Annotated in this window: 58 protein-coding genes and 1 tRNA gene (2 of these 59 running past the window's edge); 22 read left to right on the top strand and 37 right to left on the bottom strand. The window is 70.8% G+C overall.

Annotation, left to right across the window (positions count from 1 at the left end):
* The 10 genes from AC1DXJ_RS07405 to AC1DXJ_RS07360 all read right to left on the bottom strand — a co-directional run.
* Positions 1–774: the 5' portion of a 2-hydroxy-3-oxopropionate reductase gene (locus AC1DXJ_RS07405; protein WP_477636736.1), read on the bottom strand. Its footprint begins 141 nt before the window's first position; only the first 774 of its 915 coding nucleotides appear in the window; its start codon is at positions 772–774; its stop codon lies beyond the left edge, outside the window.
* The gene (locus tag AC1DXJ_RS07400) at positions 774–1,583 is read right to left on the bottom strand and encodes a hydroxypyruvate isomerase family protein (protein WP_477636735.1); all 810 of its coding nucleotides are present in this window, start codon (positions 1,581–1,583) and stop codon (positions 774–776) included. Before AC1DXJ_RS07400 ends, AC1DXJ_RS07405 begins: the two co-directional genes overlap by 1 nt.
* A gap of 115 nt (positions 1,584–1,698) precedes the next feature.
* On the bottom strand, positions 1,699–3,096 hold the full coding sequence (locus tag AC1DXJ_RS07395; RefSeq protein WP_477636710.1) for an 8-oxoguanine deaminase: 1,398 nt from the start codon (positions 3,094–3,096) through the stop codon (positions 1,699–1,701).
* 2 nt (positions 3,097–3,098) lie between these two features.
* Complete coding sequence (gene uraH, locus AC1DXJ_RS07390) at positions 3,099–3,440, bottom strand: hydroxyisourate hydrolase (protein WP_477614581.1); 342 nt, start codon at positions 3,438–3,440, stop codon at positions 3,099–3,101.
* A complete protein-coding gene (uraD, locus tag AC1DXJ_RS07385) occupies positions 3,440–3,934 on the bottom strand; it encodes a 2-oxo-4-hydroxy-4-carboxy-5-ureidoimidazoline decarboxylase (protein ID WP_477636709.1) in 495 nt (164 codons plus the stop codon). Before uraD (AC1DXJ_RS07385) ends, uraH begins: the two co-directional genes overlap by 1 nt.
* Positions 3,931–5,862, bottom strand: a complete 1,932-nt coding sequence (gene uraD, locus AC1DXJ_RS07380) for a 2-oxo-4-hydroxy-4-carboxy-5-ureidoimidazoline decarboxylase (protein ID WP_477636708.1) — start codon at positions 5,860–5,862, stop codon at positions 3,931–3,933. Before uraD (AC1DXJ_RS07380) ends, uraD (AC1DXJ_RS07385) begins: the two co-directional genes overlap by 4 nt.
* A gap of 140 nt (positions 5,863–6,002) precedes the next feature.
* The gene (pucL, locus tag AC1DXJ_RS07375; protein WP_477636707.1) at positions 6,003–6,911 is read right to left on the bottom strand and encodes a factor-independent urate hydroxylase; all 909 of its coding nucleotides are present in this window, start codon (positions 6,909–6,911) and stop codon (positions 6,003–6,005) included.
* Positions 6,912–7,143: 232 nt separating this feature from the next.
* Positions 7,144–7,692 (bottom strand): helix-turn-helix domain-containing protein, encoded by a 549-nt coding sequence (locus AC1DXJ_RS07370; RefSeq protein WP_477636706.1) that lies wholly within the window; start codon positions 7,690–7,692, stop codon positions 7,144–7,146.
* A gap of 65 nt (positions 7,693–7,757) precedes the next feature.
* Positions 7,758–9,014 carry a DUF6986 family protein gene (locus tag AC1DXJ_RS07365; protein ID WP_477636705.1) on the bottom strand — a complete coding sequence of 419 codons (1,257 nt, stop codon included), beginning with the start codon at positions 9,012–9,014 and terminating at the stop codon, positions 7,758–7,760.
* Complete coding sequence (locus AC1DXJ_RS07360; RefSeq protein WP_477614575.1) at positions 9,011–10,498, bottom strand: NAD-dependent malic enzyme; 1,488 nt, start codon at positions 10,496–10,498, stop codon at positions 9,011–9,013. The genes AC1DXJ_RS07365 and AC1DXJ_RS07360 overlap by 4 nt, the downstream gene beginning before the upstream one ends.
* 120 nt (positions 10,499–10,618) lie before the next feature.
* Between AC1DXJ_RS07360 and AC1DXJ_RS07355 the strand changes: the two genes are divergently transcribed.
* The 4 genes from AC1DXJ_RS07355 to AC1DXJ_RS07340 all read left to right on the top strand — a co-directional run bounded on the left by AC1DXJ_RS07355 (position 10,619) and on the right by AC1DXJ_RS07340 (position 14,112).
* Positions 10,619–11,155, top strand: coding sequence for an NADPH-dependent FMN reductase (locus tag AC1DXJ_RS07355; RefSeq protein WP_477614574.1), 537 nt, complete (start codon positions 10,619–10,621; stop codon positions 11,153–11,155).
* Positions 11,156–11,245: 90 nt separating this feature from the next.
* Complete coding sequence (gene nhaA / locus AC1DXJ_RS07350) at positions 11,246–12,640, top strand: Na+/H+ antiporter NhaA (protein ID WP_477636704.1); 1,395 nt, start codon at positions 11,246–11,248, stop codon at positions 12,638–12,640.
* A gap of 48 nt (positions 12,641–12,688) precedes the next feature.
* On the top strand, positions 12,689–13,120 hold the full coding sequence (locus AC1DXJ_RS07345; protein WP_477633137.1) for a phage holin family protein: 432 nt from the start codon (positions 12,689–12,691) through the stop codon (positions 13,118–13,120).
* 80 nt (positions 13,121–13,200) lie between these two features.
* Entirely contained in the window at positions 13,201–14,112 is a 912-nt protein-coding gene (locus tag AC1DXJ_RS07340; RefSeq protein WP_477633136.1) for an alpha/beta fold hydrolase, read from the top strand.
* A gap of 55 nt (positions 14,113–14,167) precedes the next feature.
* On the opposite strand, the gene AC1DXJ_RS07335 is transcribed toward AC1DXJ_RS07340, so the two are convergent.
* From AC1DXJ_RS07335 to nth, 3 genes are read right to left on the bottom strand one after another with little or no spacing between them, the layout of a single operon-like run.
* Positions 14,168–15,379 carry a MarP family serine protease gene (locus AC1DXJ_RS07335; protein ID WP_477614570.1) on the bottom strand — a complete coding sequence of 404 codons (1,212 nt, stop codon included), beginning with the start codon at positions 15,377–15,379 and terminating at the stop codon, positions 14,168–14,170.
* The gene (locus tag AC1DXJ_RS07330) at positions 15,379–16,074 is read right to left on the bottom strand and encodes an NUDIX hydrolase (RefSeq protein ID WP_477636703.1); all 696 of its coding nucleotides are present in this window, start codon (positions 16,072–16,074) and stop codon (positions 15,379–15,381) included. Before AC1DXJ_RS07330 ends, AC1DXJ_RS07335 begins: the two co-directional genes overlap by 1 nt.
* The gene (gene nth / locus AC1DXJ_RS07325; protein ID WP_477636734.1) at positions 16,071–16,838 is read right to left on the bottom strand and encodes an endonuclease III; all 768 of its coding nucleotides are present in this window, start codon (positions 16,836–16,838) and stop codon (positions 16,071–16,073) included. Before nth ends, AC1DXJ_RS07330 begins: the two co-directional genes overlap by 4 nt.
* A gap of 120 nt (positions 16,839–16,958) precedes the next feature.
* Between nth and AC1DXJ_RS07320 the strand changes: the two genes are divergently transcribed.
* Complete coding sequence (locus tag AC1DXJ_RS07320; protein WP_477614568.1) at positions 16,959–17,636, top strand: Crp/Fnr family transcriptional regulator; 678 nt, start codon at positions 16,959–16,961, stop codon at positions 17,634–17,636.
* Between the two features lie 18 nt (positions 17,637–17,654).
* Here AC1DXJ_RS07320 and AC1DXJ_RS07315 read toward each other — a convergent pair whose 3' ends face one another.
* Genes AC1DXJ_RS07315 through AC1DXJ_RS07300 form a run of 4 tightly spaced genes read right to left on the bottom strand, consistent with a single transcriptional unit; the run spans position 17,655 to position 19,971 of the window.
* Entirely contained in the window at positions 17,655–18,473 is an 819-nt protein-coding gene (locus tag AC1DXJ_RS07315; protein WP_477636702.1) for an MBL fold metallo-hydrolase, read from the bottom strand.
* Positions 18,470–19,333, bottom strand: coding sequence for an NUDIX hydrolase (locus AC1DXJ_RS07310; RefSeq protein WP_477636701.1), 864 nt, complete (start codon positions 19,331–19,333; stop codon positions 18,470–18,472). The genes AC1DXJ_RS07315 and AC1DXJ_RS07310 overlap by 4 nt, the downstream gene beginning before the upstream one ends.
* A 6-nt stretch (positions 19,334–19,339) precedes the next feature.
* On the bottom strand, positions 19,340–19,816 hold the full coding sequence (locus AC1DXJ_RS07305; protein WP_056921635.1) for a RidA family protein: 477 nt from the start codon (positions 19,814–19,816) through the stop codon (positions 19,340–19,342).
* Positions 19,816–19,971 (bottom strand): DUF4177 domain-containing protein, encoded by a 156-nt coding sequence (locus tag AC1DXJ_RS07300; protein ID WP_477614564.1) that lies wholly within the window; start codon positions 19,969–19,971, stop codon positions 19,816–19,818. The genes AC1DXJ_RS07305 and AC1DXJ_RS07300 overlap by 1 nt, the downstream gene beginning before the upstream one ends.
* Before the next feature lie 63 nt (positions 19,972–20,034).
* Between AC1DXJ_RS07300 and AC1DXJ_RS07295 the strand changes: the two genes are divergently transcribed.
* From AC1DXJ_RS07295 to bagB, 3 genes are read left to right on the top strand one after another with little or no spacing between them, the layout of a single operon-like run.
* Positions 20,035–20,802 carry an alpha/beta hydrolase family protein gene (locus AC1DXJ_RS07295; protein WP_477636700.1) on the top strand — a complete coding sequence of 256 codons (768 nt, stop codon included), beginning with the start codon at positions 20,035–20,037 and terminating at the stop codon, positions 20,800–20,802.
* A gap of 9 nt (positions 20,803–20,811) precedes the next feature.
* On the top strand, positions 20,812–21,816 hold the full coding sequence (gene bagA, locus AC1DXJ_RS07290) for an ATPase BagA (protein ID WP_477636699.1): 1,005 nt from the start codon (positions 20,812–20,814) through the stop codon (positions 21,814–21,816).
* Positions 21,813–23,063 carry an ATPase BagB gene (bagB, locus tag AC1DXJ_RS07285; protein ID WP_477636733.1) on the top strand — a complete coding sequence of 417 codons (1,251 nt, stop codon included), beginning with the start codon at positions 21,813–21,815 and terminating at the stop codon, positions 23,061–23,063. Before bagA ends, bagB begins: the two co-directional genes overlap by 4 nt.
* A gap of 74 nt (positions 23,064–23,137) precedes the next feature.
* On the opposite strand, the gene AC1DXJ_RS07280 is transcribed toward bagB, so the two are convergent.
* Positions 23,138–23,473 (bottom strand): WhiB family transcriptional regulator, encoded by a 336-nt coding sequence (locus AC1DXJ_RS07280; protein WP_477614560.1) that lies wholly within the window; start codon positions 23,471–23,473, stop codon positions 23,138–23,140.
* 271 nt (positions 23,474–23,744) lie between these two features.
* Here AC1DXJ_RS07280 and AC1DXJ_RS07275 point away from each other — a divergent pair, with 271 nt between their 5' ends.
* The gene (locus AC1DXJ_RS07275) at positions 23,745–26,186 is read left to right on the top strand and encodes a transglycosylase domain-containing protein (protein WP_477636698.1); all 2,442 of its coding nucleotides are present in this window, start codon (positions 23,745–23,747) and stop codon (positions 26,184–26,186) included.
* Between the two features lie 76 nt (positions 26,187–26,262).
* Here AC1DXJ_RS07275 and AC1DXJ_RS07270 read toward each other — a convergent pair whose 3' ends face one another.
* The gene (locus tag AC1DXJ_RS07270; RefSeq protein ID WP_477636697.1) at positions 26,263–26,727 is read right to left on the bottom strand and encodes a GatB/YqeY domain-containing protein; all 465 of its coding nucleotides are present in this window, start codon (positions 26,725–26,727) and stop codon (positions 26,263–26,265) included.
* Positions 26,728–26,837: 110 nt separating this feature from the next.
* On the opposite strand from AC1DXJ_RS07270, the gene AC1DXJ_RS07265 reads away from it, so the two are divergent.
* From AC1DXJ_RS07265 to AC1DXJ_RS07255, 3 genes are all read left to right on the top strand, one after another.
* Positions 26,838–27,773, top strand: coding sequence for a metallophosphoesterase (locus AC1DXJ_RS07265; protein WP_477636696.1), 936 nt, complete (start codon positions 26,838–26,840; stop codon positions 27,771–27,773).
* A gap of 103 nt (positions 27,774–27,876) precedes the next feature.
* Positions 27,877–27,953 (top strand) — tRNA-Pro (locus tag AC1DXJ_RS07260).
* Between the two features lie 197 nt (positions 27,954–28,150).
* Positions 28,151–28,720 carry a dihydrofolate reductase family protein gene (locus AC1DXJ_RS07255; RefSeq protein ID WP_477636695.1) on the top strand — a complete coding sequence of 190 codons (570 nt, stop codon included), beginning with the start codon at positions 28,151–28,153 and terminating at the stop codon, positions 28,718–28,720.
* A gap of 81 nt (positions 28,721–28,801) precedes the next feature.
* On the opposite strand, the gene AC1DXJ_RS07250 is transcribed toward AC1DXJ_RS07255, so the two are convergent.
* Positions 28,802–30,550 (bottom strand): S8 family serine peptidase, encoded by a 1,749-nt coding sequence (locus AC1DXJ_RS07250; RefSeq protein ID WP_477636694.1) that lies wholly within the window; start codon positions 30,548–30,550, stop codon positions 28,802–28,804.
* Between the two features lie 139 nt (positions 30,551–30,689).
* Entirely contained in the window at positions 30,690–31,040 is a 351-nt protein-coding gene (locus tag AC1DXJ_RS07245; RefSeq protein ID WP_477636693.1) for a hypothetical protein, read from the bottom strand.
* A gap of 212 nt (positions 31,041–31,252) precedes the next feature.
* Between AC1DXJ_RS07245 and AC1DXJ_RS07240 the strand changes: the two genes are divergently transcribed.
* Positions 31,253–34,549 (top strand): S8 family serine peptidase, encoded by a 3,297-nt coding sequence (locus tag AC1DXJ_RS07240; RefSeq protein WP_477636692.1) that lies wholly within the window; start codon positions 31,253–31,255, stop codon positions 34,547–34,549.
* 95 nt (positions 34,550–34,644) lie between these two features.
* Here AC1DXJ_RS07240 and AC1DXJ_RS07235 read toward each other — a convergent pair whose 3' ends face one another.
* Positions 34,645–35,079, bottom strand: coding sequence for a hypothetical protein (locus AC1DXJ_RS07235; protein ID WP_477636691.1), 435 nt, complete (start codon positions 35,077–35,079; stop codon positions 34,645–34,647).
* A 35-nt stretch (positions 35,080–35,114) separates the two neighbouring features.
* On the bottom strand, positions 35,115–35,384 hold the full coding sequence (locus AC1DXJ_RS07230) for a DUF7218 family protein (protein ID WP_477636690.1): 270 nt from the start codon (positions 35,382–35,384) through the stop codon (positions 35,115–35,117).
* Positions 35,385–35,553: 169 nt separating this feature from the next.
* Between AC1DXJ_RS07230 and AC1DXJ_RS07225 the strand changes: the two genes are divergently transcribed.
* Both AC1DXJ_RS07225 and AC1DXJ_RS07220 read left to right on the top strand, forming a co-directional pair.
* On the top strand, positions 35,554–36,069 hold the full coding sequence (locus AC1DXJ_RS07225; RefSeq protein WP_477614550.1) for a DUF6328 family protein: 516 nt from the start codon (positions 35,554–35,556) through the stop codon (positions 36,067–36,069).
* A gap of 19 nt (positions 36,070–36,088) precedes the next feature.
* Positions 36,089–36,739, top strand: a complete 651-nt coding sequence (locus AC1DXJ_RS07220; RefSeq protein ID WP_477636689.1) for an MBL fold metallo-hydrolase — start codon at positions 36,089–36,091, stop codon at positions 36,737–36,739.
* A 2-nt stretch (positions 36,740–36,741) separates the two neighbouring features.
* Here AC1DXJ_RS07220 and AC1DXJ_RS07215 read toward each other — a convergent pair whose 3' ends face one another.
* Positions 36,742–36,891 (bottom strand): hypothetical protein, encoded by a 150-nt coding sequence (locus tag AC1DXJ_RS07215; RefSeq protein ID WP_477614548.1) that lies wholly within the window; start codon positions 36,889–36,891, stop codon positions 36,742–36,744.
* A gap of 100 nt (positions 36,892–36,991) precedes the next feature.
* Positions 36,992–37,240 (bottom strand): DUF2630 family protein, encoded by a 249-nt coding sequence (locus AC1DXJ_RS07210; RefSeq protein WP_477614547.1) that lies wholly within the window; start codon positions 37,238–37,240, stop codon positions 36,992–36,994.
* A 58-nt stretch (positions 37,241–37,298) separates the two neighbouring features.
* Between AC1DXJ_RS07210 and AC1DXJ_RS07205 the strand changes: the two genes are divergently transcribed.
* Both AC1DXJ_RS07205 and AC1DXJ_RS07200 read left to right on the top strand, forming a co-directional pair.
* A complete protein-coding gene (locus AC1DXJ_RS07205) occupies positions 37,299–39,278 on the top strand; it encodes a DUF362 domain-containing protein (RefSeq protein WP_477636688.1) in 1,980 nt (659 codons plus the stop codon).
* On the top strand, positions 39,275–40,408 hold the full coding sequence (locus AC1DXJ_RS07200) for an NAD-dependent epimerase/dehydratase family protein (RefSeq protein WP_477636687.1): 1,134 nt from the start codon (positions 39,275–39,277) through the stop codon (positions 40,406–40,408). Before AC1DXJ_RS07205 ends, AC1DXJ_RS07200 begins: the two co-directional genes overlap by 4 nt.
* Here the strand turns inward: AC1DXJ_RS07200 and AC1DXJ_RS07195 are convergent.
* The 5 genes from AC1DXJ_RS07195 to AC1DXJ_RS07175 are packed head-to-tail and all read right to left on the bottom strand — an operon-like array spanning position 40,356 to position 44,348.
* Positions 40,356–41,066, bottom strand: coding sequence for a hypothetical protein (locus tag AC1DXJ_RS07195; protein ID WP_477636686.1), 711 nt, complete (start codon positions 41,064–41,066; stop codon positions 40,356–40,358). The genes AC1DXJ_RS07200 and AC1DXJ_RS07195 overlap by 53 nt on opposite strands.
* 13 nt (positions 41,067–41,079) lie before the next feature.
* A complete protein-coding gene (locus AC1DXJ_RS07190; RefSeq protein ID WP_477636685.1) occupies positions 41,080–41,868 on the bottom strand; it encodes a hypothetical protein in 789 nt (262 codons plus the stop codon).
* 5 nt (positions 41,869–41,873) lie between these two features.
* A complete protein-coding gene (locus AC1DXJ_RS07185; protein ID WP_477636684.1) occupies positions 41,874–42,629 on the bottom strand; it encodes a hypothetical protein in 756 nt (251 codons plus the stop codon).
* 7 nt (positions 42,630–42,636) lie between these two features.
* The gene (locus AC1DXJ_RS07180) at positions 42,637–43,092 is read right to left on the bottom strand and encodes a hypothetical protein (protein ID WP_477636683.1); all 456 of its coding nucleotides are present in this window, start codon (positions 43,090–43,092) and stop codon (positions 42,637–42,639) included.
* Positions 43,092–44,348 (bottom strand): hypothetical protein, encoded by a 1,257-nt coding sequence (locus AC1DXJ_RS07175; protein WP_477636682.1) that lies wholly within the window; start codon positions 44,346–44,348, stop codon positions 43,092–43,094. Before AC1DXJ_RS07175 ends, AC1DXJ_RS07180 begins: the two co-directional genes overlap by 1 nt.
* A 282-nt stretch (positions 44,349–44,630) precedes the next feature.
* Between AC1DXJ_RS07175 and AC1DXJ_RS07170 the strand changes: the two genes are divergently transcribed.
* Genes AC1DXJ_RS07170 through AC1DXJ_RS07160 form a run of 3 tightly spaced genes read left to right on the top strand, consistent with a single transcriptional unit; the run spans position 44,631 to position 46,543 of the window.
* Entirely contained in the window at positions 44,631–45,134 is a 504-nt protein-coding gene (locus tag AC1DXJ_RS07170) for a hypothetical protein (RefSeq protein WP_477636681.1), read from the top strand.
* A 60-nt stretch (positions 45,135–45,194) separates the two neighbouring features.
* A complete protein-coding gene (locus AC1DXJ_RS07165) occupies positions 45,195–45,758 on the top strand; it encodes an RNA polymerase sigma factor (protein ID WP_477633121.1) in 564 nt (187 codons plus the stop codon).
* Positions 45,759–45,769: 11 nt separating this feature from the next.
* A complete protein-coding gene (locus AC1DXJ_RS07160; protein ID WP_477636680.1) occupies positions 45,770–46,543 on the top strand; it encodes a hypothetical protein in 774 nt (257 codons plus the stop codon).
* A 54-nt stretch (positions 46,544–46,597) separates the two neighbouring features.
* Here AC1DXJ_RS07160 and AC1DXJ_RS07155 read toward each other — a convergent pair whose 3' ends face one another.
* The 5 genes from AC1DXJ_RS07155 to AC1DXJ_RS07135 form a co-directional block, all read right to left on the bottom strand.
* Entirely contained in the window at positions 46,598–47,023 is a 426-nt protein-coding gene (locus AC1DXJ_RS07155; RefSeq protein WP_477636679.1) for an NUDIX hydrolase, read from the bottom strand.
* A gap of 187 nt (positions 47,024–47,210) precedes the next feature.
* Complete coding sequence (locus AC1DXJ_RS07150; protein ID WP_477636678.1) at positions 47,211–48,929, bottom strand: AMP-binding protein; 1,719 nt, start codon at positions 48,927–48,929, stop codon at positions 47,211–47,213.
* Positions 48,930–48,942: 13 nt separating this feature from the next.
* Positions 48,943–50,142, bottom strand: a complete 1,200-nt coding sequence (locus AC1DXJ_RS07145) for a pyrophosphate--fructose-6-phosphate 1-phosphotransferase (protein WP_477636677.1) — start codon at positions 50,140–50,142, stop codon at positions 48,943–48,945.
* A gap of 73 nt (positions 50,143–50,215) precedes the next feature.
* Positions 50,216–51,016: a L,D-transpeptidase family protein gene (locus AC1DXJ_RS07140; RefSeq protein ID WP_477636676.1), complete on the bottom strand. Its 801-nt coding sequence runs from the start codon at positions 51,014–51,016 to the stop codon at positions 50,216–50,218.
* A gap of 38 nt (positions 51,017–51,054) precedes the next feature.
* Positions 51,055–51,684, bottom strand: coding sequence for a M15 family metallopeptidase (locus tag AC1DXJ_RS07135; RefSeq protein WP_477614534.1), 630 nt, complete (start codon positions 51,682–51,684; stop codon positions 51,055–51,057).
* Position 51,685: 1 nt separating this feature from the next.
* On the opposite strand from AC1DXJ_RS07135, the gene AC1DXJ_RS07130 reads away from it, so the two are divergent.
* Complete coding sequence (locus AC1DXJ_RS07130) at positions 51,686–51,907, top strand: hypothetical protein (RefSeq protein ID WP_477636675.1); 222 nt, start codon at positions 51,686–51,688, stop codon at positions 51,905–51,907.
* A gap of 137 nt (positions 51,908–52,044) precedes the next feature.
* Here AC1DXJ_RS07130 and AC1DXJ_RS07125 read toward each other — a convergent pair whose 3' ends face one another.
* Entirely contained in the window at positions 52,045–52,899 is an 855-nt protein-coding gene (locus AC1DXJ_RS07125; protein ID WP_477636674.1) for a LytR C-terminal domain-containing protein, read from the bottom strand.
* Positions 52,900–53,045: 146 nt separating this feature from the next.
* Here AC1DXJ_RS07125 and AC1DXJ_RS07120 point away from each other — a divergent pair, with 146 nt between their 5' ends.
* Positions 53,046–53,549, top strand: a complete 504-nt coding sequence (locus AC1DXJ_RS07120; protein ID WP_477624753.1) for a hypothetical protein — start codon at positions 53,046–53,048, stop codon at positions 53,547–53,549.
* A gap of 21 nt (positions 53,550–53,570) precedes the next feature.
* Here the strand turns inward: AC1DXJ_RS07120 and AC1DXJ_RS07115 are convergent, their stop codons facing one another.
* On the bottom strand, positions 53,571–54,508 hold the 3' portion of the coding sequence (locus AC1DXJ_RS07115) for an aspartate-semialdehyde dehydrogenase (protein WP_477614530.1). It continues 154 nt past the right edge of the window; 938 of the gene's 1,092 nt are visible here — the last part of the coding sequence; its start codon lies beyond the right edge, outside the window; it ends in the stop codon at positions 53,571–53,573.

Here is a 54,508-nt window from a genome sequence, read left to right as displayed (position 1 = left end):
GGCGGCGGTGGTCACGATCCCGAGGTCCTTGTGGTGGAGGTCGATCCGGAACCCCGGCTCGAAGGACTTGTTGGTCATGTTCTCGCGCTTCTGGTCCAGCACCTTGGAGCCGGCCAGCCCACCGCCGAGCACGTCGAGCGCAGGACCGAGGTCGACGCCGTAGGCCTCGAGGAAGACCACGGCCTCGGCCAGGGCCTGGATGTTGGCGGCCACGATGAGCTGGTTGGCGGCCTTGACCGTCTGCCCAGCACCGTTGCCGCCCACGTGGACGATGGTCTTGCCGACCGCGTCGAAGAGCGGCTTGGCCTCCGCGAAGTCCGCTGCGGCACCGCCGACCATGATCGACAGGGCGGCGTTCCTGGCGCCCGCCTCGCCACCGGAGACCGGGGCGTCGAGCAGGCGGAACCCCTTGTCCTGCGCGGCCTTGGCGAGCTCGACCGTCACGTCGGGGCGGATGCTGGAGAAGTCGATGACCAGCGTGCCCTCCTTGGCGTTGGCGAAGACACCGTCCTCGCCCAGCAGCACGTCCTGCACGTCGGGGCTGTCGGGGACCATCACCGCGACCACCTGGGCGTCACGCACCGCCTCCGCGACCGAAGCCGCCGCGGTGCCGCCCGCGTCGACCAGGGGCTTGGTCTTGTCGGGGTGCAGGTTGTAGCCGACGACGTCGTGCCCGGCGTCCTGGAGGTGGACGGCCATGGGGCTGCCCATGATGCCGAGTCCGATGAAGGCGATGGTGGTCATGTCGTGCTCCTTGGGTCTGTTCGTGGTGATCAGGCGCCGCGGCGTTCGCGCGGCAGCCAGCCGAAGCTCTCGGGGGTGGTCGCGGTGGTGGGCTTGTACTCCAGCCCCACCCACCCGGCATACCCACGCTGGGCGAGGGCGCCGAGGTGGCGCTGGAGGTCGAGGGCACCGGAGCCGGGCTCACCGCGCCCGGGGGCGTCGGCGATCTGCACGTGGGCAGTGCGGTCGGTGTAGGCCTCGATGGCGGCCTCGAGGTCGTCGCCGTTGGCGGCCAGGTGGTAGAGGTCGAGGAGGAAGCCGACGTTGCTCGTCCCGGTGGCGCGCACGTCGTCGACGACCGCCACGGCGTCGGCCGCGGTGCGCAGCGGGTAGGGCTTGGGGCCGCTGACCGACTCGACGAGGACGGTCGCCCCGATCCGGTCGGCGGCCTTGGCGGCGAAGGCGACCGACTCACGCCCGAGCTCGTCCTGCTCCTGCGTCGAGACGCCTTCGACGCGGTTCCCGAAGAGGGCGTTGAACGCCGAGACGCCGAGCCGCTCTCCGATGCCGACCGTCACGTCGACGTTGTCGCGGAACTGCTGCACGCGGTCGGGGATCGAGAGCACCCCGCAGTCGGGCCCGGCCAGGTCACCGGCAAAGAAGTTGAGACCCACCAGCTGAACCCCGGCGTCCTGGACGGCGCCCACGAAGGCGTCGACCTCACGGTCGGCGGGCACCGGTTGGTCCGGCCAGGGCCACCAGAACTCCACGGCGTCGAACCCTGCCGCCTTCGCGGCGGCCGGCCGCTCGAGCAGCGGCAGCTCGGTGAACAGGATCGAGCAGTTCACCTCGTAGCGCAGTCCGTGGTCCGACATGGCATTCTCTCCTTGTTTCCGCATTGTGGAATCGTTTTTCCGATCAATGAAAGGGTAGGCGTCAACCTGCGACATCGTCAAGACCGCTGGGGCCGTCGTCTCAGCCGGTGGCCGAGATATATCCGGCGGCGTCGCGGTGCCGCGCGAGCAACCGCTCCCCTGCCGAGACCGCCTGTGCCGCAAGCGATTCCTCGTCAGCGGTCACCAGCCTGTCGCCCGACACCACCCGGCTGCCTCCAACCAGGAGCAGCTCCAGCGGCGGCCGTGAACCGAGCACGAGCCCGGCCACCGGGTCGACCACGCCGGCATGGCCCAGCCCGTCGAGTCGCCACAGCGCGATGTCGGCCAGCTTTCCGACCTCCAGCGACCCGATCTGGTCGTCCCAGCCGAGCACCCGGGCCCCGCCGATCGTGGCCAGCTCGAGCGCGTCCCGCACCCCGAGCGCCTCCGGACCGCCTCGGGCCCGGGCGAAGAGCAGCGCATGGCGTGCCTCCTCGACGAGGGAGGACGCCTCGTTCGACGCCGCACCGTCCACCCCGAGCCCCACCGGCACCCCTGCGTCGCGCAGGTCGCGCGTGCGGGCGATGCCGGCACCGAGGCGGGCGTTGGACGAGGGACAGTGGGCAACACCGGTGCCGGTGGCCGCCAGTGTGCGTATCGCGCCGTCGTCGAAGTGGATGCCGTGCGCGAGCCACACGTCGTCGCCGAGCCAGCCGAGGGACTCCAGGTAGGCCAGCGGGCTCAGCCCGAACCGCTCGGCGCAGTAGCGCTCCTCGTCGGTCGTCTCCGCCAGGTGGGTGTGCAGCCGCACCCCGCGGTCACGAGCCAGGGCCGCGGACTCGCGCAAGAGGTCGGCGGTCACCGAGAAGGGCGAGCACGGGGCCACGCCGATCCGCAACATCGAGTCTGGTGACGGGTCGTGGTGCGCGTCGACGGCGGCCCCCGTCGCGGCGAGGATGGTGTCGAGGTCCTCGACCACGTGGTCGGGGGGCAGTCCGCCCTGACTCTGGCCGAGATCCATCGAGCCGCGAGTCGCGAGGAATCGCAGGCCGATCCGTCGCGCCGCGTCCACCTCGGCACCCAGGACGTCGCCTCCGTGGCGGGGGAAGACGTAGTGGTGGTCCATCGACGTCGTGCACCCGGTGCGGGCCAACCAGCCGAGCCCGGCTGCTGCGGCAGCACCGACCACGTCCTCGTCGATGCCACCCCACACGGGATAGAGCTCGGTCAGCCAGCCGAACAGCGTGGCGTCGACCGCCAGGCCCCGGGTGGCCCACTGGTAGAGGTGGTGGTGGGTGTTGACCAGGCCCGGCGTCAGCAGACAGCCGGTGGCGTCGACCACCTCGGCCGCACTCCCGTCGTCCACGTAGCGACCCGGTGCGACGGCGACGATCCGCGAACCCTCGACAACCACGTGGCCGACGGCGTGCTCGGTCCTGGCCGGGTCCATCGTCACCACCGTGCAACCGTCCAGGACCAGCCGCGCGACGGTCGCCACGGTCACGACCCGCGGTAGGTGGAGTAGCCGAACGGGTTGAGCAGGACCGGCACGTGGTAGTGCTGGTCGGCGTCGGCGATGGTGAAGACCACCACCACCTCGGGGTAGAACGCCTCGACGCCACGCCCTGCGAAGTAGCCACCCGAGGCGAACCGCAGGCGGTAGTCGCCCGCCTCCAGCCGCTCCGGACCGATGCTGCCGACCCGCCCGTCGCCATCGGTGATGCCGTCACCGATCGCCTGTCCCCCGGAGCCAGTCGTATCAACGGTTTCCAGCACCACCGTGATGCCGGCCGCGGGCTTGCCGAGGCTGGTGTCGAGGACGTGCGTGCTGAGGGTTCCCATCAGGAGGCCACCTGTCGGAGTCGGAGCAGCGCGATCTCGCGCAGCTGGGTCACGGTCTCTTCGCGCTCGGCGGCGTCGTCGTTGCCGAGCCGGCGGTCGAGCTCTGCGAGGATCTCGGGCGCGGAGCGGCCTGCCGCCCGGATGAGGAACACCCGGTCGAAGCGCGCCTCGTATGCCGCGTTGCCCTCGGCGAGCGCGCGCGCCACCTCGGCGTCGGCCGGGTCCACCCCGGACTGCTCGCGTGCACTGGCGGCCGCGTTGTGGTGCGGCCCCTCGGCCCGTTCACCGATCCTCGGGTGGCCGGCCAGCGCCGCCTCCAGCTCCTCGTCGTCGAGGTGCTGGGCGGCTGCGCCGGCGGTCGCCTCGAGGTCCTGCCACGCGGCATACGGTCGGCCGTCGCGGACGGCGGCGACCCAGCGAGGCACCGGGAGGCACGCAGTCAGCTGCCCCTCCAGGGCCGACGCCGGCAGCGCGTTGAGGTCCTCGAGGGTCATCGACCCTCCACGAACCGGGTGCGGGCGGAGTGGATCGGGTTGGCGTCGGCCACAAGGTCATCAAACCGGTAGCCGGCGATCTTGGCGATCTCCACCAGCGCCGAGGCGTGTTCCTGCGCCTGGGAGTTGTTCAACCGCTCCCAGCCGGTGCGCACCACCTGGTCGAAGGAGTCGCGGTCGCGGACACACGTGACGAGGGGGAAGCCGAACCGGTCCCGGTACTGCGAGGTGAGCTCGGCCAGCTCGCCGTGACCCTTCTCGTCGAGCCGGGTGAGCCCGAGCGAGGACTGGTCGCGCAGCGAGTCCGGCCCCTCGTCGCCCTCGGCCACGCTGTCGGCGCCGAGGTCGGGGTAGGAGTCGATCAGCTGACGCTGCTCGTCCTCGTTGGCCGAGAACAGCGCCTCCTGGAACGCGCGACGCAGGTCACTGGTGTCGCCGAACGGCCGCGAGTCGAAGGCGCGCTCGACCACCCAGCGCGGACCCTGGAACAGGCTGCCGAAGGTGTCGGCGAAGTCCTCGCGGGACATCTGGTTGACCTCGTTCAGGCGCACCAATGACCCAGGCGCGCCGGCCACGGCCGGACCACGGCTCGACCCGACGTGATGGAACAGGAAGTTGAGCACGATGGCGGTGATCGAGCCGAGGGTGATGCCCGAGCCGAGGATGATCTGGGCCCAGTCCGGGACGGCCTTGGCCACGTCGGGCTGTGCGGTGACGTACATCGCGAGGCCGACCGCGGTGGCGACGATGACGACGTTGCGGTGGTCGTGGAAGTCGACCCGCGACAGGGTTTGGAAGCCCACGACGGCGACGGTGGCGAACATCGCCAGCGCGGCACCACCGAGCACCGGGTGCGGGATGCCCGCGACGATGGCGCCGGCCTTCGGGATGAGGCCGATGACGACCATGATCAGCCCTGCCGTGGCGACGACGTAGCGGCTCTTGACCCGGGTCAACCGCACCAGGCCGACGTTCTCGGCGAAGCAGGTGTAGGGGAAGGAGTTGAAGACACCACCGATCGTGGTGGCCAGACCGTCGGCGCGCAGGGCACGGGCGATGTCCTCCTTGCCGACGCGCTTCTCGACGATCTCGCCGGTGGCGAACACGTCACCGGTGGTCTCGACGGCGGTGATGAGCATGACGACGATCATCGAGATGATCGCGGCCACGGAGAACCTGGGCCAGCCGAAGTGGAACGGCGTGGTGACCCCGATCCAGCCCGAGTCCGAGACCGAGTCGAAGTGCGCATCACCGAGGATCCAGGCGATGAGCGTGCCGACGACCAGTCCGATGAGGACTGCCACGGTGGCCATGAATCCCTTGAAGATCCGCTGGATCGCGACGATCAGCCCGAGCGTGCCGAGCGCGTACGCGAGGTTGCGCCCGCTGGTGGGGTCGAGGGTGGGGCCCGCGCCACCAGCGGCGTCCGCAGCCGCGACCGGCAGCAGCGCGAGGCCGATGATCGTGATGACCGAACCGGTGACCACCGGGGGGAAGTAGCGGATCAGCTGGCTGAAGTAGGGCGCGACGAGGAAGGTGAACAGGCCCGCCACGATCACCGCCCCGTAGATCACGAGGAGGCCGTCGGTACCGCCGCCCGCGGCCATCCCGATGGCGATCATCGGCGAGACGGCGGTGAACGTGACCCCTTGCAGGAGAGGCAGTTTCACGCCGACCTTCCAGAACCCGACCGACTGGATGATCGAGGCGATGCCGCACGTGAAGAGGTCGGCGTTGATGAGGTGGATGAGCTCCTGGGTCGACAGCCCGATGGCGCTGGCCAGGAGGATCGGCACGATCACCGCACCGGCGTAGAACGCCAGCACGTGCTGGAAGCCGTAGATCGCGAGCTTCGGGATGGGCAGGACCTCGTCGACCGGGTGGCGGGAGGCGCGCTGGGACTGGGGTGTTGCGGTGGCTGCGCTCATGACAGGCCTTTCTGTCTGGAGCTATGTCGGGAGGCTCCGGGAGGAGGAGAGGGAAATCAGATGCGTGCGGGAGCGGGCGCGGGCGTCGTGGGGTGCACGGGCGCCGGCCCCGAGGAGTGGCGACGAGGAGCGGAGGGGCGTCAGCAGAAGCCGGGCACGGTGAGCCAGGCGTCGCCCGCGTCCGAGCCGCTCTCGCGCTGGACCGTGGCCTCGATCAGCCCGTACGGGCGGTCTGCGGCGATGAACACCTCACCCGGGTTGTCCAACCCGAACGGGGCGAGGTCGACCAGGAAGTGGTGCTTGTTGGGGGCTGAGAACTTGATCTCCGCGACCTCGGGGTGAGCGGCCAGGACGGCCGACCCCATCGCGTAGAGGCTCTCCTGCAGTGCGCGGCTGTAGGTCGTCGCGAACGTCTCGAGGAGGAGCGACCGCACGTCGTCGAACGACTTGTTCCAGTCCACGCCCTCGGTGGACTCGTAGCGCCAGCGCGCCACGAGCGAGGTCGCGAGGATCCGGTCGTCGGTCTCCTTGAGGGTCGTGTACTCGTCCTTGAGGTAGCCCTTGAACTCCGAGCCGGTCGACTTGAGGACCACGAGGTCCTTGACGCCGGAGACGACCCAGGCGCGCGGCTCGTCGCCACCGCGGTCGCGGGTGACGACGGTGGTGCGTACCTCGCCGCCCCGCTTCACGAACGCGTGGTCGTGGCCGGTGCCGCCGACCTCGATGCGGTCCCAGGCGTACTCCTCGACCTCGATGCGACTGGCGGTCGCGGCGGGCGTGACGTCGAGGAAGCGCTGGCCGAGGGTGAGGGCGTAGTCCTCCGGTGAGGTGACGCCGTGCTCCTTGGCGAACGCGAAGGCGGTGTTCTTCTGCGTGTCGGTGGGCAGGACGCTGGCCTGGTCACCGGTCGTGTGCGCCTCGGTGAAGTCGCCGCGGAGGGCGGTCGACACGTTGAGGTCGCGGATCTCGTGGCGGGCGGTGTCGCGATAGACGCGGACGACGCGGTTCTCCGCCTTGCCGTACTGGTTGGGTCCGAGGACGAAGCTCATGGTGCTCCTTGCGGTGCCCGTCGACCCTGGCGGGGTCGGCGTGGGTGGCGCGGGGATGGCTTCCCGAGCGATTCGGAGGTCTTCCGAATGGTGGAAACCTGTTTACGGATGATGGAAGGATAGGTGCGCCAATGTGACCCAGTCAACAATCTGTTGAAAGTTTCTCAGGTGCAGACCTGCGGGGGACGCGGCGAGGACTCGACGGGGTCCCAGGACGACGGGGTATGCCGCGTCAGCCGGCGGGCTCGGCCGCCGCGTCCCGGATCCGGTTGAGGTAGTTGTAGACGGTGAAGCGGGTCAGGCCCAGGGCCTCCGCGACCGTCTCCGCACTGCGGCGCATCTCGAACGCGCCGCGCTCCTCCAGCAGGCGCACGGCATGCTGCTTCTCGGCGCGCGGCAGGGTAGCGAGGGAGCCCCCGAGCTCGCGCTCGACGTCGGCGATGAGCCGCGACAAGCCGTCGGTGAAGTCGGTGGCCCCAGCACCGGCCCCGGCCCCGGCGCCGGCCCCGGCACCGGCCGCGGGGGCGGCGGCGGTCACCGCGTCGACGTCACCGAGGGTGAGGGTGACCCGGGTCGCGCCGTGGGACAACGCCTCCTTGAGCGCGGCGCCCACCGCGTCGACGACCACCTCGGCCTCGCCCTCGACCGACGTGCCGAGCGGTCCCAGGTCGGGTGACAACCCGGCATACCGGAGCGCGTCGGCGGACGCGGTCACGTGGGCGGGCAGCTGGCCGTCCTCACCGTGGAACGGCTCGGTCGTGAACTCCACCCGCACGCGCATGCGGCCAACCTACCGGCGGACGGCAGACAGGTCAGGTGGTCGGGCCCGTCAAGCGCCCTGACGCGTCAGGCGGTGGTGCGGCGGGCCAGGCGGTCGATGGCGGGGCGGTCCAGGCCGGTCAGGCGATGGACCTCCTGCTCGTCGGTCGCCCCGCAGTCGAGCGCACGGACCACGAAGTCGGACAGCGCTCGGGCTGTCGCGGGTTCATCCATGACGCCCGAATCCACCTGTCCCACATAGTTCTTCAGCCGTTGGCCGGCGGCCGAGAGCCCCTCGCGATAGAACGCGTAGGTGGCGAGGTAGCGACTCGGGAACTGTGCGGGGTGCAGGTCCCAGCCCTGGTAGTAGCCCCGCTCGAGCGAGCGTCGCACCAGCCGCCCGTGCAGCCGCCAGGCAGCCAGCACGTCGTCGTGACTGCCCACGGGGAGCACGTTGGTGGAGCCGTCGGACAGGTGCACGCCCGTGCCCGCCGCAGCGACCTGCATGACCGCCTTGGCGTGGTCGGCGGCCGGGTGCTCCATCGACTGGTAGGCGGCGGCGATGCCACACGAGGCGGAGTAGTCGTAGGTGCCGTAGTGCAGCGACGTGCACCGGCCGGCGGAGGCATGGACCATCCGGGCGACGAGCGCCGTGCCGTCAGGTCCGCAGATCGCCTGCGGCGTCTCGACCTGGATCTCGAAGCGGATCGACCCCGGCGAAAGCCCGACACCCTGCTCGACCCTCTCGCAGGCCACCACCATCGCCTCGACCTGGTCGACTGACGTCACCTTCGGGAACGTCACCACGAAGCCGTCTGGCAGGCGACCGTCCCGGGCCACCGCAGCGACGAAGCGGGCGAAGGTGCGCAGCCCGCGTGCGCGCGTCGGCGCCTCGAAGCTCTTGAACCGGATGCCGCTGAAGGCAGTCGCCCCACCGGCGTCCACGGCACGGAGGAGCGCCGCAGCCGCCGCGTCGACGGCGGCATCCTCCTCGTCGTCGGACCGCGTGCCGTAGCCGTCCTCGAAGTCGATGCGCAGGTCCTCGATGGCCTCGCGCGCGAGCTTGGTGCGCACACGCGCGTACAGCTCGGCTGCCAGCTCCGACGGAAGCCCGAAGGCCTCGGCCGCCCCCTCGGCGCCGCCGCCGTGCTCGTCCAGCGCGGCGACCGCCTCGGCCTGCCACCGCGACACCAGGTCGGCGTCGTAGCGGTCGGCCGGCACGTAGACCGTGTGCACCGGCTGGCGCACCGGCCGCTCGCCGGGGAACCGTGCGGCCAGCTCGGCATCCGCGTCACGCAGGTGCTCGTCGAGGGCGGCGCCGAGGGCGCCCAGGTCCACGGTCATCGGGCCGGGGCCTGGCTTGTCGGGATGGCGGGGGTGGCGGCGGGCGGCGCGGTCGCCTCCCGCGTGGCGCTGCCGGTATGCCGCGTGGCCGGGTCGGCGTGCCGTCCCCCGGCCGCCTGCCGCACGGCAGCTGCCACCGAGGGCGCGACGTCGGCGTCGAAGACGCTGGGCACGATGTAGCTCGCGTTGAGCTCGTCGGGGTGGACGCAGTCGGCGATGGCCGCGGCGGCGGCGATCATCATCTCGTCGGTGATGTCGCGCGCGCCGGCGTCGAGCAGACCGCGGAAGAAGCCGGGAAAGGCCAGCACGTTGTTGATCTGGTTGGCGTAGTCGGAGCGTCCGGTGGCGACGACGGCCGCGTGGTGGCTCGCCGCGACCGGGTCGACCTCGGGGTCGGGGTTGGCCATCGCGAAGACGATGGCACGGTCCGCCATGGTGGCGATGTCGTCGCCGTCCAGCAGGTTCGGTGCCGAGACGCCGATGAAGACGTCGGCCCCGCGCAGCACCTCCTTGAGCGTGCCGGTCGTGCGGGAAGGGTTGGTGTTGCGGGCGATCCAGCCACGGAACTCGTCCGCGTGGTCGGCCTCCGGGTCCAGCGCACCGCGGCGGTCGCACCCGATGATGTCGGTCGCGCCCTGGGCGTCGAGGAGCCGGACGATGGCGTGGCCGGCCGCACCCACCCCCGAGACCACGATCCGCACGTCCTCCAGCGTCTTGCCCACCACGCGCAGGGCGTTGCGCAGGGCGGCGAGGGTGACGATTGCGGTGCCGTGCTGGTCGTCGTGGAAGACGGGGATGTCGAGCTCGTCACGCAGGCGCGCCTCGATCTCGAAGCACCGCGGCGCGCTGATGTCCTCGAGGTTCACTCCGCCGTAGACCGGGGCGATCGCCTTGACGATCATGATGATCTCCTCGGTGTCCTGGGTGTCGAGGCAGACCGGCCACGCGTCGACTCCGGCGAACTGCTTGAAGAGCGCAGCCTTGCCCTCCATGACGGGCAGCGCCGCGGCCGGGCCGATGTTGCCGAGGCCGAGGACGGCGGACCCGTCCGTCACGACCGCGACGGTGTTGCGCTTGATGGTGAGGCGGCGCGCGTCCTCGGGGTTCTCCGCGATCGCGAGGCAGACGCGGGCCACCCCCGGGGTGTAGGCGCGGGACAGGTCGTCGCGGTGCTTCAGCGGCACCTTGGGCACGACCTCGAGCTTGCCGCCGAGGTGGAGCAGGAAGGTGCGGTCGCTGACCTTGCGGACCGTGACCCCCGGGACCGCCGCGATCGCCGCGGTGATCCGGTCGGCATGGTCGGCGTCGGAGGCGTTGCAGGTCACGTCCACGACCAGCTTGTCACCGTGGGACTCCACGACGTCGAGGGCCGTGAGCGCACCGCCCGCCGACGCCACGGCGGCAGCGACGGCACCCGTGGTGTCGATCGCGGCAGGCGCCTCGGCGCGAACGGTGATGGAATATCCCGGGCTCGGTGCAGACATCGCTCGACCTCAATCTTCCACGATACGGACTTCAATTTCTGTTCAACGGAACTCTAGAGCGATGAATCTCTCCAGACAAGGCCGCCCCGGGGCCGAGCGGACCGCACCTAGGCTTTCGCCATGGCCTCCACGCGCGTCTCCGTCGTCATCGCCAGCACCCGCCCGCACCGGATCGGTCACCTCGTCGCGCAGTGGGTGCTGGACGCAGTCCCGGCGGGCTCCGAGGTCACCGTCCACGACCTGCGCGAGCTGGCGCTGCCGTTCCTCGACGAGCCCGGCCAGCCCGCCGACGGCAACTACGCCCACGAGCACACGCGCAAGTGGTCGGCCGCGATGCAGGCCACGGACGCGCTCGTGCTGGTGATGCCGGAGTACAACCGCGGCTACAACGCGGCGCTCAAGAACGCGATCGACTTCCTCTACGCCGAGTGGGAGGGCCTGCCCGTGGGCTGCGTCGGCTACGGCTGGCACGGCGCGAGCTATGCGAAGTCGGCCCTGCGCCAGACGCTCGAGCGCGTCAAGATGACGGTCGTCGACGGCCCTGGTCTGGCGTTCGGGAAGACCCTCACCCAGGAGGGTGAGGTGCTCGCCGGCGAGGCCGACCAGCTGGAGCTCGCCACGATGTTCGCCGAGCTGCTCGCCACGGCTCGCACGTAGGATGGGCAGCAGGAACAACTGGTGTGCCGGGAAGCCTGGTCGGCGGCGTCTGCGGACGTCTGACCCGACGTCGACCCCGAAAGGCCCGGTGTGAGCCTCAACCCCCTGCGCCCACGGCTGTTCGCCCGCACCACGTGGCAGGAGGCGCAGCGCGTCAGCGGCGCCCTGCGCACCGAGACCGTCGGCGGCGCCCTCCTGCTGTCCGCGGCGATCGCCGCACTGGCCTGGGCCAACTCGCCCTGGTTCGAGACCTACGCCTCGCTGCGCGACTGGCAGGCAGGCCCCCAGGCGTGGCACCTGCACCTCACCCTGGGGCAGTGGGCCGCCGATGGACTCCTTGCGCTGTTCTTCTTCGTCGCCGGCCTCGAGCTGAAGCGCGAGTTCCTCGTGGGCGAGCTGCGCACCCCCGCAAGGGCCGCGCTGCCCGTGGCCGCCGCCCTGTGCGGGGTCGCGCTCCCCGCGATCGTGTATGCCGTGACGGTCACCCTCCTCGGTGCCGGCGCTGGTGCCGGTGGTGCGGCCGTTGGTGGGGCGGGTGGCGGGGCGTTGCGCGGTTGGGCGGTCCCGACGGCGACTGACATCGCCTTCGCGCTCGCGGTGCTGGCGGTGATCGGGACGCACCTGCCATCGGCCCTGCGGAGCTTCCTGCTGACCCTCGCCGTCGTCGACGACCTCGTGGCGATCACGATCATCGCGATCTTCTACACCCGGAGCCTCGACCTGGCCGAGCTCGCGCTCGCGCTGGTGCCGCTCGCGCTGTTCGCTGCACTGGTGCAACGACGGGTGGCGCACTGGTGGCTGCTGCTCCCGCTGGCGGCCCTGACGTGGGGGCTCGTGCACGCCTCCGGCATCCACGCCACCGTCGCCGGGGTGCTGCTGGGGCTCGTCGTGCCGGTGAAGCCCCGCGGTCGGGCCTCGCGGGTGTCCCGGGTGCCGCGGGTCCGCCCCCTGGACGCCGACGTCGACGTGGCCGAGCGGTTCGAGCACCGGTTGCGGCCCCCGTCGGCCGGGGTGGCCGTGCCGGTCTTCGCGTTCTTCGCGGCCGGCGTGCGGGTGGTGGGGGGTGGCTTCGGCGACAGCCTCGGGGACGAGGCGGCGATCGCGGTGGTGCTCGGGCTCGTCCTCGGCAAGCTGGTCGGTGTCTTCGGGGGCACGTGGGCGTTCGCCCGGTTCACCAGGGCCGAGCTCGACGACGACCTCGCGTGGTGGGACGTCTTGGGGCTGTCCCTCCTGGCCGGGATCGGCTTCACCGTCTCGCTGCTCGTGGGCGAGCTGGCGTTCGGGACGGGCAGCCCCCGTGACGAGCACGTCAAGCTCGCCGTCCTGGTCGGGTCGGCCATTGCGGCGGTCCTGGCGACCGTCGTGCTGCGTGCCCGGAACCGCGTCTACCGGCGCCTGGCCGAGCTCGAGTCCCGCGACGACGACGGGGACGGGGTGCCGGACTGCTTCGAGGTCTCGGATGTGGAGCCCGGACGACGCCGTTAGGGTTGGGACGCCGCACCACCGGACTTCAGGAAGCGCAGGTGAACGCGCATGGCCACCAACCGCGTGAACGACCAGACGGGCACCCAGGCGGGCACCGGCTCAGGCGCCGAACGGACCATCGGACAGCTCGTCGCCGATGCGACCCACGACGTCTCGACGATCGTCCGCAGCGAGATCGCGCTGGCCAAGGCCGAGATCGCGGCCGACGCGAAGAAGGCCGCCGCCGGTGCGGGGATGTTCGCGGCCGCGGGCTTCGTCGCCCTGCTCGGCCTGATCTTCCTGTTCCACACCGTCGTCGCCGTGATCGACATCTGGCTCCCCGAGTGGGCCGGCTACCTCATCACCACCGGGCTGCTCTTCCTCGTCGCCGCGGTCCTGGCGCTCGTCGGCCGCAACAGCGTGAAGAAGATCAAGGGCAAGCCCGAGCGCGCCATCAAGAACGCCCAGGACACCGTCACCGCCGTCAAGTCCGGGTCCTGACCCGGCCAACGCCCCGGTCTCGACCCGGCCAGCACGACACGCGACCCGCCCCCGTCACCAGCCGAACGGCATACCCAGTCATGAGTCTCGATGCCTCGATGGCCCTCATCGAGGGCCCGTGGGAGCACCGGTTCGTCGCCGCGAACGGTGCCCGCTTCCACGTCGCCGAGCAGGGTGAGGGGCCGGTCGTCCTGCTGCTGCACGGGTTCCCGCAGTTCTGGTGGGCGTGGCGGCACCAGATGCAGGCCCTTGCCGACGCCGGCTACCGGGCGTGCGCGATGGACCTGCGCGGCTACGGCGCGTCCGACAAGCCACCGCGCGGCTATGACACGCGCACGTCGGCCACCGACGTCGCCTCGGTGCTGCGCTCTCTCGGGGCCTCGCGCGCGGTCGTCGTCGGACACGGGTGGGGCGGCTGGATCGCCTGGAGCATGCCTACCCTGCAGCCGACCGTCACCCGCGCCATCGCGTCGCTGTCGATGCCGCACCCGCTGGTGTTCCGCAGGGCGTCCTTCGCGAACCCCCGCCAGCTCAAGGCCAACGCCTACCTCGGCGGCCTGCAGCGGCCGTTCGTGCCGGAGCGCCAGATGACGGTGCACGGCGGCTACGTCCAGCGGCTGCTGCGCGAGTGGGCCTCACCCGAAGGCATCTGGCCGTCGCCCGAGGAGGCGCGGACCTACGCCGACGCGATGGCCCTGCCGTTCGTGGCGCACTCTGCGGCGGAGTACTACCGCTGGGTCGTGCGCAGCCAGTTCCGCCCCGACGGCTGGCGGTTCGCCGCGAGGATGCGCACGACCATCACGCTCCCCGTGCTCCAGCTCCACGGCGAGCACGACCGGGCCGTGCTGCCCGACACGTCCAGCGACTCGGCGGACTACGTCACGGGTCCGTTCCAACGACACCTGGTGCCCGGGGCCGGCCACTTCCTGCCCGAAGAGGCTCCGGGGGTCGTCAACGACCACCTCTGCGCCTGGCTCGCCACCCTCCGCTGACCCGCTGACCCGCTTACCCCACGTCCCGTGGGAGCTGCGGGGTATGCCGCGTGGGTCAGCCGGCGACGCAGGCGCCGGTGTCGACCGGCGAGGCGGCGCCCGATGCTGCATCGAGGACCGGACGGGCCTCGTCCATGGTCAGGGCATAACCCGTCCTGGAGTCGTCCAGGGACTTGGCGAAGACCACCCCGACGACCCTGCCGTCGGAGGACAACAGCGGACCCCCGGAGTTGCCGGGCTGGATCTGGGCGAAGAGCGAGTAGACCTCACGACTGGTCCCCGGGCTGCCATAGATGTCCGAACCCCGCGCATCGACGACCTCGCGGACACGGGCCGCGTCGAGCCGGTAGGGCCCGTCCAGCGGGAAGCCGGCCACCACGCCGCTGTCGCCGCGGGAGAGGTCAGGGCCCTGGCGCAGCGGCTCAGCGGGAAGGCCTGGCACCGAGAGCACGGCGAGGTCGCGTTTGGCGTCGAAGACGACGACCTTGCCGGTGTAGGACCGGCCGGTGCCGTGGATGCGCAGGGTGGCGCTCTCCATGCCGGCAACGACGTGGGCGTTGGTCACCACCCGCTCTCGGGCGACGACCCAGCCGCTGCCCTCCTGGCCGCGGTTGCAGGCCGCCGCGACTCCGGTGATCTTGATGACTGAGGCCGCGGCGTCACGAACTCCGGCGGTCTGCGCCACGGACGGGTCGGGGGGCGCGACCGGCGCGATCCGCTCAGTCTCGAGCCCGTCGAACACCCGCGGGAATCCCTCGCGGTCGAGCACCTCGCGGAACGATGCGAAGAGCCTCGACGTGCCGGGGGGCACCACGTTGTCGATGGTGCGCAGCACCCGGGACTCACCGATCGCCTTGGCGATGGGTGCCGGGGCGCCACCGCGCAGGGCGCCGGCGATGAACCACACGAGGATCGCTGCGGACAGCACGACGGCCACCGCTCCGAACGTCGCGTCGAACCACTGGGCCGGCTTGATCTTGAGCCGCGACCGCAGCGATCCGCCGATCGCCACGGCCACCGCCTGCCCGCTCGAGGCGAGGATGAACACGCCGGCGATGAGGACGACCGAACGCAGCAACGGTGACGACTCGAGCTCGGTCCAGTGGCCGATCGCCAATGGCAGCAGCCACATGGCGAGTGCACCGCCGAGGAAGAAGCCGGCGAGGGACAGCACGCTGACCACCAGACCCTGTCGGAAACCGGTGAGGCCGTAGCTGATGAAGAGCAGGATCAGGAGGTAGTCCAGGACGGTCAGTCCGAGGAACATCAGGCTCGGCCTTCCGTCGCGGTCTTGGTCAAGGCGTCCTGTGTCCCACCCGGCCGGTAGCGGTCGGGGAGTGGACGCTCAACGCTACGGTCCCACGGAACGGTCAAACCTCCGAAATCGAGCACAGCGGACAACAGCCCCGCGGTGAATCCCCACACGAAGAGGCCGTCGAACTCGAAACCCGGCCCCCGGTAGCCACTCGGGTGGGACACGGTGAACCGGGCTGCCGGGTCGAGCAGGTCGGCCAGGGGCGCCCGCACGGCCCGGTGCACCTCGACCGGGTCGACGGCATCGAGCGGCCCGGCCTCGCGCCACCACCCCAACACGGGCGTGACGACGAACCGGCGCGGGCTGAGGTAGATGTCAGGAAGGGTCGCCACGACGTCGATCGTCGCCGGGTCGATGCCCACCTCCTCCTGCGTCTCGCGCAGGGCGGCCGCGGCGGCCGAAACGTCCGAGGGCTCGCGCTTGCCACCGGGGAAGGAGATGTCGCCGGGCTGGGTGCGCAGGGTGTGGGCGCGCTCGGTCAGCACGACGTCCTCGCCCTCGCCGTCGTCGGAGGGGCCGAACAGGATCATGACGCTGGAGCGCTGCCCGCCCTCGGGCGGCGGCGCGAACGTCTCGAAGTACCCCTCGTCGGCGGCCGCGATCGCGTCGCGGGCACGGTCCAGCCAAGCGGGTCGTGCCGTGGTCACGAGGCGGAGACCTCCGCCGTGGGCGCCGTCGAGACCGTGCGTATGCCGCGTGGCTGCGGCGGCGCGTCGCCGGCGGCAGGTGCCGGCGCGGCATACGGGTTGGTTGCGCCCGGGGCGAGCTCGAACTTGAGCAGCTTGTCGGCCTTGACGGGGTCGGTCTCACCGATGCCGTACGACGGGCACAGCCGCGCGACGGGACAGGCTCCACAGGCGGGCTTCTTGGCGTGGCAGGTGCGCCGGCCGTGGAAGATGAGGACGTGCGACAGCATCGTCCACTCCTTGCGCGGGATCAGCGCCCCGATGGCGTGCTCGACCTTGACCGGGTCGTCCTCGGCGGTCCAGCCGAACCGGCGGACCAGCCGCCCGAAGTGGGTGTCCACGGTGATGCCCGGGATGCCGAAGGCGTTGCCCAGCACGACGTTGGCCGTCTTGCGCCCCACGCCGGGCAGCGTGACGAGGTCCTTCATGCGCGGGGGGACCTCGCCGTCGAAGCGCTCGACGAGCTCGGCGCCGAGCTTCATCACCGAGTTGGTCTTGGCGCGGAAGAAGCCGGTCGGCTTGAGCAGCGTCTCCATCTCCTCGCGGTCGGCACCGGCGAGCGCGGCCGCGTCGGGGTAGCGCGCGAACAGCTGGGGCGTGACCTTGTTGACCATGACGTCGGTCGTCTGGGCGGACAGCACGGTCGCCACCAGGAGCTGGAGGGGGTTCTCGAAGTCGAGCTCGCAGTGGGCGTACGGGTAGTGCTCGTGGAGCGCCCGGTACATCCGCCGGGCACGCCTGGTGAGGGCGACGGGGGACTCTTCACGGGCGGCCGGCACAGGGGATCCAGACACCTCCACAGACTACGGGGCGGCGCGGACATCCGACGTGGCACACTGTCGCCCGTGGATCACGACGTGGTGAAGAAGGCCCCTCTGTTCGCTGCGCTGGACGACGAGGCGTCCTCGACGCTGATGGCCTCGATGACGCAGACCCGTCTCGAGCGCGGCGACGTGCTGTTCCACGAAGGCGACCAGGGCGACCGGCTTTACGTCATCCGTGAGGGCAAGGTCAAGCTCGGTCGCCGCAGCGCCGACGGCCGCGAGAACCTCGTGGCCATCCTCGGCCCCGGCGAGATGTTCGGCGAGCTGAGCCTGTTCGACCCGGGCCCGCGCACCATGACGGCGACCGCGGTGGCCGAGACCCAGCTGCTCGGCATCGGCAACGACGACCTCAACGGCCTGCTCGAGGGCCGCCCCAGCGTGGCGAAGGTCCTGCTCGCGGCCCTGGCGAAGCGACTGCGGCGCACCAACGAGAACCTCGCGGACCTGGTCTTCACCGACGTGCCCGGCCGGGTCGCCAAGGCGCTGCTCGACCTGTCGGCCCGCTTCGGCCGTCCCGTCGAGGAAGGGGTGCTGGTCGCCCACGACCTCACCCAGGAGGAGCTGGCCCAGCTGGTCGGCGCCTCCCGCGAGACCGTCAACAAGGCCCTCGCCGACTTCGCGACCCGCGGGTGGCTGCGCCTCGAGGCCCGCGCAGTGCTGCTGCTCGACGTCGAGCGCCTCCAGCGTCGCGCCCGCTGACTCCGAGCGCCCGGTGACTCAGCGCAGGTAGTCCAGCTGCGCCGCCACGGACATCGCCGCGGCCGGCCACACCTCGCGGGGCACGTCGGCATACACCCGCTCGACCACGGCCTGGACCACGTCCGGCGCCTCCGCCGCTCCGTCAGCCAGCGCCTGCCGCACCTGCTCCAGCCGTTCGGCGCGGTGGGTGCGGTAGAACGCGACCATCGCCGCGGCGTCCGGCACGACCGGCCCGTGCCCGGGCAGGATCGCGGTGACCTCCCCGTCGCCGGTCAGGCGGGCGATGCGCTCCAACGACGCGAGGTATGCCGCCAGCTCACCATCGGGGTGCGCCACCACCGTGGTGCCGCGGCCCAGGACGGTGTCGCCGGTGAGCAGCGCATGGTCGGCTGCCAGGGCGAAGGACAGCGAGTCGGAGGTGTGACCGGGGGTCGCGACGACCCGCAGCTCGAGCCCGCCGGCCGTGACGAGGTCACCGTCGGCGAGGTCGTCGTGCCCCCGCCCGACCGCCCGGGTGGGAGCGCCGGTGAGCTCTGCGAAGCGCCCGGCGCCCTCGGCGTGGTCGGCGTGACCGTGCGTGAGGATCGTCTGCGCGACCCGGGCCCCGCGGGCCGACACGGCCTCGACGACCGCCTGCAGGTGGCCCTCGTCGAGCGGGCCGGGGTCGATGACGACCGCATCGGTGGCACCGGGCTCGAGCAGCACCCAGGTGTTGGTCCCGTCGAGGGTCATCGGGCTGGGGTTCGGGCACAGGACGCACAGGGCACGTTCGGTGACCTGACCACCGTGCCAGTCGCCGGACGCCGCCGAGGGAGCAGGCGGCTGCGCGGGACTCATCGGGGGAGGTCCGCCCGCATCACCAGGCCGTCGCCGGTGTCGACCAGCTCGGGCTGCACGGGGGCGATCACGGGACGTTCGGCGATGAACTCAGCGGCCGACGTCGCGGCGGCGACCTCTTCGACGGCCACGACGGTGGGCGGCAGCATCAGGGCGGCGCCGTCCTGCCAGGCTCGCAAGAGGTCCGCGGGGCGGACCCAGTCTGCGACGTCCGCCTCCGTGGTGTCGTCGTCGGCACGCTGGCCCTGCGGGACGGCCGCGCTGAAGAACCGGGTGTCGTAGCGCCGCACCTCGAACTCGGGGGTGATCCAGTGGGCGCGGTAGCCGAGCAGGTCGGACCGCAGCAGCAGGTCGTGCTCGCGCAGCACCTCGGACAGCGAGGCCTCGCGCTGGAGCAGGCGTCGGCGCTGCTCGTGCCAGTGCGCCCCGCTGACGTCGGCGATCACCCGGTCGGGCGTCGGACCGGCCAGCAGGACCCCGCACTCCTCGAACACCTCGCGGACCGCAGCCGCCACGAGCACCCGAGCCGTCGCCTCGTCCACGTCGAGCCGCGCCGCCCACTCGGCCGGCGTCGGTCCGGCCCACGGCAGACCGGGGTCGGCGTCGCGGGGGTCGACCCCACCGCCGGGAAACACCATCATCCGCGGGGCGAACTCCATCGTCGCGACCCGGCGCAGCATGAAGACCTCGACCCCCGAGTCACCGTCGGAAACCGAGTCTCGAACGAACATGACCGTGGCGGCGCGCTTGGGCACGACCGGGCCGTCGGGCGAGGGCGCACTCAGCCAGGAGTCCGCCCTGGCCCGGAGCGATGGTGAGTCGGCGATCGGGAACTCGCGCCTGACCAAGCGCCGGACCACCCGGGACTACTCGTCGGCGAGGGCGACGACGATCTCGACCTCGACGGGGGCGTCCAGCGGCAGCACGGCGACCCCGACGGCCGACCGGGCGTGGATGCCCGCGTCGCCGAAGGCCTTGCCCATCAGCTCGCTGGCGCCGTTGATGACGCCGGGCTGACCGGTGAAGGCGGGGTCGGACGCGACGAAACCGACCAGCTTGACCACCTGGGTCACCTTGTCGAGGTCGCCCACGATGCTCTTGACCGCGGCGATGGCGTTGAGCGCACAGATCTCCGCGAGCTTCTTCGCGTCCTCAGGCGGCACGAGGCCGTGGCCCTCGCCGACCTTGCCGGTCTGCACGATGGCACCGGAGACCATGGGCAGCTGCCCGGAGGTGTAGATCCGGCGCCCGTCCTGGATCGCGGGGACGTAGGCGGCCACCGGCTTGGCGACCTCGGGAACGGTCAGGCCGAGCTCGGCCAGACGATCTTCAACTGCACTCATCAGGCTCTCTCCCGCTTCAGGTAGGCGACCAGGCCGTTGCCGTCGGGACCGGTGAGGACCTGGACGAGCTCCCAGCCGTCCTCACCCCACTGGTCGAGGATCTGCTTGGTGGCGTGGACGATGAGCGGCACCGTCGCGTACTCCCATTTCTGCATGTCCCGCAGCCTATCCCCGTGATGACTGGGCGCCGACGGGCAGGAGTGCACGAGGATGGCCCCATGGCCAGCCACCGCGACCCCAGCCAGGTGCTCGACGAGGTGGCCGCGCCCCCCACGCGCACGACGGCCTACGGCGACGATCCCGCGCAGGTCTACGACGTGCGCCTGCCCGACCGGGTCACCCGCGGCCTCACGGTGGTCGTCGTGCACGGCGGGTTCTGGCGTCCCGAGTACGACCGCACCCATGCCGGCCGGCAGGCCCAGGCGTTCGCGGATGCCGGCTACGCGACAGCCGTCGTCGAGTACCGCCGGCCGGGCATGCCCGGTGGCGGCTGGCCCGGCACCGCAGACGACGTCGCCGCCGCCATCACCGCCGTGCGCCGCGACCCCGACCTGGGCCACCCGCCGGCGCTGGTCGGCCACTCCGCGGGTGGCCAGCTCGTCGCCTGGGCCGCCGCCCAGCCGTGGGCCCACGGCCTGCGCGGCATCGTGAGCCTCGCGGGCGTCCTCGACCTCGGCCACGGCGCCGAGACCGGCGTGGGCGACACCGCCATCACCGACTTCCTCGGTGGATACCCCACGGACGCCCCGGATGCCTACGCCGCGGCCGACCCCGTCAGGCTCGCACCCGGCATACCTGCGCTGTTGGTGCACGCGCGCGACGACGTCGTGGTGCCCTTCGACCAGAGCGAGCGGTATGCCGCGGCGCACCACGCGCCGAACGTGCGCCTCACGCCGGTGAACAGTGGCGGGCACTACGGGCTGATCGACCCGGAGCACCCGGCGTTCGCGCAGGTCCTCGCAGCGGTCGACCTGCTCGCCTCCTAGGCTGGCGACATGCCCGAGACCACCCACGACCTGTCCAAGGTCCGGCTCCACGTGGTCACCGGCAAGGGCGGCACCGGGAAGACCACGGTGGCTGCCGCGCTCGCGCTGGCCCTCACCCGGCAGGGCAAGCGCGTCCTGCTGGCCGAGGTCGAGGAACGCCAGGGGATCTCGCAGACGTTCGACGTGGCGCCCCTGGGGCACACCGAGACGCGCATCCTGACCGACCGCAGCGGCGGACAGCTGTGGGCGATCTCGATCGACGCGAAGGCCTCGCTGCGGGAGTACCTCCAGAAGTTCTACAAGGTCGGCAAGGCGATGACCGTGCTCGACCGGTTCGGCGCGGTCGACTTCGCCACGACGATCGCACCCGGGGTCCGTGACGTCCTGCTCATCGGCAAGGTCTACGAGGCCGCGGGGCGCCGCACCGGGAAGGGTCCGACGGCTCCCGCCTACGACGCCGTGGTGCTCGACGCCCCGCCGACCGGGCGGGTGGTGCGGTTCCTCAACGTCAACGCCGAGGTCGCCGACGTCGCCAAGGTGGGTCCGATCCGCTCGCAGGCAGACTCGATCACCCGGATGCTCCGCAGCCACACCACCGCGGTCCACGTGGTCACGCTGCTCGAGGAGATGCCCGTGCAGGAGACCGTCGACGCCCTGGCCGAGCTGCGCCGCACCGACCTCCCGCTGGGTGCCATCGTCGTCAACCAGCTGCGCGACCCGCTGCTGACCGACAAGGCCTTCAAGGCGGTGCGCGGCCGGCGGACCGCCAAGCTGGTCGAAGGGGTGGCCGCAGACCTGGCGGGCGTCGGCGTCCGCGTCACGAACGGCATGGTCGCGGGCCTGCTCGCCGACGGCGCCAACCATGCGGACCGGATCGCCCTCGAGCGCGAGCAGGACGCGATCCTCGAGGAAGAAGGCCGGCTCACGATCCGGCTCCCCTTCCTGGCCGAGGGCACCGAGGCCGGTGGCATCACGGTGCTGGCGCAGTCGCTGGACGAGCAGGGGATGGTCTGATGGCCCCGCGCACGCCCACCCGGGGCACGCCCACCCGGGGCACGCCCACGCGGGGCACGCCCACCCCGGGCAGCGCGGCCACGCTCGACCTGGCGGCTCTCCTGACCGACCCTCGGACGAGGATCGTCGTCTGCTGTGGAGCGGGTGGCGTCGGCAAGACCACGACAGCTGCCGCTCTGGGGCTGTGGGCGGCGGAGCACGGCCGCAAGGTCGTCGTCCTCACCATCGACCCGGCTCGTCGGCTCGCCCAGTCGCTGGGCCTGACCGAGCTCGACAACACGCCTCGTCCGGTGGCAGGGGTGCGGATGAACGGTGGTCCCGGCGACCAGGAGCCCGGCGGATCGCTCGACGCGATGATGCTCGACATGAAGCGCACCTTCGACGAGGTGGTCGAGCAGCACGCCACCCCTGACAAGGCCGCCCAGATCCTCGCGAACCCCTTCTACCAAGCGGTCTCCAGCTCGTTCGCGGGCACGCAGGAGTACATGGCGATGGAGAAGCTGGGTCAGCTGCGAGCCGAGGCGGGCCGCGACGGCCGCTGGGACCTCATCATCGTGGACACGCCCCCGTCGCGGTCGGCGCTGGACTTCCTCGACGCACCCAAGCGGCTCGGCTCGTTCCTGGACGGCCGCTTCATCCGGCTCCTCTCCGCCCCTGCCAAGGCGGGTGGGCGCGCGGGTTTCAAGGTCTTCAGCGTCGGGGTCAACGTCGTGACCAACACCTTGTCCAAGGTGCTCGGGGGCCAGCTGCTCCAGGACGTGCAGACCTTCGTCGCGGCCCTCGACACGATGTTCGGCGGGTTCCGCGAGCGCGCCGACCAGACCTATGCGCTGCTCAAGAACTCGGAGACCGCGTTCGTCGTGGTCGCCGCCCCCGAGCGTGACGCGCTGCGCGAGGCGTCCTTCTTCGCCGGCCGCCTCGACGAGGAGGGTATGCCGCTCGCCGGGCTCGTCGTGAACCGGATCCAGCGCGTGGCCGCACCGACCCTGACGGCCTCGCGAGCCCTGGCCGCGGCGGAGCAGCTCGCCGATGCCGATGACCCCTCCCCCACGGCGGCGACGGCCGAGGGCCTGCTCCGCCTGCACGCGTCCCTGGCCGAGACGGCGGCACGACAGGAGCGGCTGGCCGCCCGGTTCACGGCTGGACACCCCGGCATACCGGTCGTCGAGGTCCCGGCGTCCGCGCAGGACATCCACGACCTCGACGGCCTGCGCGAGATCGCCGCTGCCCTGACCCGAACGCCCTGACCCGCACACCCCAGACACGACAAAGTCCCTGGAACCGGGGGGATGGCCAGGGACTTTGTCGGGCTGTGAGGGAGTCAGGCGCTCTCGGCCTCGGCCGGGGTCTGGCTGCGGGCCTGGGCGAACAGTGCAGCCCAGGAAGAGATGTTGGGTCGGCGCTTGAGCAGCGCCCGGCGCTCGCGCTCGGTCATCCCGCCCCAGACGCCGAACTCGGTGCGGTTGTCGAGGGCGTCCGCGAGGCACTCGGCGATGACCGGACACCGCTGGCAGACGACCTTGGCGGTCTGCTGCGCGGCCCCCTGGACGAACAAGGCATCAGGGTCGGACTTGGAGCAGGAGCCCATGGGCGCCCAGTCATCCATCCATGCCGTGCCGACAGCCTGTCCGCCCGGTCGCGCTGGTGCGATGGTCATCTCAGTGCCTCCAGATACTGCTGATTCAGACGCTTCACAGTGCGTCTTATGTCCGTATCGACGTTTGAAAACGATAGGAAGTAAAGGCACCTTCATGACATGGCCCATTCGTGTAGTTCTGCGATGGCCAAAGGGACTAGTCATTTGGAACCATGCCTTCCCTGCACGGAGGGGTGATGGCCAAACACGGCAAACGTCACGAGTGGGAGCAAATCGAAGCGCTCGTCGTCCGGAGCCGGGATACCCCATGTTCGGCAGTTACCCTGTGGCCATGCACGAACGCGCCACCGACCTCGGAAAAGTTGTCAGCCTGCTCGGAGCCTTCGTCGCCACGGCGATGGTTGCGGGCATCTTGGCGGCCGGTCTGCTGATCCCCGCAGCCTTCGCCACGGGCCGCACGGCCACCGGTGGAGTGAAGATGTTCGACGACCTCCCGGGGGAGTTCACCGCCACCCAACTGTCGCAGCAGTCCACGATCAAGGACGCGCGCGGCGGGATCCTGGCGACTCCCCAGCAGGAGAACCGGATCATCGTCAACCTCAAGGACGTCGCGCCGATCATGCAGAAGGCGCAGATCGCGATCGAGGACAGCCGCTTCTACGAGCACGGTGGCGTCGATCCCCGCGGCATCCTCCGCGCAGTGGCGTCCAACGCCCAGGGCGGTGACGTCCAGGGTGCCTCCACGCTGACCCAGCAGTACGTCAAGCTCACCCTGCAGGAGAACGCCCTGCGCAACAACGACGAGGAAGCCGCCCAGGCGGCGGTGCGCAAGAGCGCCTCTCGCAAGGTGCAGGAGATCAAGTACGCGGTCACCCTGGAGAAGGAGATGACCAAGGACCAGATCCTGCAGGGCTACCTCAACCTGGCCTACTACGGGGACCTGGCGTACGGCATCGAAGCCGCAGCCCAGCACTACTTCAGCGTCAGTGCCAAGAAGCTCAACCTTCCCCAGGCAGCCCTGCTGGCCGGCCTCGTCCAGAACCCCGGCAAGACCGACCCCCGCAACAACCCCGAGAAGGCCCAGGCCCGCCGCGACGTCGTCCTGGACCGGATGCGCGCCCTCAACATCATCACGGACAAGGAGCTCAAGGCCGCCAAGGCCATCCCGGTCCGCAAGATGCTCAAGCTGAAGAACCCGCTGAGCAACTGCGCCGCGTCGTCCGAGCCGTACTTCTGCAACTACGTCATGGCCTACCTCAAGGACACCAGCAACCACGCCCTGGACGCCCTCGGCAAGTCGGAGCCGGAGCGGATCAAGAACATCACCGGCGGTGGCCTCACCATCCAGACCACCCTCGACCCGGTCGTGCAGAAGATGGCGCTCAAGGAGCTGACCAAGCGCGTGCCGGTCGGCAACAAGGCGCTCCGGCGGGCCAAGGGCGACAAGTCCAAGAGTGGCAAGACGCAGTTCGTGGGCGCCGCGGCCAGCGTCGTGGCACCGGGGACCGGCCGGATCGTGGCCATGGTCCAGAACACCAGCTTCCCCAGGTCCAGCAAGGACACGAGCGTCTCCTACAACCAGGTGAACTTCAACGTGGACCGCAAGTACGGCGGCACGGTCGGTCAGCACTTCGGCTCCACCGCCAAGATGTACGCGATCGTCACGGCGTTGCAGAAGGGCCTGTCGGTCAACGGCACCGTCCCGTCCAAGTACGCCAACACCAAGCGGCCGGCCGTCTACACCCCTCAGGAGCAAGGGTCGTGTGGCTCGCAGGTCCCGTGGGAGGTCCGCAACGACGAGTCGATCGGCGGCAAGCCGATCCCGTTCAAGACCGCCACCGCGAAGTCCGTCAACACGGCGTTCGCCTCACTGGTGCTCAAGCTGGGTGTGCCGAACGTGCGCAAGACGATGACGACGATGGGGCTGCACCAGGGCAGTGGCGCACAGATCGAGTGCTACCCCTCCCCCGTGACGCTCGGCTCGTCCGACGCGACCCCGCTGACCCTGGCCGCGTCGTACGCGACGCTCGCCGCGGACGGCAAGTACTGCCCGCCGAACCCCATCCTGTCGATCACCACCGCGGACAAGAAGCCGCTCAAGATCGGTGCCAACCCGTGCAAGCAGGTCATCGACAAGGACATTGCCCGCGGCACGACCGAGCTCCTCAAGGGCGTCATCAAGGACGGCACCGGTAAGGGCGCGTCCCTCGGCAGCCGGCCCGCCGCAGGCAAGACCGGAACCACGGAGGACAACGCCGAGGGCTGGTTCATCGGCTACACCGCCCAGCTCGCGACGGCGGTCTGGATCGGCACCCCCGACAGCCAGTCCAGCCTGCGCAACCTGACGCTCGGCGACCGCACCTACGGCGACATCTTCGGTGGCACTCTGTCGGCCCCCACGTGGCGGGCGATCATGCTGGGAGCCTCCGAGGGGATGCCCGAGCGCCAGTTCGGCGAACCCAGCACCAAGGTGCTCAACGGCGATCGCATCGCGGTGCCGGTCGTGAGCGGCATGTCGGTCGCCGAGGCCAGCGCACGACTCAGGGAAGCCGGCTTCCTTGCCCAGATCGCCGGGCTGACCAACAGCGGTCTCCCGCAGGGCGTGGTGGTGTACACCGACCCGAGCGGCTCAGCCATCCGCGGGTCGACGGTCGGCCTCTTCGTCTCCTCCGGTTTCGCCCCGATACCGAAGCCGACGAAGACCCCGGACCCGAAGCCGACCAAGCCCAGGAAGCCCGGCCCCGGGCCGAGCCAGACGCCGCCACCTCCGTGAGCAACGGGGCCCCTCACCACAGCGGTGAGGGGCCCCGTTCGTCCGGTATGCCGCGGAGCCCGCCCCGCGGCATACCTCAGGCTTTGGTGAGTGCGGCCTTGACGGCGGCGGCCACGCGACCGCCGTCGGCGCGACCTGCCACGACGCCCTGGGCGACCTTCATGACCTGGCCGAGCTGCGGCATACCGGTCGCGCCGGTCTGCTCGATGGCAGCGGCGACGATGGTCGTGAGCTCCTCGTCGGAGAGCTGGGCGGGCAGGTAGGCCTCGAGCACGAGGAGCTCGGCCTCCTCCTTGGCTGCGAGCTCGGGACGGGCCGCGCCGGCGTAGGCAGTCGCGGCCTCCTTGCGCTTCTTGGCCTCCTTGGCGAGGACCTTGAGGACCTCGTCGTCGCTGAGCTCACGGGCTTCGGTGCCGGAGACCTCTTCGTTGGTGATCGCGGTCAGCGCCAGGCGCAGGGTGCCCGAACGCACCTGGTCGCGCTGACGGATCGCGTCGGTGAGGTCGCTCTGGACGGTGGCCTTGAGGCTCTGCTCGGTCATGCAGCCAGTCTCTCAGGCGGGTGGTGGTCCGACCTACGGGGTTTCGTCGTGAAGGCAGGGAGCCTGCACGCATTTCGTGTGCGAGCAGGGCGTTTGCAAGGATGGCGGCGATGAACACGATCCTGGGGGCAGCAGCCGGCGTCGCCGCGCTCGGCGTGGCCGGTGTCGGCTATGCGAGCGTGGTGGAGCGGAACTGGTTCGCGCTGCGCCGGTTCACCGTGCCGGTCCTGGCTCCGGGCGCTCGTCCCCTGCGGATCCTGCAGATCTCCGACCTGCACCTCGTGCCCCGGCAGCGCCGTCGCATCGAGTGGGTGCGTGCGCTCGCGACGCTGTCACCCGATCTGGTCGTCAACTCCGGTGACAACCTCGCCGCGCTCGACGCAGTGCCGGGGGCGCTGCACGCGATGGAGCCGCTGTTCGCGTTCCCCGGCGTCTTCGTCATGGGCTCGAACGACTACTACGCGCCGGTCCCCAAGAACCCCGCTCGCTACCTCACCCGACGCCACGCCGAAGCGCCGGCCGGCTTGGTGCACCTGCCCATCGAGGACCTGCGCGCGGGCCTGCGCGACGGTGGCTGGGTGGACCTCGACAACGTGCGGACGACGCTCACGGTGGGGGGCACCGAGGTCGAGTTCGTCGGCACCGACGACGCCCACATCCGCAAGGACAGGTATGCCGCGGTCGCCGGACCCGCGTCCACCTCGGCTGCGCTGACCATCGGGGTCACGCACGCGCCGTACCAGCGGGTCCTGGACCCGATGGCGGCCGACGGCGCGCGGCTGCTGATCGCGGGCCACACCCACGGTGGGCAGCTCGCGCTGCCGTTCCACGGTGCGCTCGTGACCAACTGCGACCTGCCGACCGACCGCGCCAAGGGGGTCTCGCGGTGGTGGCCGGGGGCCGGTTCGGCGCCCTCCTCGGCGGCCCCGGCGGACGCCGCATGGCTGCACGTGTCGGCCGGGCTGGGCACCTCGCCCTACGCGCCCGTGCGGTTCGCCTGCCGCCCGGAAGCCAGTCTGCTGACCCTGGTGCCCGTCGGCTCGTGAGCAGGCCCCGGGCCGCCGGCATACCGATTGGGAGCGGCCGGGTGTGGTGGGCTATCCTTCACTGTCGCTGCTCCCGTCGAACTGGCGTGGGTGGCGATTGCCACGGGGTGTGGCGCAGCTTGGTAGCGCGCTTCGTTCGGGACGAAGAGGCCGCAGGTTCAAATCCTGTCACCCCGACCAACAAAACCGCAGGTCAGAGGCCCTCCGTCAGCACCGGGACGAGGGCCTTTGTCGTGCCTGAGTGCGTGCCTGAGTGACCAACTGGCTTCCACCGATCTCGCAGTCCGCCACCTCGGAGGCCGAGGTGGCTGCGAAACTTCTCATCGGCTGTGACCGCCGGTGACAACGCGCTGCGCGCATCAAGGGAGGTCAACGAGATGAGACCACTTCGCTACTCGATCAACGTCACCCTCGACGGCTGCTGCCACCACGAGGCAGGGCTCCCCCCCGACGAGGAGTCGATGCGCTACTGGACCGCTGAGATGCAACGAGCCGATGCCCTGCTCTTCGGCCGGGTGACCTACGAGATGATGGAGTCGGCGTGGCGGCAGCCGGCCACGGGCGGGTGGCCGGAGTGGATGGACGAGGTGCAGATCCCGTTCGCCGAGGCCATCGACCGGACCAAGAAGTACGTGGTGTCGAGCACGCTGAGCAGGGTCGACTGGAATGCCGAGCTGGTGCGAGGCGACCTGGGGGCGGCTGTTCAGCGGCTCAAGCAGGAGCCGGGTGAGGGCCTGTTCGTGGGAGGCGTGACGCTTCCCCTGGCGTTGGCAGATCTGGGACTGATCGACGAGTACGTGTTCGTGGTGCAACCGGTCCTTGCCGGACACGGGCCGACGTTGCTCGCCGGTCTGCGCGAACGAATCCGGCTCGAGCTCGTCGATCGCCGTGAGTTCCGGTCGGGGGCCGTCGCCCTCCGATACCGGCCCACGCGAGCAACGTCTTGACGTGACTTGTCCTGACCAAGAGACCGCAGAAGGCCCCGGCGATGGTGCCGGGGCCTTCAGCGTCTGGGACGAACTCCGTTGCTACTGCACCACTCCCAGGGCGTTGACGATCCCCGCGCCGTAGAAGGCGTTGAAGTCGTCGGTGCCGTTGCAGGTGGCGGTGAACTGGGCCGAGCGGCCCTCCTGCAGGTAGGACTGCACGCCACCAGGCGGGCAGGCGTGGTTGGTGGCGGTGGCCATCATGAGCGAGGCCACTGCGTCGGGCGACATGGTCATGCCGCGGTTGCCGTCCACGGTGCCGTGGGCGCTGACCGCGAGGGCGGCGACGCCGGCGGCGTGCGGTGACGCCATCGAGGTGCCCTGCAGGAACTGGTAGTAGCCGCAGGCGGTGTTGGCGCCCTTGGTCACGCAGTCCCGCTGGACACCCGCGGCCAGGCCGTCCTCGTTGATGGTCCCGTCGGCGTCGACCAGCCCCTCGGCCTGGAGCACGTGCAGCGGAGCCGTGGAGAGGATCAGGTTGCCGTTGGTGCGGTAGGTCGGGGTGCCGAAGCCGTCACGGAACCATCCGCCCGGAGCAGACACCTCGAGCTCACCGGACGTGAGGTCGGTGGCCCAGTTGGAGTAGTCCGACTTCTTGCCCGACGGGCCGAGTGCGGAGACGCCGATGACGTGCGGCCCCTCGACCGGCAGGTCCTTGCAGGTGGCGTTGTCGATGGTCCGCTCGTAGGGCGTGTTGTCCCAGGAGAGGTCCGGGTTGTCGTAGTCCGGACTGGAGAAGTCGTGCCGCGGGCTCGAGATGTTGTCGTGGTCGTTGCCCAGGGCCGCGACCTGCGTCACTCCGTGGGCGTACGCGTAGTTGAGCGCACGCGTCATACCCTCGATGATGACCTGCTGATCGGCCACTGCCGGCGCCGAGTCCTGCGGTGCACCGTTGGCGCAGTTGTAGAGCCACGGGTCGACGTAGAAGGACATGTTGACGACGTCGATGCCGGTGTCGCCGGAGTAGGTGAGCGCACTGGTCACCGGGCCGAGGAAGAAGTAGCCGCTGTCCTGGCCGCCGCGGACGTTGACCAGGGTGACGCCGGGGGCCACACCACTCACGCCGAGGCCGTTGAGGGCCGCGCCGATGGTGCCGGCGACGTGCGTGCCGTGCCCGTTGTCGTCCACATCAGCAGGGTCGACACAGCCCGCGTACTCACAGGGACCGTCGATGCCGACGATGTCCGTGGTGAAGTTCCGCGACTTGGCGAAGTCGAAGTTGGCCTTGAGGTCCGGGTGGTTGCCGTCCACACCGGTGTCGATGATGCCGACGGTGACGCGCTTGTCGCCGCTCTCGATGGCGTGGGCCGCGGAGCGGTTCAGCATGTCCATGCCCCACAACTGGTTGTCGAGGGGGTCCTCGCCGGACTTGCGCGCCTCGTGCTTGGCCTGCCCGGAGCCCTTCGTGGTCGAGGCGGCGGCGAGGTGCTCGCGCTCCACGGCGTCCTTGGACACGGCGCCCTGCGGAGTGGAGCCGATGGACACGTCGGACGCGACCCCCTTGACCCCGGAGATGGCGCCGGCGGAGGCGCGGAATGCACTGTCGCGTGACGTCACGCTGATCAGGCCGATCGCGGTGTTGGCCCGGGTGACGGTGGCTCCGGCGGCGCTGAGCTGGGCGGCGACGGCTGACGTCGACGCACCCGCGTCGAGCAGGACCACGTAGTTTGCCGCAGCACCGGCGGCGGTGACCGCCGTCGTCGCTGCCGAGGCTGTGGTCACTGCACCGGTGATTCCGGCCGCAACCATCGCCCCGGCGGTAGCCGTGGCGAGTAGGCGTCCTCTACGCATGGGTAACTCCCTTCGTGTGTCACGACCTCGTTGTCGCGCACGATTTGCAACCTACGACCCTTCGACGCCAGGCGGAAGATGCAGCGGGGGGACAGTGCACCCGGAGTCGTGGGCCCCTGCGGCTGGGCCGACGCCGTCGTCATCCGCCTCCACTGATGCCATACGCGACGACACCCAGGAAGGCCACGAGCACGAGCAGGAGGACGGGGATACTCAGCGCGGTGGCCGCGACGGCGAGTCTGCGCTCGCGCGGGCTCGCCCCCTCGGCCACCTGTGGCGCTCGGCTGGCCCTCGACAGGGCCCAGACCGCCAGGCCAAGGGTGACAGGGAAGCTCCACAGGTAGAACCGGCCGGACGCGAAGCCGCGGACCGCCCCCACCCAGCCCTGAACGTCAGCGAGGGCCATCAGATGTGGCGTGACCGCCACCAGTGCCACCACCACGGTCCACCCCTGCTCGGGGCGTTGACCGCGCTGGCGCCGCGTCGACACAACTCGACGATAGGGGCTGCGCGCCACACCGTCACACCTGGCAACGCACGTCGGCGCGGGGCGCTGACCAGCAGTTACTGACCAAGAATTTACCCATGCCGCCCATAGCGCCGGTCATGACTCGGGTCACACTGACTCGGTTCGCCCCGGCCAACCCGGGTGCGGCGCCTGCAGCTCAGGAGGACCTGCAGGATGACTGAAGGGACACCACCGTGACCGGACGACGCATCACGCGCCGCGGCATCACGACGATCGCTGGGATCGCTGCGGCAGGACTTGTCGCAGCAGCAACCGCCCCCATGGCGGGCGCAGACCCAGGAGACCGCGTAGCCGGAAATGACAAGGCCCCCACGGCCCAAACGGCCCAGGGCAAGATCAAGAAGCCGAAGGCGAACGACAAGCTCGGTCAGCACGACCGCGAGCTGCTCACCCGGGCCCAGGACAAGGGCACCCCGCGGGTGACCATCATGGTCGCCACCGGCAAGGGGCAGGCCACCGCAACCGCCAAGAGCATCAAGGCCGCCGGCGGCTGGGTCGCCAAGGTCAGCGACAAGTACGGCTACGTGAGCGCCAGCGTGCCGACCGGCAAGGTCGACGGGCTTGCCAAGTCCTCGTCCGTCCTCGCGGTCGACCTCAACGAGTCGATCCCGCTCCCCAAGCCCGAGGCGGAGCAGCCCGCCGGGGCAGCCCTGGCCGCGCCGCAGCCGGCACCCGGTGCGGGCACGCCGAATGACAACCCCTACATGCCGACCCGCGACATCGGCTCGATCGCCTTCAAGAACGCCCACACCACGTGGGACGGGCGGGGCATCACGATCGGTGTCATCGACTCGGGCGTCGATCTCGACCACCCGGCCCTGCAGACCACCAGCACCGGCGAGCGCAAGATCGTCGACTGGGTGACGGGCACCGACCCGCTGATCGAGAGCGACGGGTCCTGGCGCGCCATGCTCACGAGCGTGACCGGTCCCAGCTTCACCGTGGCCGGCGTCGCCGGCACGTGGACCTCGCCCGAGGGCACCTACAAGTTCCAGCGCGTGGCGGAGAGCATCTCGGCCAACGACGAGGCGGCCGGTGACTTCAACCGCGACGGTGACAAGACCGACCGCTGGGGCATCCTGTACAACGAGACCACCCACGACATCTGGGTCGACGCCAACCAGGACCAGACGTTCTCCGCCGCCGAGAAGATGCGGCCCTACAAGGAGCACTTCGACGTCGGCCACTTCGGCACGGACAACCCGGCCACGGCGATCGCCGAGTCGATGCCCTTCACCGTCGAGTACCGCGAGGACGTCGACCTTGCCCCCGCGGGCCTGCCCGGCCAGAAGGCCGACTTCGTCAACATCGGCGTCGTGGAGGCCGCCCACGGCACCCACGTCGCCGGCATCGCAGCCGGGCACAGCCTTTTCGGCGGAGCGATGGACGGTCAGGCGCCCGGCGCCAAGATCGTCTCGACCCGCGCCTGCTCGTGGGGCGGTGGCTGCACCGCCGTCGCGCTGACCGACGGCATGGTCGACCTCGCCGAGAAGCGCGGCGTCGACGTGATCAACATGTCGATCGGTGGCCTGCCTGCCCTCAACGACGGCAACAACGCCCGGGCCCGGCTCTACGACGCCATCATCGACGGCGGCGTCCAGCTGGTCATCTCGGCCGGCAACAGCGGCCCCGGCATCAACTCGATCGGTGACCCGTCGGTCGCCACGAAGGTCATCAGCGTCGCCTCCTCGGTGACGAAGGAGACCTGGCTGTCCAACTACGGCGCGGAGGTCTCGTCGGCCTTGGCACTGCACAACTACTCCTCGCGCGGCCCTCGTGAGGATGGTGGCTTCAAGCCCAACGTCATGGCCCCCGGGTCGGCGGTCTCCTCGATCCCGACCTGGCAGCCTGGTGGCGCCGTCCCCGAGACCGGCTACTCTCTGCCTCCGGGCTACGCGCACTTCAACGGCACGTCGATGGCTTCGCCGCAGACTGCCGGCGGCGTGGCACTGCTCCTGTCGGCTGCCAAGGCCACTGGTGTGGACGTGACCACCCGACAGCTGCGCGACTCGCTCTACAGCTCGGCCGACTACGCCACGAACGTCGAGGCCATCGGGCAGGGCGCGGGTCAGGTGGACGTCCCCGGAGCCTGGGAGCTGCTCAAGACCAAGCCGTCCGCGCAGGACATCACCACGACGGCCCCGGTCTGCACGCCGCTCTCGGACCTCCTCGCGACGCCCAACGAGGGTCCGGGTGTCTTCAACCGCTGCGACGCAGCGCACGGCGGCCAGGTATCCGGCGAGACCAAGACCTACATCGTCAAGGCGACGCGCACGAGCGGAACCGGTGGCCGGGTGGCGCACAACCTGCGCCTCGTCGGCAACGACGGCACGTTCTCGCTGCCGACCACCAGCCGTCCGATGCCCAAGGGTGAGTCGGTCGACATCCCGGTGAAGGCCCGCACGAGCACCCCGGGTACGCACTCGGCGATCCTGGAGATCGACGACCCGGCGACCAAGGTCGTCGACCAGCGCGTGCTGCTCACCGTGGTCCTCTCGCAGGACCTGGCGGCACCGTCCTACGCGAAGTCCACGTCCGACTCCGTCGAGCGCAACCTCACCAAGAAGGTCTTCGTGACGGTCCCGCAGGGCGCCAAGGCCCTGCAGGTCAACCTGAGCGGTGTGCAGGCAGGTGGCCAGGTTCGCTGGATCGCCTTCAACCCGTATGGCGTTCCGGTCGAGTCGACGTCGTCGCTGGTGTGCTTCACCAACTTCAGCGACCCGTCGTGCAACAGCACCTCACGGAGCTATGCCAACCCGCTTCCCGGCATCTGGGAGCTGGAGGTCGAGGCCCGGCGCACCACGCCGACCCTCGCCAACCCGTTCACCATCGCCGCCGCGGTCCAGGGTGTGGTCGTCGACCCGGCGTCCCAGACCCTCGCCTCGGTGACGGCGGGCCAGCCGGCTCCCGTGTCGTGGACGGTGACGAACCAGTTCGGCCAGGTCAGTGCCACGCTTCAGGGCGGGGTCCTCGGCAGCGCGGTCTCCGGCCGCAACACGATCGCCAACCACGAGGTGAAGGAGTTCCAGGTCGTCGTGCCCGCGGGCGCCACTCGCCTCACGGCAACGATCGGGCGGCCGTCCGACCAGGGCGCCGACCTCGACCTGTTCGTCCTGCGCGGCGGCACGATCGTCGCCCAGCAGGCCGACGGCGACTCCGAGGAGTCGGTGACCATCACCAACCCGGTGGCGGCCACCTACACCGTGCGGGTCGACGGTTACGCCGTGCCGAGCGGCAGCACCCAGTACGACTACCTCGACGTGTTCTTCAGCCCGGCGCTGGGTTCGTTGACGGTCCCCGCGACCGCCCTCGACCTCGCGCCCGGTGCCTCGGCGCCGGTCTCGGGCCAGCTCACGGCGAACGCAGCACCCGCTGCCGGTCGTCAGCTCTTCGGTGAGATGCGCGTCCTCTCCGACCAGGGCGCGGTGCTCGGCACCGGCTCGGTCGTGGTCGGCTCCGTCACGCCGTAACCACCTCACCACTGGACCCCGCAGCCCTCGTGGCTGCGGGGTCCAGTGCTTTCTCGCTGGTATGCCGCGTGCCCGAGCACCCGGCCCACGGAAAGTCAGCGCTCCAGCACCTCGTCCACCCAGAGCGGCCGGCCCTGTTGGCAGGTGGTCGCCATCCCATTCACCGCGGTGCCCCGCAGCGTGACCGTGTCACCGGCCGCCAGCCCCGCCGTGTGACCCACCAGGAGCCACAAGCCTTCGCCCTCGCCCAACAGCAGGCAGCGGGCCCCCACCCCCTCGACCACCGTGCCTGCGACCGTGATCACTCGCCCCCGGCCCGCGGGAGAGGTGACAGTGAGGTCCTCGGTGAAAGAGGACGGCGAGGACGGCGAGGACGACGACGCCGAGGACGGCGAGGACGAGGACGACGACACTGGGGTGGTCGACATTGGGGTGGTCGAGGTCGGGCCCAGCGCAGGGGTGTCCCCGGCCACGCTGCAGCCCGTGACCGCCAGCAGCAGGCACCCCGAGATGACCATCCGCATCCTCACGCTCCCATCATCACCCCGTGCAGGACTCCCGTCACTCAGTGGCTGCGCAGGGCGTTGACCAGCTCGGCCTTCGACATGGAGGACCGACCGTCGATCCCGATCTCCCTCGCACGCTTCATCAGCTGGTCCTTGGTCCAGTCGTCGTAGTCACCACTCCTCCCGCCCTTCTTACCGACCGCGGAGCGGGACGAGTTGGCAGCGGCGTTGGAGATGCGGGCGGCCTTCTCCTTGCTGGCACCGTCGTCGCGCAGTGCTTCGTACATCTCCGGGTCCTTCACGGACGGCCCTGGCTTGCGTTGCGGCATGACAACCTCCTGATCCGTCGGGGCGCCGGTCGGGGACTCCGACCGGGCGACTTCCACGCTCAGCCTCGTGCCCACCGACCGCCACCCCAAACCCCTCCTGGGCGGGATCGGGTGACGAGCTTTGCTGTGGTGGTGGTTTGGACCGGCACCTGTGAGGTACATGTGGATCATGACCGAGGACACTCTCAACCGTGGGCGCCACGAGACCCCAGAGGAGAGGCTCGACCGCAACTGGGACGAGCTGCTCCAGGAGCTGCGCGTCGTGCAGACCGGTGTGCAGATCTTGGCGGGCTTCCTGCTGACCCTGCCGTTCCAGCAGCGGTTCACCGAGATCGAGGACGTCGACCGGACGGTCTACCTCGTCGCGTTCTGCCTCACGGTGGTGGCCACGGCGTTCCTCGTCGCTCCGGTTGCCTCCCACCGCCTGTTGTTCCGCAGGCGTGAGAAGGCCACTCTCGTCGCCATCGCCCACGTCTGCGCGCGCATCGGCCTGGTCGCCCTCGCCCTCGCGGTCAGCACCGTGGCCTTCGTCATCTTCGACGTCGTCACCGGCACGGGCGGGGCGGTCACCGCCGCGACTGCCATCCTCCTGCTCTTCCTCGTGAACTGGCTGGTGCTGCCCCTGGGGCTGCTGCGCCGCGACCAGGCCTCCGGGCGACGGGCCTCCGCGGGTGACCACACCTGAGGTGCGCGAGGATGAGGGCATGCCGGACATCGCACCTTCCCCGGGCGGCGTGCGCATCCAGCGCGTCGTCACCGCAGGCACCTTCGACCGACCCGAGGGCGCCCTCACCCTCGAGAACAACACGTGGGTCATCGGCGACGACTCGGAGTGCCTGGTCATCGACGCCGGCCACGACGGCCGCGCCATCGTGAGGTCGATCCCGCGCGAGCAGCGGGTCCAGGGCGTCCTCGTCACCCACGGTCACTTCGACCACCTCGATGCGGTCGGTGAGGTCTGCGACGGCACCCGCGCCCCGGCATACCTGCATCCACGGGACCGGTTCCTGTGGGACGAGCTCTATCCGGTGACGCCGGACCGCGAGCTGGCCGACGGCCAGGCGCTGACGGTCGGCGACGTGGAGCTGCACGTCCTCCACACGCCGGGCCACACGCCCGGGTCGTGCTGCTTCCACGCACCTTCGCTCGGGGTCGTCTTCACCGGCGACACCCTGTTCCCGGGCGGGCCCGGCGCGACGCGGCACGACTACAGCGACTTCGCCACGATCATCGAGTCGGTGCGCAGGCTGTTCAGCCTGCCCGAGGACACCGTGGTCCTTCCCGGGCACGGGGACTCGACCGTCATCGGCAGGGAGCTACCCCACCTGCAGGAGTGGGTCGAACGGGGCTGGTGAGGTCAGGTGAAGAGCAGCACGCCGGCGATGACGAGCAGGACCGCAGCCGCGTAGACGAGCAGGACTGCGACGGCGATGGCAGCGGCGCTGTGGCTGAGCCACCACTTGGTCTCGTGGTGGGGGACGTGCAGGTGGGCGAGTGCTGTGCGCATGGGCGCACCCCCTCGGGGTTGGGAACCGGCCTGCTTCGAGAGTAGGACGCCCACCCGATATGTCCAGTCAGCCACGCCGCCCACCGGGTGGCCGCGAGCCTCAGCCCCGGTAGTTCTCCACCGTGCCGGCGTCCCGGACCTCGGCGCTGGCCGGGTCGTCCCCGAACTCGCGCTTGGCCCGTCGCTGACGAAGCAGGTCCCAGCACTGGTCCAGCTCGACCTCGATGGTGCGAAGCCGCTGGTTCTCCTCCTCGACGCTGATCTCGCCGGCGCCCAGGCTGCTCCGGAGCCCGTGCTCCTCGTCGATGAGTCCCCTGATGTGCTGCTGGATGTCGATGTCGTCGGCCACCCGATCACTATGGCACCGCCCACTGTCGGTGGCGAGGACGCGCTGGTTTCATTGACGCGTGGCACCGCTGGGCGTGCCGAGCCGGGATCCGCTGGCCTGCATCGTGGTCAGGGGCGGGGACGTCGACGCCTTGGCCACCGCCGCCCGCCGGCTGGACGCCTCTTGGCAGGGACCCGCCCTCGTCCTCGCCCGCCTCTGCCAGCCGACCCCCGTGAGTGCCGTCGCGGTCCACGCGGTGGTCGACCTGCTGCACGATCGGGGATGCGCGCCGGTGACGGTCGGCACCAGCCTGCATGCCTACGACCGCGACCGCGGGCACCACTCGGTGGCCGACCTCGCGCGCCGGGCCGGCCTGCAGGGCCGCACGTCGCGGGGCCGGTCCTACGACGTGGTCGACCTCGGCGCAGCGCTCGTCGAGGCGCCGGTGCCCGACACGAGTGTGCTGTCCGGTCACCAGGTCTCGCGCCTGTGGGCCGAGGCCGGTGCGCGGGTGGTGCTCGCCCGAGCCGTCACCGACCTCGTGCACGGGTATGCCGCGTGCCTGGCCACGCTGCTGGGTGCGGCACCGGAGGTCGCCGGCGCAGATCCCGGCGACGTCGCGGGCGACCTGCTCGCGCACCTACCCCCCACCCTCGCGGTGGTGGATGCCCTGTCCGCCAGCGTGGGACCGGACGGCGCCCGACTCCCGCGGGTCATCGACAGCAACGTGATCGTGATCGCGACCGACGTGCTCGCCGCCGACAGCGCGTGTGCCGCCCTGCTCGGGCTGGACCGCTCCGCGTCAGGCCTGATGGAGAGGTCGATCCTGGCCCACGGCGCCCCGGCGGGCCTCCTCGAGGGGCGGCTGGCGCCCCTCGCCGGTGCGCACACGGCGCACCCCCTCGCCCGCGCCGCCGCGCGATCGGTCGCTGCCGAGCCCCGACTGGCGCGAGTGCTGAGCGCGGCCACCGGAGGTCCGGACGAGGGGGCGCGACCTCCCGATCCGGTGCTCTCCACCGTGCGAGCCGTGCTGACCCCGCTCGTGGGCGCGGCGGACGACACCGTGGGACACCTGCCCCTCACGACGATCCTCGGTGGTGTCGCCACCCTGCGACAGGGGACGCTCGCCTGGGCGACCGGCGCGGAGAAGGCGACCGTCGACCGCCGGGAGGTGCCGTTGGGCTTCGACCTCGCGGCATTCGAGGAGGCGGCCTTCGACGGACTCCCGGCCTTGGTCGCACCGTTCGAGGCCCTGCTCGACGGCGTGCCGGACAACGCCGACGGGATGCGCTGGCGGCTCGTGGACGGCGCCACGGTCTTCGAGGTGGGACGCGACATCCGGGCCGACTTCGACGAGTTCGTCGCCCGCGTGGACGTGGCGGCCGGGATCAGCCTGATGGCCGACTACCTGGGTGGCCGACGGGTCGTCCTGTCGAGTCCGGCCGGCGGACCGGGGAAGGCCGCCGTGGCTCGCACCAGACAGGCCGAGCGCAACCTCTACCTTCCCCAGCCCAACTACCTGGCCGCCTGGGGCGGCGAACCGATCGACGTCTGCAAGATCGAGCTCGTCGAACGAAGCGCCGACTGGCACCGGCTCACGTGGCGAACTGTCAAGAGCCCCAACGGTTCTGCCGAGTTCGACGACGGCAGCCTGACGTTCAGCCGCACCACGTCAGGCACGCACGCGGTCGTGCGTGGCCGACAGCTGTTCGCCCTCCCCACCGCCTGGGCCGGGGTGGACCTGGCGGCTCTCCCGGAGCTGCGCAACCCGCTCCTCGAGGAGGCCTACCGGAGGTTCTTCACCACGACGTTCGACAACCTCGAGGCATGCTTCGAGGGACGCGAGTTCCGCATCGGGCGCCCAGCGATGGACCCCACCGAGCCGCTGCTCACGCAGTCCCTCGACCTGCTGCTCGGCGCCGTCAGCCAGTGGCTGGGAGACACGACCGACCGCGGAGACCCCGCGACTGCGGCCGGGCGCCGCGGACCGGGCACGAGCGGGTCGGCCGTCGACGACGTGGACTCCCAGGGCTTCCGGCACGTCAGGGGGCACCGGTGAAGGTCGCGGTCACGGGCGCCACGGGCATGGTCGGCGGACAGGTGGCGAGCGCCGCGCTCGCGGCCGGTCACGAGGTCCTGGCCGTCACCAGGCCCGACCCCGAGCGGCGCGAGGCGACCCTCCGGATCGGCGGACACCTGGTGCCGAGGGCCGCGGCGGCCCTCACGGACAGCGCATCCCTCGCCCGAGCGCTGCGCGGCTGCGATGGCCTGGTCCACTGCGCCGCTGTCTACGCCTTCGGGGCGGCGCGCGCGGGCGAGGTCGAGCGGGTGAACACCGAGGGCACCAGCGCCGTCCTGCACGCAGCCGCCGCGGCGGGAGTCTCCCGCGTCGTCGTGACCACCTCGTCGGTCACGTGCGGTTCGAGCCTGCTCCCTCGGGCGAGGTCGGAACACGACCACCTCGGCACCGAGCCGGCACCCGCCTACTACGCCAGCAAGGTCGCCCAGGAGGAGGTGGCGCTGAAGACCGGGCAACGCCTCGGCCTACCGGTGGTGCTGGCCCTGCCGACCGTCGTGCTCGGCGGGCCGTTCACCCGCCTCGCACCCAGCAACGCCATCGTGCTGCGCTACCTCCTCGACCCCACCCGCAGCACCTTCGCGGGCGGCTGCAACGTGGTCGACGCGCGCGACGTCGGCGCCGGACACGTCGCGCTGCTCGAGCGCGGCGTCGCCGGCGAGCGCTACCTCCTCGGCGGCGAGGACCTCAGCTGGCGGATGCTGCACGCCCTCGTCTCCGACCTGGCGGGGCTGCCCGGACCGTTCGCGGAGATGCCCGCCGGGAGCGCGTGGGCCCTGTCCGCCGCAGCCGAGTGGTGGGCCGGGCTGCGCGACGAGACCCCGCTGACCACGCGCGAAGAGGCCTCCACGGTCGGCCGGTTCTACTGGTACACCTCGGCCAAGGCGCAGGACCTCGGGTATGCCGCGCGACCGGCTCGCGCCGCCGTCGCCGCCTCTTTGGCGTGGTTGGCCGTCAGCCCCGACCTGCCGAGGTGGGCGCGAGAGGGCCTGCGGCTGCACCCGGAGGTGCGCGCCGCCCGAGAGCTGGTGGCGGCCCCCCTGGCGGGTGCGAGCGACCTCAGTCCGCGACCTCGACGGTCACCTCCAGCGTGGCCTCGTCGCCGCCGCTGACCTCCACCCGCCCGACGTACTGCTCACCCGGCTGGACCACGTCCTCGTCGAGGTTTGCCTCGATCCGCACCTGGTACTCACCGCCGGCAGGGATCGTGACCCGGTCGGGGTCGACGCTCAGGGTCACCGCCACCACGGTGCCGGTGGCGTCACGCAGCTCGCTCGGCTCCAGCTCGACTCGACGCGCGCGCGGGTGGCGGTTCACGACCGTGACCGAGGACTGCGCGGTCTGCCCGACTGCGGCCCGCAGGAGCACCCGCGCCCGCCGCACCCCGTCGTCCTCGTCGTGCGGGGGTGCCGGCGGGGCGGCGCCGTTGCGGGTCTCCGTGGCCCCTCGGCGCGTCCGGGAGCCGGCACCGGCCGTCGTGGCGTCGCTGATGATCCGGGCAGCGCTCCGAGTGCCCAGCGCCATCAGGTCACTCGCGTAGTCGAAGCCGAGCGCGCCGGCCTCCCGCCAGTAGCGCGCACCCTCGCGACTCACGGCGTCGAGGTAGGCCCGGCTCGTCGACGACCGGTCCACGTCGCCGGACAGGGTGGCCCGCCCCAGCTCGAGGGACTGCTTGGCGAGGGCCGCCTGGGCCTGAAGGGCTTGTCGGGCGAGCTCGGTGATGCGCGCCAGGGTCTCGTCCGCGGCGGCGGTGTTCTTCGAGTCGGTCATCTCGGTCCTCCTGTCAGCAGCAGCATCCGCAGTCACACCCGACCTCGACGGCGTCGCAGTCCGCGGGGAGCACCACGACGGCCACGCGCTGCGACCGGGCGCACCCCTCGAAGCGGACGTCCGCGTAGGCGCTGGCGCACGAGTCCACGTCGGTCGCCCGCCTCGTCCTTGCGACCGTGACGTCACCGGCGACATCGAGCGTGGCCGTCGCGCCCCTGCCCTCCTTGGTGTCCTTGGTGTCCTTGGTGTTCGACGACCCGTCGTCGGCTGAGCCACGGGTCGAGAGGAGCAACCGGACGACCCGGTCCTCACACGGCCCCAGGACGAGCTTCTTCTCCTCCAGCTCGGCGCGGATCTGGAGGTCGTCGCCCGAGCAGCGGTGCCAGGGCCCGATCTCCAGGGACACCTCGCGCTCCCGGCGCCACGGGTTGTGCAGCCGGAAGGGCACCACCCGGACCTCACCAGCCCTGGCATGCACGACGACATCGGCCTCCGGTACGCAGCAGTCGCACGCATCGCCGCACCCACAGCTGTCGTGACACCCACAGTCCTTCGCGCCGCAGTCCCTCTCGCCATGGTGGTGACCCTCGTGCTGGTGACCCTTGTGGTGGTGAGCCCCGTGCTGGTGACCGCGCGCGCCGCCGGGAGCACCCGGCATACCCAGGCCGGCGGCGGCCACCACCGGCGACCAGGCCTGTGACCACTGGTCCCAGGCCGCGGTCGACTGGTCCATCCACTGCTGCACGGCGCCGGCGAACCCGTCGCGGAGGGTGGTGAGGTACTCGGGTGCGGTCGTGCTCATGCTGATCACTCCGATGGGTCGCGGGGCAGGATGATGACGTCGAGATCGGCTGTGCCGACAGGGATCCGTGCGGTATGCCGCCTGGTCGGGTCGAGCTCCTCAGGCACCGTGAGGTGGCCCTCGAGGACGGCCGTGCTGCCGGGTGCCAGGGTCGCCGCAGCAGTCAGCGTCAGGGTGACGTCTGGACCGGCGTCGGGGTCCGGGCTGCCGTCGTCGGTGTGAGCGCGCACGACCGAGGCAAGGGGGATGGTGAGGTTGCCGTCGTTGGTGACGGTCAGGGTGAGCGCGTTCGCTCCCACGTCGGCGAGGACGCGGCGCGGCGAGACGTGCATCGAGAGGTCGGCCTCGACCCGGAGCACCGCTTCCCGGCGGATGCCCCCGACCTCGACCTCCGCGGCGTACTCGCCCGGTGGGGTGTCCGGATCGAGCCGGAACGACACCGGCAGGTCGGCCGTGGCACCGGGCGCGATGACCGCGGCGCCAGACCCGGTCAGGGCCGCTCGACCAGTGCGGTGCAGGGTCAGTCCCCGGACGGCGACCCGTTGGTCGACGGCGTTCTCCACCGAGACCGTGGCGCGCACCAGGCTCGGCGGCCCGGTCAGGACGATGGTGTCCACGGCTGGCTTCTTCGCGGGGGCGCGCGTCGTGCCGGCGGCAGCCTTGGTCGCGGCGGTCCCCTTGGTCGCGGCGGCCGCCTTGGTCGCGGCGGCCGCCTTGGTCGCGGCGGTGGCCTTCGTCGGCTTGCGTCGGGCGGTCGTCATGGAGGGCTCACAGGTCGATCACGACGGGACCATGGTGCTCAGGCCGGATGTGCGTCGTGGTGCTGCCGCGCACCGTGATCGCGAAGAGCTCCAGTCCGAGCACCGTCCAGCCCCAAGTCTGTTCGTACGGCATGCAGACCTCGGTCGCCGGCGGGGGACCCAGCTCGAGCCGGACGCAGGTGTCCACCGCCACGGGCTTGAGGTCGACCGAGGACGTGGAGTCCACGTTCGAGGTGGTGTTGACGGTCGACGTCGTCGTGACGGGTTCGAGCGTGACGGGTTGGAGGGTGATCGTCGAGTCGGTGTGGACGGTGTTCTCGCCGTTGTTCGTGTTGGTGGTGCCCCCGGCGAGGGTGAGGTTCATCTTGTCCAGCCCGGTCAGGGTCGAGGTCACGTCAGCGGTGACGTCGGAGCTGAACGTGTTCCCGCCGAAGACGGTGGTGTCGATCGAGTAGTCGGCCATCAGAGTGCTCCTGCGAGACTGTGTGCATCGGACGAGGGTGCGTCGGGACTGACGAGGTAGGAGTGGTGGAAGCCGAGCCGAGGGTCGCCCCAGGCCCCCAACCGCGAGTCGAACTCCTGGAGCTCCGGCATGACGATCCGGTCGCGGACCCCCAGGGACGGGTAGTCGTAGACCGTGATGTGGTTCTGTCCGCGGTTGGCGGTGAACAGCAGGGTCTGGTCCGCCGACAGCTGGCAGGCGTAGATCCCGTCGACCAGGGCGCCACGGCTGACCCGCAACGACTCGGCATACAGCTGGGAGTTGCTGAAGAAGTTGCCCCGCATGACCGACTCGGCCAAGGTCGTGGCCGACTGGCGGGTGAGCGCGAGGCTCTCCAACGCCCCCGGGTGCTCGTCGATGAGCCGGTGCTGGCTCAGCGTGAGCAGGTCGACGAAGACCACGGTGTGGCTGCCGCCGGTGCAGAAGATGAGCTCGGAGTCGGAGATCGTCACGTCGGAGTTGATGTGGGCCGGCAGGTCGCGGTCGGCCGCCCAGTGGCGCACGATGCGGCCATCCTCGGCGTCGATCTCGAAGGCGTACTGCCGGAGCCACGCCATCCCCCAGTGCTCGTAGTCCGATCGGTCGGCAGCATTGACCCGGAAGGAGATTGCGTAGAAGACGTCGAGGACCGGGTGGCAGACCACGTGCCAGCAGGTCGTGGGCAGCACGATCCGGCGCACCTCGCCGGTGACCGTGTCGAGGATGCCGACCTCCTTGGCCTCGCCCCTTGTCGGGTGGTCCATTCCGCCGTAGACGATGTACCGACCCGAGGCGGTTCGTTTCATGGCGTGGGGGATCTTCAGTCCGTGCGGCGCGATCTGCTCGGCCTTGGTCAGCCGGTTCACGTCGAGTTTCCAGAGGTGCTCGCCGATCGAGGTGACGAACTGGGTGTCGTCCAGCCAGACGACGTGGGTGCTGCCCTTGATGGTGGTGTCGGGGACCTCGAAGCGCAGGGTCGAGACCCGGTCGGCCTCCTCCAGCGTCGCGAGGTCGTAGAAGAGCAGGTGCTGGCCGGTGTTGCCCAGGAAGCCGATCCGCCTGCTCGGGTCCACGCTGGGCGCGTGACCACCCGAGGCGCCTGCGAAGTAGGTGACTTTGTAGGCATGGTCCCCGGTCACCGGGTCGTAGTGGAACAGGCACACGCCAGCCCGGCCCTCGAGACCGTTCAGTCCGTTGCCGTCGAGGGCGACGTGAAACGCGTATGGGTAGGTCCGCACAGGCAGCCCCGGCCTACTCGAGTACCCGACGGACCCCGGCGGACCGCCGCTTTCACCGTACTCGGGGTCCAACGGCCTCGAAAGGGCCCAAGGGCCACCCAGTGAGACCAACCGGGTCCACCCACACCAGGATGCCCGTAATGTCGGAATGACCGGTGCGGTGCCCGGAACCGGGACACGGCCGAAGGTAAAGACTTCGTCAACTACGTCATGGGGCGTAACCCCTGTGGCCGCCAGGGCGATGACCACCGTGGAACCCCGTCCCTGCGAGTTAGGACAGTCATGCCCCGCTCTCTCCCCGTTCGTCGCAAGGTCCTCGGCGCCGGCGCCGCCGCAGCGGTCCTCGGAGCCATCGGATTCGGTGCCGCGCAGGCCGCAACCGCGCCGGTCTCCCACCCCCGACCCGCCGTCTCCGCGACCACGAGCGCGGACGAGAGCGAGAGCCCCGAGCCCACCGAGTCCGACACCACCGAGTCCGACAGCGAGTCCGAGCCCACCGAGTCCGAGACGTCGGAGACCTCGGAGGCATCGGAGACCTCCGAAGCCACACACGCCGAGCCCTCGACCCACTCGCACACCACCACGACCCACACCGAGTCCGGCGACGACCAGGGTGAGGATGCCGACGACCAGGGCGAGGACGGTGACGACCAGGGTGAGGACGACGACCAGGACGAGCACGAGTCGTCCAGCTCGACCAGCACCCACGGCGACGACCACGGGGACGACCAGGGCGATGGCGGTGACGACGACCACGACGGCGGCGACAACGGCTCCGACGACTGACCGGCGGTCCGCGGACGCATTCGCGACCCTCGGGTGCCCAGCGCTGTCACCCTGACATCCGTGAACGCGGTCACCGACGAGCTGGTCGCTGCGGCCGTTGCCGGTGAGCCCGGGGCGCTGCGGTCGATCTACGACGCGCTGGCGCCTCGGGTCGCCGGGTACCTCCGCGGCCACGGGTCCACCGACCCGGAGGCGCTCACGCAGGACGTGTTCCTCACGTTGTTCCACCGCCTTCCTGAGCTCACCGGTGGTGCCGCGGGCCTGAGGACCTTCGCCTTCTCGCTGGCGCATGCGCGGGTGGTCGACGAGCTGCGGGCCCGCCACCGTCAGCCGGTCAGCGTGCCGTACGTGCCCGAGGACGACCACCGCGCCACTGAGTCGGCCGAGGCCGTCGCCGTTCGCACCCTCGGGTCGCAGCGGGCCCTGGCGCTGGTCGAGTCGCTCAACGACGGGCAGCGCGAAGTGGTCCTCCTGCGGGTCGTGGCGGGCCTCAGCCTCGAGGAGACAGCCGCCACGACCGGCCGCAGCATCGGGGCGGTCAAACAGCTCCAGCGTCGCGGCCTCCTGGCCCTGCGCACCACTGCTCGAGCACAGGGCGTAACCCCAGGACCGGACCGACGATGACACCTAGCGACATGAACTCCACTCCCGAGCGCGCCCCGCAGACCGATCTCGACGCGGGCACCGTCGAGGCGGTCCTGACGGGTGCCCAGCCCACCGGCGACCCCGCGCTCGATACCGCTCTCGACGTGCTGCGCGCCCTGGTCACGGCGGCACCCGAGCCGAACGCCGAGCTCACCCGACTGCTGGGGCCAGTGGTCGCTCCGGCATCGGCTCCCGCGTCGGGGGACGAGCTGGGGCGGCGCAGGCAGGGCGGCGTCCGCCACGTCGCGACCGGCACGACGGTCGTCGCGGGGATCCTGCTCGCCACCGCGACGGCGGCGGCCGCCATCGGCGGCCTGGGAACCAGCGACCGCTCGACGTCCTCGGGGCCCCCGACGCCCCCGCCGACGGTGGTGTCACCCGGGACGCCACGGGCCCCGCACATCGCCGACACCACGTCGACCCAGTTGCCCGTCCTCCCGGTCGGCTCGCCGGATGCGACCAACGGGGAGTCCGACCCGGCCACACCCAGTCATCACGAGATGGCCGGCCCCGCCGTGGCGACCACCAACGCTCGCGACGGCGACGACGCGGACGAGGCCGACGAACCCGCTGAAGCCGCTGACACCGAGGACGGTGGCCACGAGGGTGAGGACGAGCCGTCGACCGCGCACAGCACAGAGCCCGCGGACGACAACGAGGACTCGTCGGGCACGGGCGACGACGACACGGACGACTCCGGTCGGAGCTCCGCTGACGACTCCGGCTCGGGCGGCGGCTCCGGCGACCAGGCCATCACGCGCTAGCCACCGCCACGCTGTTGCCTGCCGCCTGGACGGGGGCGGGTCAGCCGAGTCGGGTCAGGTGTCGGGCCAGATCATCGACCACCGCGAGGCGAGAGCCTTGCGCGTCCGGGGCGACAGGTTGAGGCCGACGATCTCCGGCAGGCTCCACCACAGCGCGGACGACCCGGTCACCGTGGGCAGCAGGGAAGGCTCGGCCCCGCACTCGAAGACCAGGTGCACCACGTGCTGGTCTCCGTCGACGACGCTGTCGACGTCGATGACCTCGGCCCTGGTGGCTGTCAGCGCACCCGCCGCGGAGACCAGCCGCCGGACGCGGATGACCGGGTCCTCACCCACCTCGATGACTGCGCTGGGCAGGCCCCAGAACGGCTGCTCCGGCGGCTGGGCCCGGTCGAGGAGCACGCGACGGTCGGGGTCGATGCTGAGCACGTGGACGGCGATACAGGTCCTCACCGGCACGGCTTTGGCCAGTCGTAACATGCCAACTTCCCATCAGGCAAACGGTCGGTAACCCCCCAGTCCCCACTGTTTGTCGGACAGGACCGCTCCCGGTTCCGGTTCGACGGCGCCAGACTAGTCGAGCGGCCCGGTCAAAGCCACGGGCGTCTCGCGGGCCCCTCCCGCTCCGACCCGACACCCGCGTCCCTCGGCCCCGGAGCGCCGCTGGTCACGCCTTGAGGTCGGGGAACTGGTCGTCCCGGAACTCCTCCGACAGGGACCTCTCACCGTCGAAGGCCTGCTGCTCGCGGTCGCGCAGCTCGACCCGGCGGATCTTGCCGGAGATGGTCTTGGGCAGCTCGAAGAACTCGACGCGGCGCACCCGCAGGTAGGGCGCGAGGTGCGTGCGGGCGTGCGCCAGGATCGCCTTCGCGGTGTCGGCGTCGGGCTCCCAGCCGGGAGCCAGCGCGATGTAGGCCTTCGGCACCGCCAGCCGGGTCGCATCGGGCGCGGGCACGACCGCCGCCTCGGCCACCGCCGGGTGCTCGATCAGCACGCTCTCGAGCTCGAACGGCGACACCTTGTAGTCGCTCGCCTTGAAGACGTCGTCGGTGCGGCCGATGTAGGTGATGTAGCCCTCCGCGTCCCGCTGGGCCACGTCTCCCGTGTGGTAGTAGCCACCGGACATCGCCTGGGCCTGCCGCTCGTCGTCACCGAGGTAGCCGGTCATCAGGTTGACCGGGTGCCGGGACAGGTCGAGGACGATCTCCCCCTCGTCGGCGGGCTCGCCGGTCAGCGGGTCGACGAGAGCCACGGGCACACCGGGCATGGGTCGCCCCATCGACCCGGGCTTGAGTGGCTCACCGGCGATGTTGCCGATCTGGAGGGTCGTCTCGGTCTGGCCGTAGCCGTCGCGGATGGTCAGGTCCCACGCGCGCTGGACCTGGCTGATGACTTCTGGGTTCAGGGGTTCGCCCGCAGCCAGGAGCTCTCGCAGGTCACCGCTCCCACCGCTGAGGTCGGCCTGGATCAGCATGCGCCACACCGTCGGTGGCGCGCAGAACGTCGTGACCCCGGCCCGCCGGATCTGGTCCAGCAGCGCCCCTGCGTCGAACCGCGTGTAGTTGTGGACGAAGATCGTGGACTCCGCGATCCACGGCGCGAAGAAGCACGACCACGCGTGCTTGGCCCACCCGGGCGAGCTGATGGCCAGGTGGACGTCGCCGGGTCTGGCACCGATCCAGTACATCGTCGACAGGTGACCGACCGGGTATGAAACCTGAGTGTGCTCAACGAGTTTCGGCTTGCTGGTCGTGCCCGAGGTGAAGTAGAGCAGCAGCGGGTCCGTTGCCGCGGTGACGGTCTCGAAGGGGTGCGGCCGCACGGCATACGCGTCCGTGTAGGTGTGCCAGCCGTCCACGTCGCCGACGCTCACCCGCACGTAGTCGCCGGGCACCTCCTCGAACTTGGCGGCGTCCGCGCCGTTGGCCACGACCACCCGGGCGCCCCCGCGCTCGACGCGGTCGCGCAGGTCCGCCGGACCGAGGGCCGCCGTCGTCGGCATGATGACGGCGCCGAGCTTGAACACCGCGAGCATCGTCTCCCACAGCTCGACCTGGTTGCCGAGCATGAGCAGCACCCGATCGCCCTTGGCCACGCCGAGCCCCGACAGCCAGACCGCGACCTGGTCGGAGCGCGTGGCCATCTCGTCGAAGGTCAGCCGCTGCTCGGAGCCGTCCTCCTCCACGAGCCACAGCGCCGTCGCGTCGTTGCCGCGGGCGATGGCGTCGAACCAGTCGACCGCCCAGTTGAAGCGCGCCCCGACGTCGGGCCAGCTGAACTCGCGGACAGCCCGGTCGTGCTGCCCGGTGAGCGCGACGAGCGTGTCGCGAGCCTTTCGGTATGCCGTCGTGCTGGGACTGGGCTCGACCGCGGACGTGGGTGCCATGGCACCGACTGTGCTACGCCTGCCCGAGGTCAGCAAGCAGGGTGGTGAACCAGCCGACGGAGGAGTCGAACGCCTTGCCCCCCTTGATCCGGTCGAACTCGATGGCGCGCAGCGTGTCGCCGCGCTCCTCGTCGTGCCCCACCACACCGGACTCGCCACGCAGCGCCGCGTCCACGGCATACGTCGTGCAGTCCTTGATGAGGGCGAGGTCCGCGTCGTTGGCCGCGGCCGACCGCGCGAAGTAGCCGCTCTTCTGCACGAGCACCTTGTCGGCCCCGAGCTGGTCGGCGAACTGCTTGGCGAACCACGCCCCCGGGTTCACCTTGTCGAGCTGGACGTGGCCGAACGGGTCGCGCGGCACGTCCTGCCCGGCGGCCTCCATCGCCTCGACGATCTCGGTGACGCCAGCGCCCTCGGAGACGAAGAGGTTCACGCCGTCGTAGTCGTCCATGACGCTGCGGAGCCGCTTCGCCTCGCTCGCGATGTCCAGCGGACGTTCGGGCACGAAGACACCGTGGACGTCCCACCGCTCCGCGGAGTTCTCCAGCCAGCCGCTGAACTCGGCGCCCTGCACCCATCTGTGGTGTGCGAGAGCCGTTGCGGCAGTGAGCCATCCGCAGTTGCGGCCCATCACCTCGTGCACGATGAGCATGCGAGGGTTGGCGGAGTGCTCGGCGATCACGTTGCGCGCGAACGACGCGCCCTGCTCGGCGGCGGTCCAGGCTCCGAGGGACTGTCGGATCGGGATCACGTCGTTGTCGATCGTCTTCGGGAGCCCGACGACCGTGAGCTCGTAACCGTTGGAGTGCAGGAAGGCCGCGAGATCGGCCGCCGTGCCGTTGGTGTCGTCGCCACCGATCGTGTGCAGGACGTCGACGCCGTCGCGGGTGAGCTGCTCGGCCGCGACGTGCAGGGGGTCCTGTCCCTCCTGCACCAGGCCGCGCTTCACGCAGTCCTTGACGTTGGTGAGCTTGACGCGGCTGTTGCCGATCGGGCTGCCGCCGAAGCCGTGCAGCAGGTGCGCCTTGGCGCGCACCTCGTCAGTGACCTCCACGGAGTCACCGGTGAGCAGGCCGGCATACCCGTTGCGGTAGGCAATGAGGCGCACGTCGGGCGCGACCTCGGAGTAGCGCTCGATGAGCCCACCCACAGCGGACGAGAGGCAGGGGGCGAGGCCACCAGCGGTGAGCATGGCGACGGTTTTCACGGTCATGGGCCCACTCTGCCGTGTCGGAGAGGGCACGGCCACCGTGGTCTCAGCTGGTCGACTCAGCTGGTCGCCGGGCTCAGCTGATCGACATCACGGCGCCGGACCGTTCCCAGCGCATCACGGCCAACAGCGCCGAGGTCGGCAGTGAGACGCAGCCGGCCGTCCCCCTGCCGGTGTCGACGTGGAAGAAGATCGCCGAACCCCGCCCGGGCGTCCGCCCCTCGTTGTACCCGATCACCTGGGCGTAGTTGTAGGCAGGCGTGTTGAGCAGGTTCTCCGCCGAGTTCCACCGGCCGTTGACCGGCTTGCGCTGGTGGGTGTTGTAGAGGCTCGACTGGCTGTCGTCGACCCAGACGTCGGAGCCGTCGACGCGGAACCAGCCTTGGGGGAGACCGGGATTCGCGCGGGCACCGAAGCCTCCCCGCAGGGGGAAGGTGCCCGCCGGTGTCTTGAGGTCACCCTCGCGCTTGGACCAGCTGACGCCGTTGAGCCCGACGTGGCCGTAGTAGGGACCGAGGTCGAGGACGTAGCCGGTGGAGGTCCGGCGGCAGGCGCGTACGGTCGCGCTGGAGCCCGCCGACCTGACGGTCACGACCTGCGACGCGCGCACCCCCGAGGGAACGGAGCAGCTCGGCGCGGCCTGGGGTTTCGGACTGGGCTTCGGACTGGGCTTGGTGCTCGGCGGGGTGGATCTCGGCGTCGACCGGGTGGTGGTGGACGGCTTCGGCTTGGGTGCCGTCGTCGTCGTCGTGGTCGAGGTGGTCGCGGCCGGTGTCGTCGTCGAGACGGTGGCGCGCGACGTCCGGGCCGTGGCCTCCGGCTGGCCGGAGCAGGCGGCGAGCGCCGCGACCGCCGTCAGGCAGAGCGCAGCCGACACGGCACACCTGCCACGTGGGTGGCGAGGGAGAACTCGGGTCATCGGTCGAAGTGCTGGTAGTCGGGGTGTGACCACAGGCCGCCCCAGCGCAGGCCCTGGCTGGTGAACGCCCGGACTGCGGCACTCCCGCTGGACGAGAAGACGCCGGGCGCCGGGCCGCGCCGGCTCAGCCAGTAGCGATCGGGGTAGACCGTCCCGTTGTCGGCGACGTAGGGGTTCTCGAAGTCGTTGACGTCGATCGCCGTCCCGTAGGCGTGCTTGCTGTAGACCTTGCTCGCTTCCTGACCCCCGACGTAGCGGCAGTTGAACGCGGAGGTGTTGTCCGCCTCCATCGCCGCGTAGTCGTTGGCGCCCGGCCCCTTGGGGTTGCGGCCCCACGACGAGTCCATCGGCTTCATCTGGCGGATGCGGAACTGCAGTGCGTAGAGCCGGGCGAACGCAGCGGCCGTCTCGTCGGCGATCGACGCGTTCACGACGAGCGACCCCCTCGACCGCTTGCCGTCGAAGCCCCAGAAGTTGACCCGCACGTACCGCAGCTGCGAGCGCCCCACCGGGCACCCCGCGGTCCACGAGTAGCCCACCATCGCGTTCCAGACGCCGTCAGGGACGCGGGCGACCGAGGCGTTGGCGCCCGAGCCGACTGCGGGTTCGTTCCGGGGGAAACGCACCGTGGGCTCGGCACCCGCCCGCGGGACCGGTGCCAGGCTCGTGGCCGCCGGGGGCTTCGGAGCAGGCGTCGTATGCCGCGTGGCTGGCGCCGGGGGCTTGGTGGCCTTCGAGGGCGTGGCGGCAGGCTTCGTGGTTGTGGTCGTCGTGGTCGTCGCGCTCGTTGTGGCCGAGGTCGGCGCGGGCGACGTGGACGCAGCGGTGGTGTCGGCGGAGTCGGGCTGACCGCCACCGCACGCGGAGGCGAGGACGGCACACAGGAGGGAAACGGCATACACAGGGCGAAACGTCATGGGGCACCCACTGTGCCTGTTCGCCCGCTCCGATGCCAAGCCCGGGACGCGGACGCTCTCAGGTCGTGGTCACTTGCAGGGACGAGCCACCGTGGGCACCGCCTGCGTGGGTCGGGGAGGCAGCGGGGGCACGTCGGCGACCGGAGTCAGCTCCGTGAACGCGTTGCCGATGACGAGGTCCACCCCTGCTCCGAGGCGGTCGTCCTTGACCAGCTGGGCGCCCGGGACGTGTCCCTGCAGCAGGGTCGCGGCCAGGTCACCCTCCTCGCCGTAGCGGATGACGGCGGTGCCCATCTGCAGGGTCCGCAGCGGGTCGTTGGACACGTCCTTGACCTTGAACCCGCGGGCGGCGACGGCGTCGGCGACGGTCTTGGCCAGCCCGGTCTTGTAGGTCGTGTTGTAGACGTTGACCTTGACCTCGGACGGAATGGGCTTGAGCCGCGCCGGAATCGCAACCAGCTGCTGGTAGCCCAGGCCCACGACGACGTCGACCGAGGTGCCCGTCCGGGTGTCCGCGAACAGCTTCGCGCCGGGGATCTGGGAGGCCGCCAGGAGCGCCTGGTCGAGCCCCTTCGGGCCGTGGTGAACGACGGCGGTCTGGGTGACGTACCAGGACTCGGGAGCGTTGCTGATGCCCCCGACGGTGAACTTGCGCTTGGCCAGGCCGACGGCCACCTCTGCAGCCACGCCCTGGCGGCCGGTGGCGTTCATGACGTTGACGGTGAAGGAACCTCGTGCCGGCGCGGGGACGACGACAGGGGTGCAGGCGGGCTTGGGCGCCGGCGGGCTCATCCAGCCCGCCGAGTAGGCCGCCGTGATGCTGGCCGTGCCCAGCAGGACGCCGGGGATGGTGACGAAGAGCATGACCTGGCGCATCCGGTGCTTGCGCCACAGCTGGGTGGGTGTGAGGTCCTCGTCCTTCATCTGGTGCCCCCTGGCTCGTCCCTGATCGAGTCACAATCGTCACACCAGTCACACCAGTCACATGTCAAGCGACACGCGGACGACACGATTCGTCATCCACCCGTGATCCCGCGGCCCGACGAGGACGTGCGCGAGGATGTGCGCCCATGACCCCCACCAGCACCCAGGCAGCCAGCGCCCCGCGACGCGGTCTCGTCGGCGCGATCGCGACCGTGCTGCTCGCCGTCGCACTGGTGACCGTGGCGGGTTGCGGCGGACCGGACGGGATCGAGGGCCAGGTCATCGCGGTCGACGACACCGGCCAGAAGGACCGGCCCCTCGGGGGCGGTTGGGTGGCCGTGCTCGAGGACGGCTCGCTGTTGGACTTCCTCGGGAAGGCCGGCATCGACGTCCCCAGCAGTGACGACCTGCCCTACGTAGGCGGACGCGTCCTGCACGACGACGTCACGGCTGCCGGCGGCGTCCTGGCGACCATCGACGAGGACGGGAAGTTCGCGCTAGAGGTGAGCGGGCGGCATACCGTGTGCCGGATGACGGAGGCGGCGCAGGTGGACGTGCTGCACGGCTGTGCCGTTGTCGACCTGCCGCAGGACGGCAGACTCCAGCTGTCGGTCGGGGAGGCCGGCCTGCGCGCGACCCTCGACGACTGAGGGCCAGCCGACGACTGACGGTCAGCCGACGACGGTCAGGTCCTTCGCGACCAGCTCGGCGACCTGCACCATGTTGAGCGCAGCGCCCTTGCGCAGGTTGTCGCCGCAGATGAAGAAGTCGAGGGTGTTGGGGAAGTCCAGCGCCTGGCGCAACCGCCCCGCGAACCGCGGGTCGGAGCCGACGATGTCCGACGGCGTGGGGAACTCGAGGCTGTCGGGGTCGTCGAGCACCACCACCGCGGGCGCCTCGACCAGGGCCTGGCGGGCTTCGGCCACGTCGATCTTGCGGGCGAACGTGGCGTGGACCGCGACGGAGTGCGTCGTGATGACGGGGACCCGCACACAGGTCGCCGAGACGCGCAGGTCGGGCAGCCCGAGCACCTTGCGGGTCTCGTTGCGGATCTTGAGCTCCTCGGAGGTCCAGCCGTCCTCGGCCGCCACCCCGATCCAGGGGATGACGTTGAGGGCCAGGGGCGCCGGGAACGGCGACTCGGCGCCGAGCTCGTGCTCGATCAGCCGCCGCACGTCACCCGGCTGGTGGCCGAGCTCGCGGTGGCCGGCGACGACCTCGAGCTCGTCGTAGAGCCGGCCCATGCCGACCCGTCCGGCACCGGAGGCCGCTTGGTAGGAGGCCACGACCAGCTCGGTGAGCTCCCAACCGGCGTGCAGGACGCCGAGGGCGTCGATCATGGTCAACGTCGTGGCACCGGGATTGGCGATGATGCCCTTGGGCCGGTTGCGGATCTGCAGGGGGTTGACCTCGGGGACGACCAGGGGGATGTCGGGGTCGCCGCGCAACGCCGAGCTGTTGTCGATGACGACCGCACCACGGGCTGCGGCGATGGGCGCCCACAGGGCAGCCACCGGGGCGGGGACGTCAACGAGGGCGATGTCGACGCCGTCGAAGAACTCGGGCGACAGCTCCTGGACGACCACCTCGCGGCCGCACACGACCAGCA

It is taken from the genome of Pedococcus sp. P2_D9, assembly GCF_056404275.1.
Note: the sequence above shows the minus strand (reverse complement) of the source record. Positions and strands in the feature narration are given on the sequence as shown.

What these genes read in the sequence shown, in the direction of transcription:
- uraH (WP_477614581.1), bottom strand. Translation starts at nt 3,440, where the DNA reads ATGGGAACCCTCAGCACGCACGTCCTCGACACCAGCCTCGGCAAGCCC.
- uraD (WP_477636709.1), bottom strand. Translation starts at nt 3,934, where the DNA reads ATGACCCTCGAGGACCTCAACGCGCTGCCGGCGTCGGCCCTGGAGGGG.
- uraD (WP_477636708.1), bottom strand. Translation starts at nt 5,862, where the DNA reads ATGAGCGCAGCCACCGCAACACCCCAGTCCCAGCGCGCCTCCCGCCAC.
- pucL (WP_477636707.1), bottom strand. Translation starts at nt 6,911, where the DNA reads ATGAGCTTCGTCCTCGGACCCAACCAGTACGGCAAGGCGGAGAACCGC.
- AC1DXJ_RS07370 (WP_477636706.1), bottom strand. Translation starts at nt 7,692, where the DNA reads ATGCGCGTGCGGGTGGAGTTCACGACCGAGCCGTTCCACGGTGAGGAC.
- AC1DXJ_RS07365 (WP_477636705.1), bottom strand. Translation starts at nt 9,014, where the DNA reads ATGACCGTGGACCTGGGCGCCCTCGGCGCCGCCCTCGACGAGCACCTG.
- AC1DXJ_RS07360 (WP_477614575.1), bottom strand. Translation starts at nt 10,498, where the DNA reads ATGTCTGCACCGAGCCCGGGATATTCCATCACCGTTCGCGCCGAGGCG.
- AC1DXJ_RS07355 (WP_477614574.1), top strand. Translation starts at nt 10,619, where the DNA reads ATGGCCTCCACGCGCGTCTCCGTCGTCATCGCCAGCACCCGCCCGCAC.
- AC1DXJ_RS07345 (WP_477633137.1), top strand. Translation starts at nt 12,689, where the DNA reads ATGGCCACCAACCGCGTGAACGACCAGACGGGCACCCAGGCGGGCACC.
- AC1DXJ_RS07340 (WP_477633136.1), top strand. Translation starts at nt 13,201, where the DNA reads ATGAGTCTCGATGCCTCGATGGCCCTCATCGAGGGCCCGTGGGAGCAC.
- AC1DXJ_RS07335 (WP_477614570.1), bottom strand. Translation starts at nt 15,379, where the DNA reads ATGTTCCTCGGACTGACCGTCCTGGACTACCTCCTGATCCTGCTCTTC.
- nth (WP_477636734.1), bottom strand. Translation starts at nt 16,838, where the DNA reads ATGTACCGGGCGCTCCACGAGCACTACCCGTACGCCCACTGCGAGCTC.
- AC1DXJ_RS07315 (WP_477636702.1), bottom strand. Translation starts at nt 18,473, where the DNA reads ATGAGTCCCGCGCAGCCGCCTGCTCCCTCGGCGGCGTCCGGCGACTGG.
- AC1DXJ_RS07305 (WP_056921635.1), bottom strand. Translation starts at nt 19,816, where the DNA reads ATGAGTGCAGTTGAAGATCGTCTGGCCGAGCTCGGCCTGACCGTTCCC.
- AC1DXJ_RS07300 (WP_477614564.1), bottom strand. Translation starts at nt 19,971, where the DNA reads ATGCAGAAATGGGAGTACGCGACGGTGCCGCTCATCGTCCACGCCACC.
- AC1DXJ_RS07295 (WP_477636700.1), top strand. Translation starts at nt 20,035, where the DNA reads ATGGCCAGCCACCGCGACCCCAGCCAGGTGCTCGACGAGGTGGCCGCG.
- bagA (WP_477636699.1), top strand. Translation starts at nt 20,812, where the DNA reads ATGCCCGAGACCACCCACGACCTGTCCAAGGTCCGGCTCCACGTGGTC.
- AC1DXJ_RS07280 (WP_477614560.1), bottom strand. Translation starts at nt 23,473, where the DNA reads ATGACCATCGCACCAGCGCGACCGGGCGGACAGGCTGTCGGCACGGCA.
- AC1DXJ_RS07275 (WP_477636698.1), top strand. Translation starts at nt 23,745, where the DNA reads ATGCACGAACGCGCCACCGACCTCGGAAAAGTTGTCAGCCTGCTCGGA.
- AC1DXJ_RS07270 (WP_477636697.1), bottom strand. Translation starts at nt 26,727, where the DNA reads ATGACCGAGCAGAGCCTCAAGGCCACCGTCCAGAGCGACCTCACCGAC.
- AC1DXJ_RS07265 (WP_477636696.1), top strand. Translation starts at nt 26,838, where the DNA reads ATGAACACGATCCTGGGGGCAGCAGCCGGCGTCGCCGCGCTCGGCGTG.
- AC1DXJ_RS07255 (WP_477636695.1), top strand. Translation starts at nt 28,151, where the DNA reads ATGAGACCACTTCGCTACTCGATCAACGTCACCCTCGACGGCTGCTGC.
- AC1DXJ_RS07250 (WP_477636694.1), bottom strand. Translation starts at nt 30,550, where the DNA reads ATGCGTAGAGGACGCCTACTCGCCACGGCTACCGCCGGGGCGATGGTT.
- AC1DXJ_RS07230 (WP_477636690.1), bottom strand. Translation starts at nt 35,384, where the DNA reads ATGCCGCAACGCAAGCCAGGGCCGTCCGTGAAGGACCCGGAGATGTAC.
- AC1DXJ_RS07225 (WP_477614550.1), top strand. Translation starts at nt 35,554, where the DNA reads ATGACCGAGGACACTCTCAACCGTGGGCGCCACGAGACCCCAGAGGAG.
- AC1DXJ_RS07220 (WP_477636689.1), top strand. Translation starts at nt 36,089, where the DNA reads ATGCCGGACATCGCACCTTCCCCGGGCGGCGTGCGCATCCAGCGCGTC.
- AC1DXJ_RS07215 (WP_477614548.1), bottom strand. Translation starts at nt 36,891, where the DNA reads ATGCGCACAGCACTCGCCCACCTGCACGTCCCCCACCACGAGACCAAG.
- AC1DXJ_RS07195 (WP_477636686.1), bottom strand. Translation starts at nt 41,066, where the DNA reads ATGACCGACTCGAAGAACACCGCCGCCGCGGACGAGACCCTGGCGCGC.
- AC1DXJ_RS07190 (WP_477636685.1), bottom strand. Translation starts at nt 41,868, where the DNA reads ATGAGCACGACCGCACCCGAGTACCTCACCACCCTCCGCGACGGGTTC.
- AC1DXJ_RS07185 (WP_477636684.1), bottom strand. Translation starts at nt 42,629, where the DNA reads ATGACGACCGCCCGACGCAAGCCGACGAAGGCCACCGCCGCGACCAAG.
- AC1DXJ_RS07180 (WP_477636683.1), bottom strand. Translation starts at nt 43,092, where the DNA reads ATGGCCGACTACTCGATCGACACCACCGTCTTCGGCGGGAACACGTTC.
- AC1DXJ_RS07170 (WP_477636681.1), top strand. Translation starts at nt 44,631, where the DNA reads ATGCCCCGCTCTCTCCCCGTTCGTCGCAAGGTCCTCGGCGCCGGCGCC.
- AC1DXJ_RS07160 (WP_477636680.1), top strand. Translation starts at nt 45,770, where the DNA reads ATGAACTCCACTCCCGAGCGCGCCCCGCAGACCGATCTCGACGCGGGC.
- AC1DXJ_RS07155 (WP_477636679.1), bottom strand. Translation starts at nt 47,023, where the DNA reads ATGTTACGACTGGCCAAAGCCGTGCCGGTGAGGACCTGTATCGCCGTC.
- AC1DXJ_RS07150 (WP_477636678.1), bottom strand. Translation starts at nt 48,929, where the DNA reads ATGGCACCCACGTCCGCGGTCGAGCCCAGTCCCAGCACGACGGCATAC.
- AC1DXJ_RS07145 (WP_477636677.1), bottom strand. Translation starts at nt 50,142, where the DNA reads ATGACCGTGAAAACCGTCGCCATGCTCACCGCTGGTGGCCTCGCCCCC.
- AC1DXJ_RS07125 (WP_477636674.1), bottom strand. Translation starts at nt 52,899, where the DNA reads ATGAAGGACGAGGACCTCACACCCACCCAGCTGTGGCGCAAGCACCGG.
- AC1DXJ_RS07120 (WP_477624753.1), top strand. Translation starts at nt 53,046, where the DNA reads ATGACCCCCACCAGCACCCAGGCAGCCAGCGCCCCGCGACGCGGTCTC.